Below are 57318 nucleotides of genomic sequence, written 5' to 3' on the forward strand. Positions count from 1 at the left end.
GCCTCGGGGCCGAAGTCCATCCGGCCGTCTTCCGGGGCCAGCGCGTAGGCCTCGTCGATGAACAGGACGCCGTCCAGCGCACGCCGGATCACCCGGTCCGTCTTGATGGCGGTCGCGCCGACGTACTGCCCCACCAGGCCCGAACGGTCGACCTCGACCAAGTGGCCTTTCTGCAGCAGACCGACCGCGCGGTACATCTCGGCCAGGAGCCGCGCCACGGTGGTCTTGCCCGTGCCCGGGTTTCCGAGGAACACCAGATGCTGTGATGTGGCCACCTCCGGCAGGCCGTGCGTCTTACGGCGGGCCTGAACCTGGAGCAGTGCGACGAGCGCCCGCACCTGTTCTTTCACGGTCTCCAGCCCGACCAGTGCGTCGAGCTCGGCCTGCACCTCGGACAGCGGCCGGGCCGGCCCGGGCCTCGCACCGATGAGATCGCCGACCAGGTCGTCAACGCGCTCCGAACCGTGCAGCTTGAGCTGATCGGTCAGATGGCCGATGGTTTCGCGCAGGTCGTCGAGCGGATTGCGGCTGGGAGCCATGCATCAACTGTAGTACTCGATTCCCGGATCCTGGAGGACCGTGCCGCGGCCCGGCTGGTGCTGCTACGCCTTGCGCATCTGGTGCTGGAGGATCTTCGACTGGAAGGCCCCCGCCACCTTGCTCTTCAGTTCCGTCGGCACCCGGACCATACCTTCCTGGGCCACGGATGCCACATGCAGGCCCTCGCGGTTGAAGATCTTTCCGGTGGCGAGCCCCCGGGCTCCCTGGGCACTAGGGCTTTCCTGGACGTACAGCAGCCACTCATCCACCCGCACGGGCCGGTGCCACCACATGGCGTGGTCCAGGCTGGCCACGCTCATGCCCGGTGTGATCCAGCTCAGCCCGTGCCGGCGCAGGATGGATTCGAGCAGCGTGTAGTCGCTGGCGTATGCCAGAGCGGCGCGGTGTGTGTTGGCGTCGTCCGGCATTGCGCTGAAGGTCTTCATCCACACGGCGTTGCGGGCTTCCTTCTTGCCCGTGGCCGCCACGTACAGGGCCGGGTCGACGTGGCGGATGTCGAAGGGCCGCTCATACGCCCAGTGCCGGGCGACGGGGTGGTCGAACTTGCCCAAGAGATCCGCGGTGCTGGGAAGTGACTCCGGATCAGGAATCCCGTCGGGCATCTCGGACTGGTGCTCGATGCCGTCGTCCTCGGCCTGGAACGAGGCGATCATGGAGAGAATCGGCGTGCCGTCCTGATACGCGTGCACGCGGCGTGCCGAGAAGGACCGGCCGTCCCGCAGCCGCTGCACGCCGAACGTGATGGGCTTGTTCGCGTCACCCGGCCGGAGGAAGTACGCGTGCATGGAGTGCACGGTGCGGACCGGGTCCACGGTGCGCATCCCGGCAATCAGGGACTGCGCCAGCACCTGGCCCCCGAAAACGCGCTGGTGCGGCTGCCGCTGCGACGGACCCATGAAGATATCCTCGTCAGTCCGGGCGCCCTCAAGCTCGCCAAGATCCAGCAGTTCGATCAGCGAGGTGGTGGGGTCGTTCAAGGGCAATGCCTGCACTCCGGCGTCCGCTTCAGTCATGGTTTGACTCTAGACGTCGCCCCGACACGGCTCAACCGAGGCTCAGCCGGTAGTGTTCTTAATGTGTCTGATCTCCTCACCCAGTCCTTGCGCTTCGCCGATCCCCGCGACCTCGCCGATCTCAGGACCTACGCCACGCGCGCCAAGGCCATCGACGACGGCGCCATCCGCCTCCAGGCAGCGGGCCCGGTCCTGGCCGCCTATGTCTGCGTGCTCCGGCCCCGGCTGCTGGGGGAGTCCACGCCCACCATCCTCGGCCTGCGGACCATGGCGCTGGCCGAACCGTCCACCACTGACGTCACCGTCCCGCTCGCGGCCGTCCTTGACCGGCTCGCGCGGGCAGGGGAGAACGACGCCGAACTCCCGGTCCCGCCGTCGACAGTCACCGAATCATGGGCCGGCGTCGGAGCGCCGCGCAGCGGCTGGGAGCTGGTCGGTTCAGTGCCGGACGCGGTCCTCCGGAAAGCTGCGGAAGCGGGCATCGCCGAAGTGGCCGGAATCGTGCCGGACAAGCCTGGCGCCCTGATTGTCAACAACGCCCGGGCTGCGGTCTGGGGCCGCGAACTGGAGGGGCAGTCCGGCCTGCCCGCCGGCGCCGCCTTCGCCGCGCTGGCCCTCGGATTCCTGGGCTCCGACGAACAGCGCCTCTACCGCGCCGGCCGCTGGTTCCGGCTCAGCGGCAGCCGCGGGCACGTCCTGGCCAGGACAGGCGCCGGGCTGCCTTAGGCGGGCCTAGGCCTCCGACGGGCTGTTCACCATGGACAGCGCCGCCCGCTCCATGTAGTCCCACAGCGTGCCCTCATACAGCGGCGGCAGTTCGAGGGAGTCGACGGCCGTGCGCATGTGGTGCAGCCAGCGGTCCTTGGCCTCCGGAGTAACCCGGAACGGCATGTGGCGCATGCGGAGCCGCGGATGGCCGCGCTCTTCGCCGTAGGTCGTTGGCCCGCCCCAGTACTGCTCAAGGAACATCAGGAAACGCCGCTTGGCCGGAGCCAGGTCCTCCTCCGGATACATCGGGCGCAGCAGGGGGTCGGTTGCGACGCCGTCGTAAAACACGTCGATGAGCTTCACGAACGTCTCGTGGCCGCCCACCGCGTCGTAAAAGTTGTCCGTGTAGCCGGGCTGGCTGAACGGGTCATTGCGCATCAGCTGCCGGGGTGCGTTGGGCTCTGGGGGAGTGGGAAGTGTCATGGCTATTCTCCGGACTTCTGCTGCGGCCCGTGATGGGCTTCCGCCTCAAGCGGCCCGTCGCCCGGCTCATCGGCCGGAGCCACGTAGTTCCCCTGCGACCGGTTGCCGACACGGAGGATTTCACCGTTGCGCAGGTACCAGATGGCCCCGTTGTCGTCACGGACGCGCGTGATGCGCAGGCCAATCGACTCCACGACGCCCACCACTTCGCTGGTCTCGATGATGTCGCCGATGCCGTACTGGTCCTCGATGGTGATGAAAATCCCGGCCAGGAAGTCGCGAATCAGCTGCTGGGCACCAAAGCCGATGGCGATACCCAGGATACCGACGCTTGTCAGCAGCGGCGCGACGTCCACGTCAAGGTTCTTGAGCACGTAGATGCTGGTGATGACGGCGATGACCACGCCCACCACGCTGTTCAGCAGCGACCCGATGGTGTTGGCGCGCTGGACCCGCCGCTCGTGGTCGAGGGCGCGCAGGGCCGGGGCGACCCACCTGAAATGCGGCTTCTTGAACAGCGGTGTTCCGTTGGCGACATGCTTGGTGATCCGGGAGATCACGAAGCTTGCCAGCAGCCACAGGATGATGCCTGCGCCGAGGCTGATCGCGATTCCGGCGACGTCGAACCCGGTGGGTTCCAGCGAGGCCGAAGGCGTTGTAAACATGCTGTACATCTGTAGGGATGCTCCTTGCTGCTGTCCGGCGGCGGCCGGGGGTATCCGCCGTTCTTCCGGCGGCGGCCTGCTCTGGTCACTTTTAAGCGTAGCGGTGTATGCCGCTGGCTAACTGCCGGCCGTTGTGGTAACCGGAACGTGCAGCACCGGGAAATTTACGCTGCGGGCGATGAAGCACAGGGCGTTGGCCTCGCGGTGCATGTCCTCTGCCATCGCGATGTGGGCACTGTCGGCCACCGTCACCCGCGGCCGGAGCGTCACATTTTCGAACTGTCCGCTGCCGTCGCGGTTGAGCCGCATCAGGCCGGTCGCGTCGTCCTCATACGACAGGACCACGACCCCGTGCCTGACCGCCACATGCAGGAAGGACAGCATGTGGCACTGGGCGAGGGCCGTCAACAGCAGCTGCTCCGGGTTGTACCGCGACCTGTCGCCGCGGAACGTGGGATCGGCAGAGCCCTTGAGGACCGGCAACCCGGGAATCTCGACGTCGTGGTTCCGGGAGTACTCCCGGTAGGACGACGTGCCGTTTCCAAGGTTGCCGGTCCAGCGGACGGTCAGTGCATAGCGGTGCTCATCAAGGCCCATGCCGCCAGTTTAGAACGCCCGGTGTTGGGGTGTCCGCCCTTCAGGCATGAGCCGTTCACGCATCCGCCGCTCAGACGTCTGCGGCGCGTGCCCGCAGTGCGCGGGCCACGCCGTCGCGGTTTTCCAGCATCATGCGGCGCAGCGCCGCACTTTCCTCCGGAAGGGACGCGAGGAACTCGTCGGTGCGGTCCACAGTGGCCTGGGTTGTCAGCTGCGCCGGGTACAGCCCGACGACGATCTGCTGCGCCAACGCAAAGGTCCGCTCCGCCACGATACCGGGGACGGCGTCGAAGTATTTCTCCGCGTAGGGCTCCAGCAGCGCGGTGTCCAGCACCCGGGTGAAGCCCGTGACGGCAGAGCCCTGGATGGCATTGGAGACCTCGCCCTTGACCACGATCGACTCCCACGCCGCAGCCTTGGCCTCCGCCGTGGGGATGGCGGCCGTTGCGAGGGCCGCCGCGTTCTGCCCGCTGGAGGTGTTGTCCCGCTCCAGTTCCGCGTCGATCTGCTCCTGGCCCAGCCGTCCGCCCACTACGAGCGAGGCCACCAGTTCCCAGCGAAGGTCCTGGTCGACCGCCAGGCCAGCCAGGGTGACCGAGCCGTTCAGCAGCCCCGCCACGTTGTCCAGCTGCGCACTGCTCCTGGCCAGCAGGGCGTAGGACTTGATGAACTGCAGCTGCGCGTCCGAGCCGCCGGGAACCTGCGAGGCGAGCTCCCAGAGCCGGTCTCCCGCGGCCACCCAGGTGGCTTCGCGGTGCTCCTCCGCCACATAGAAGCTGAGCGTGGTTGCCAGCTGACGAAGCTGGACCAGGATCACCGACGAGTCGCTCTCGGAGGCGATATTGGCCAGGATCAGGTCCACGTAGCCGCGGGCCGGGCTCTCGCCGTCGCGGGCGGCGTCCCAGGCGGAGCCCCACACGAGGGTCCGCGGCAGGCTCTCGCGGAAGTCCTTCAGGTGCGACTTGGCCGTTGCCAGGGACTTTTCATCGAGCCGGACTTTGGCGTAGGCGAGGTCGTCGTCGTTGAGCAGCACCAGGTCCGGCCGGCGGAGGCCCACGAGCTCCGGCACGTCCGTCCGCTCGCCGTCGACGTCCAGCTCCTCGCGGTGGACGCGCTCGAGCTTTCCGTCCTCGGTGACGTCATAGAATCCCACGGCCAGCCGGTGCGGGCGGATGGTGGGCTGGTCCTCCACCGCGGACTGCAGAATGGTGAAGGACGTGATGGCGCCGTCGGAACTGACTGTCAGCTCCGGCTTGAGCGAATTCACCCCGGCGGTTTCAAGCCACAGGCGGCCCCAGTGGTCCAGGTCCCGTCCGCTGGCCTTCTCCAGCTCGATCATCAGGTCGCCCAGCTCGGTGTTCTTCCAGGAGTGCTTGGCGAAGTATTCGCGGACGCCGGCCATGAACTGGTCCGGACCCACCCAGGCCACGAGCTGGCGCAGCACGGAGGCGCCCTTGGCGTAGGTGATGCCGTCGAAGTTGACCTCGACATCCTGGAGATCGTTGATTTCGGCAAAGATGGGATGGGTGGTGGGGAGCTGGTCCTGGCGGTAGGCCCAGGACTTTTCCACCGAAGCGAAGGTGGTCCACGCACTCTGGAACTTCGTGTTCTCCACGGCGGCCAGGTGGGACATGTACTCGGCAAAGGACTCGTTGAGCCAGAGGTCGTTCCACCAGCGCATGGTCACCAGGTCGCCGAACCACATGTGGGCAAGTTCGTGCAGGACGGTGATGGCGCGGCGTTCCACCTGGGCCTCCGGAACCTTGCCCCGGAACACGTAGCCTTCCAGGATGGTCACCGCCCCGGCGTTTTCCATGGCTCCGGCGTTGAATTCAGGCACGAACAGCTGGTCGTACTTTTCGAAGGGGTAGGGGCAGCCGAACTGCGCTTCGAAGAACTCGAACCCCTGGCGCGTGAGCTCGAAGATGTTGTCGGCGTCGAGGTACTGCATCAGCGACTTCCGGGCGAACACGCCCAGCGGGACCACCCGCCCGTCGGAGCTGGTGACGTCGCTGCGCACCGACTGGTACGGGCCCGCGATCAGCGCAGTGACGTAGGAGGACAGCCGCGGCGTCGGGCTGAACTCCCAGACCGAGCGGGCACCGCCGTCCGCCGCGGGGGAGGTCTCCACGGGAGCCGGGGTGGGCGAGTTGGAGATAACGTCCCAGTGCGACGGCGCCGTCACACTGAACCTGAACGTGGCCTTGAGGTCAGGCTGTTCGAACACTGCGAACATGCGGCGGGAGTCAGGCACCTCGAACTGGGTGTACAGGTACACCTCGCCGTCCACCGGATCGACGAAGCGGTGCAGGCCCTCGCCGGTATTCATGTACGGGGCATCCGCCACCACGGTGAGTTCATTCTGTGCGGCGAGCGCCGGCAGCTGGATCCGGACCCCGTCGGAAACCTCGGCGGGATCGAGGTCACGGCCGTTCAGGGTCACGCGGTGAACGGTCTGCGTTACGGCGTCGATGAACGTGGAGGACCCTGGCGCTGCCGTGAACTTCACCGTGGTGGTCGAGCCGAAGACTTTCCCGCCCGTGGTCAGGTCAAGGCTGACATCGTAGGATTCGACGGCGATCAGGTCGGCGCGCTCGCGTGCTTCGGCGCGCGTCAGGTTCATGCCTGGCAAGGTTTTGCCTCCAGAGGGTGTTGGTTGCCGGACAAGCCCCAGCCTGCCCGCCAGTTGGTCACTGTGAAGTCATTGTTTCATTCCGCGCGCCGTTGGCAAGTTGCCCGGATCACTTTCTCCGCGCCGGCGCACGCTCAGGGGTAGCGTTAAGGCATGGGAAAGATCCTCGATGCTGTGGACACCAAGGCACTGCGGTTCGCCATCGGGTTCCCCCTGTTGCTGGCTACCGGCTTCTCCGTCTGTGCTGTCCTGCTGCGCCCCGATCTGCCGGAGCCGCTGGCTGTCAGATGGAACGACGACGGCGGCACGGCCTTTGCGTCGTTTCCCGCCTATGTGGGGGTCGGGGCCGCTCTGATCGTCGTCGCCGGCTGGCTGGTGCTGCTGCAGGCCGTGCCCGTGTCACGCCCCACCGTGATGCGCCGCATCATGATGGGTGCCGGGCTGACCGTCAGCCTCTTTGTCACCAGCGTCCTGGCGGCCGGACTGGTTGGACAGGCCGGGGTCCCTGATGCCCGCGAGTCCAGAGTGGACGTGACGGTGCTGGCGCTCGGAAGCGGCGCCGCCCTCGCGCTGGGCGTCATCATCGGGTTTGTCTTCAAAGCGGACCAGCAGTGGACGCCGGAGGATGACCGGGCGCTGCAGCGGGCCCTCGAACAGGAGCTCGACCCCGACCTCGCCACCGATTCCATCCGGCTCTGGGTGCACGCCCGGAGCTCTGTTTTTGTCATGATCGGCATCGCCAGCCTGTTCCCGGCGGCACTCATTGTCATCGCTGTTCCCTGGCTGGGCGCCCTGCTGGTGGCGGCGGCCATCATCGGCGCAGCATTCCTCTTTGCCCGGGTCACAGCGGACCGCAGCGGACTGCGGGTGTTCGTCGCCGGGATCCTCCGCGTGGTGGACGTGCCCGCGGCGGCCATTTCAGCTGCCGATCCGGCGGACGTCCGCGCTGCCGACTACGGGGGGTGGGGCTACCGCCACCACGGCGAAACAGCAGCTGTGCTTGTCAGCAGCGGGCCCGCCGTGGTCGTCCGGAAAATTGACGGACACCGTCTCGCGGTGAGCGGCGGAAACTCCGACTCTGCGGCGCGCCTCGCCGAGGTCCTGACACGGGTGGCCGCCCGGGCCCGCGGCGAAGGCCGCCCTCCCTCCCCGGGCGCCGGGGGCACGTAGCTTCCTGCAAGCCAGCGGGACGCAGCTAGTACTCTTGGATCTGTTGATCTGACCTGTACCAGCCCGGCCGCGCCCCGGTGCCCATTACTGAACGGAAGTTACCGTGACCACTACTCCTGCATTCCCGCGGGTCCACATCGCCACCGACCACGCCGGTATGGAGCTGAGCGCCCACCTGGTGAGCCACTTGTCCGCAAAGGGCTATGACGTGGTGGACCACGGACCCAAGGAATATGACGCCCTGGATGATTACCCGTCCTTCTGCATTAACGCGGCGCTCGCGGTCGTGGCGGACCAGTCAGCCGGCGTGCACGCCCTGGGCATCGTGTTGGGCGGCTCCGGAAACGGCGAGCAGATCGCTGCCAACAAGGTCAAAGGTGCCCGCGCGGCGCTCGCCTGGAACCACTCCACTGCCGTCCTGGCGCGCCAGCACAATGACGCCAACGTCGTGGCTGTCGGCGGCCGCCAGCACAGCGTCGAGGAAGCAACTGAGCTGATCGAGGCATTCCTGCAGGAGCCGTTCAGCAACGATGAGCGGCACATCCGCCGGATTGGCAAGATCGCAGCCTATGAAAACACCGGCGAGGTCGTCGAGTAGTGCCTGAAGGGCACTCCATCCACCGGCTCGCCCGCCAGTTCGGTGATGTCTTCGCCGGCCAGCCGCTTGCCGTGACCAGCCCCCAGGGCCGTTTCGCCGCCGGGGCGGCGGTCCTGGACGGGTGCACGCTGCTGCGTTCGGCCGCTCACGGGAAGCACCTTTTCCTGCACTTCGACCACGGAATGGTCCTGCACGTCCATCTCGGGCTGTACGGTGCCTGGGATTTCGGCGGGGACAGCGAGTTCCGGGGCGCGTCCAGCATCGGTGCACCGCGGAGAGTGGGGGAGCGGGAAGTTCCCGACGACGCCGGGGTGGGAGGCGGCGCACCAGGCTACGCCGGCCCGCCCGCACCGGTGGGCGCCGTTCGCGTCCGGCTGGCCGGCAGCCACGGCTGGGCCGACCTGCGCGGAGCCACGACGTGCGCCGCGATCACCGAGGCGGAAGCGGACGCCGTGCTTGCCCGGCTCGGCCCGGACCCGCTGCAGAATTCAGACCCGCTGCAGAATCAAGACCAGCTGCAGCACTCGGACCCGCGGCCGGGTTCTGGCCAGCGGCGCAGCCCGGATTCACTGCGCAGCCCGGATTCATTCCCTAGCGGCGGCGGTGGCCGCGGTGACTTCATCCGGCGCTTGCTGGCGCGCCGGACGCCGCTGGCGTCCCTGCTGATGGATCAGAAGGTGATTGCCGGCGTCGGCAATGTGTACCGGGCCGAAGTGCTGTTCCGCCGGCGCCTGGACCCCTGGCTTCCCGGCAGGTCGCTGTCGGCGGAGGCGGCGGGCCTTCTTTGGGATGACACGGCGGCGGTGATGGCCGACGGCGTCCGCGACGGCAGGATCATCACCACCACAGCGGCTTTCTGGAGCGGAACGGATCAGCTGCCGCCCGTCGAGGACGCGCACTTCGTCTACCGCCGCCACGGGCAGCCCTGCCGCATCTGCGGAACGGCTGTGGCCCTGACCGAGCACGCCTCCCGCAAGCTGTACTGGTGCCCGTCATGCCAGCGCGCCGGCTGAGCCTGGCGTCTCGGCAATGACGGCGCCCACCCGTCCGGAATTCTCCTGGGCCCAGGTTTGTGCCAGGCGGCTCGAGCGGCACTGGCTCGCGGCGCCCTCTGAAAACGGCACGCCTGCCGACATCGTCCGCGCCATGTGTGGCGCACACGCCCAGGTCATCACCGCCGCTGAGCTGTCCGTGGGCATACGCACCGCCCGCATGTCCCTGGCCGAGGTACGCCGCGCGCTGTGGGAGGACGCAACCCTGGTCAAGGCGTTCGGACCGCGCGGCACGGTACACCTGCTGCCGGCCGACGATCTCTCCCTCTGGACGGGGGTGCTCGGAGCCATTTCTCCCGCGGCGGCACCCGGCGGTGGATTTCTGACCGCCGCCCAGACCGACCAAGTGGTCGAGGCCATCGCAGAGGCCCTAGGGGACGGCGAGCTGACCGTCGATGAACTCGGCGGCGCCGTCATCGGGCAAACCGGTGCCTGGGCTGGTGAATTTGTGATGCCCGCGTTCCAGGGGATGTGGCCTCGCTGGCGGGCAGCACTGACGACGGCGGGATACCGCGGTGCGCTGTGTTTCGGGCCCAACAGGGGCCGCTTGGCGACCTACCGGAGGCCGGCCGGCATAGTGCCTGGGTTCCGGCCCGCCGACGCCGCAACCGCCACCGCATGGCTGGTCCGCAGCTACCTGCACGCTTACGGACCCGCGACGCCCGCGCATTTCGCGCAATGGCTAGGTGCCTCCCGTACCTGGGCCGCCGAAGTCTTCGACAGCCTGGCCGGTGAACTGGCTCCGGTCACGGTGGAGGGGGCGCCCGCGTGGGTGGCGAGCGGCGACACCCGGACACCTGTGGCGGAACCTTCGGGCACTCGGCTGCTCCCGTACTTCGACGCGTATGTCGTGGGCGGCCGTCCCCGCAGCCTGCTGTTCCCCGGCCAAGCCAGCAAGCGGGCCCTGGCCAGGGGACAGGCAGGGAACTTTCCCGTCATGCTCGTGGACGGCGTGGTCGGAGGCGTGTGGCACCTGCGCCGCTCGGGCCGCCGGGTCGACATCACCGTGGAGGCCTTCGGCAGGCTGCTGCCCGCGCAGGTGGACGAGCTGGGATTGCAGGCGGAACGCATCGGGACGTATCTCGGGTCCGAATCCCGCCTGACTCTTGGCCCGGTAAACGCTGGCGGCCACGCCTGACGCCGGGAAGGCGCATCTAATGCAACGAAAAAGGGCCCCTCGGTGAGGGGCCCTTCATGCTGGAGGGGACGACGGGAATCGAACCCGCGTAATCAGTTTGGAAGACTGAGGCTTTACCATTAAGCTACGTCCCCGCAAGAAAGCGATCCGGCCTGGGGCCTTCACTCATCTTTCGGACTGGCTGTTGAAGCCGGATACAACTAAACCTAATTCATGCCCCACGTGTCAAATGTGCAAAGCCGGCAGGGATGAACGTAGACTGTCCTGTGCATTACGGGGTGTAGCTCAGCTTGGCTAGAGCACCTGCTTTGGGAGCAGGAAGTCGCAGGTTCAAATCCTGTCACCCCGACTCTGCGGCCCGGGCCGATGGCCCGGGCAGAATCACGCGTTTGCAGAACCCCATCCAACAAAACCAGGAGTACTTAGACTGTGAAGAGCGCTGTCGAGAACCTCACCCCCACGCGGGTCAAGCTCAATGTTGAGGTCCCCTTTGAGGAATTGAAGCCCAGCATCGAAGAGGCATACAAGACTGTTGCTTCCCAGATCCAGGTCCCTGGCTTCCGGAAGGGCAAAGTCCCCTCCAAGCTGATCGACCAGCGCGTCGGCCGCGGCTACGTGCTGGAGACCGCCATCAACGAGGGCCTCAACGGCTGGTACCAGGCCGCCGTTCAGGAGTCGGGCATCCGCCCCCTGAGCCGTCCCGAGGTTGAGATCACCGAGGTTCCGGATCCGTCCGCAACCGACGGCGAGCTCAAGTTCCACGCCGAGGTCGATGTCCGCCCGGAGATCGAACTTCCCGACTACGCCGGCATCAAGGTTGAGGTTGCAGCTGCGGAGTCTTCTGAGGCAGATGTCGACAAGGCACTGGACGAGCTGCGCGGCCGTTTCGGCACCCTGAAGTCCGTGGACCGTCCCGCTGCCGACGGCGACTTCCTCACCATTGACATCACGGCAACCATCGACGGTGCCGAGGTTGACTCGGCTTCGGGCCTGTCCTACCAGGTGGGCGCCGGCACCATGCTCGAAGGCATGGACGAGGCAGTCACCGGCCTGAGCGCCGATGAAGATGCCATCTTCGACACCACCCTCGTGGGCGGCGACCACGCCGGTGAAGCCGCGCAGGTCAAGGTCGTAGTCAAGTCCGTCAAGGAGCGCGAGCTGCCTGAGGCCAACGACGACTTCGCCCAGCTGGCTTCGGAATTCGACACGCTGGCCGAACTGCGCGAAGACCTCGCCAAGCAGGCCGCCGACTCCAAGGTCGTCGAGCAGGGCGTCGAGGCCCGCGACAAGGTCCTGGACAAGCTCGTCGAGCTCGTTGCCGTCCCCGTTCCGGAATCCGTTGTCGAAGAGCAGCTGGAAACCCACTTCAAGGCCGAGAACTCCCACGGTGAAGGGGAGCACGACACCGAGGAGCACCGCGCCGAGGTCAAGGCCAACACCGAGCGCGCCTTCCAGAACGAAATCATCCTCGACGCCATCGCCGAGAAGGAAGAAGTGGGCGTCAGCCAGAACGAGCTGATCGACTACATCGTCACCACCGCCAGCCAGTACGGCATGGACCCGAACCAGTTCGCTCAGATCATCGACCAGAGCGGCCAGGTCCCCATGATGGTTTCCGAGGTCCGCCGCCGCAAGGCACTGGCCGTCGTGCTCGGCCAGGCTGAGGTCACGGATTCCGAGGGCAACAAGGTTGACCTGAGCGACTTCGTCCGCCCCGGCGGCGAAGAAGATGCTCCTGTCGAAGGCGAAGCAGCAGAAGAAGCTGCAGCCGAGGTCGCCCCGAGCGACGATCCCGCTGCTGCGAAGTTCTAGCAGCCGAAGTACCGACAGCTGAGACCTTTTCTTCAGCTGGAGCAGCCCCCGGATCCTCGATCCGGGGGCTGCTCCGTTTAACCGTTGGCAAGCCCGCCATTCCGCCGCGACAGCACGCCGACGGCAATCGTGCGCCGTCAGCGAACAGCGCGATTCCGAAGAACAAAACCGCAGCGAAAGCGGTTAGTGTCCAAGTAGAGAAGTTCAGTGATGTCACCGTCACCAGCGAGAGGTAAGTACACATGTCACAGCAAGCAGGGGCGCCCCGCATGGCAACTGTCGATCCGGCAGCCCAGGACAACTACATCTACAACCGACTGCTGAAAGAGCGCATCATCTGGCTTGGCTCCGAGGTCCGCGACGAGAACGCAAACGCGATCTGCTCGCAGCTGCTGCTCCTTTCCGCAGAGGATCCCAACAAGGACATCTACCTCTACATCAACTCGCCCGGCGGCTCCGTGACGGCCGGCATGGCCATCTACGACACCATGCAGTTCATCCCCAACGACGTGGTCACCGTCGCCACCGGCCTCGCAGCCTCCATGGGCCAGTTCCTGCTGTCCTCCGGCACCAAGGGCAAGCGGTACGCCACTCCGAACGCCCGCATCCTGATGCACCAGCCGTCCGGCGGCATCGGCGGCACCGCCTCGGACATCAAGATCCAGGCGGAGCTCATCCTGCACATGAAGAAAGTCATGGCGGAGCTGACGGCCGATCAGACCGGTCAGACGGTGGACACAATCCTCAAGGACAACGACCGTGACAAGTGGTTCACCGCCACTGAAGCACTGGAGTACGGCTTCTTTGACAAGATCTCCGCGCATGCCGGCTCGGTGGCCGGCGGCGGCGGAACCGCCCAGAACTAACCGGCACGTAGAGCGAACTGAATCCAGGAGTAAACAACATGAACTACAACTTCGGCTCGACTGCCGGCAACCTGCCGACCAGCCGCTACGTGCTGCCCCAGTTCGAGGAGCGCACGCCGTACGGCTTCAAGCGCCAGGACCCCTACACCAAACTCTTCGAGGACCGCATCATCTTCCTCGGCGTGCAGGTGGACGACGCCTCGGCGGATGACGTCATGGCACAGCTGCTGGTCCTGGAGTCCACGGACCCGGACCGCGATATCACCTTGTACATCAACTCGCCGGGCGGCTCGTTCACCGCCATGACGGCAATCTACGACACGATGACGTACATCCGCCCGGAAATCCAGACCGTCTGCCTGGGCCAGGCCGCCAGCGCCGCCGCCGTCCTCCTTGCCGCGGGAACACCCGGGAAGCGGCTTGCCCTGCCCAACGCCCGCGTCCTGATCCACCAGCCTTCGCTGTCCGGCGGCCAGGGCGGCCAGGCTTCCGACCTCGAGATCCAGGCGGCCGAGGTCATGCGGATGCGCTCCTGGCTTGAGGACACCCTGGCCAAGCACTCCGGCCGGACGCCGGAGCAGGTCAACAACGACATCGAGCGCGACAAGATCCTGACCGCCGCCGAGGCCATGAATTACGGCCTGATCGACCAGGTTCTGGATTCGCGCAAGATCAAACCGCAGGCGATTGTCAGGTAAGAGGCTGTTCCCGGCGCCGGTGAGGTTCAGATTTTTTTGGGCCGCACCGGCGTTCGGTTTCCACCCCTCAGGCCGAATGTGACCTAGAGTGGATGTAATCACGGCCCGATCCGCGAGGGGATGGCCGTGATTCAAGCAACCGGTGCACAGCTGCACTCGCAGCAAGATACTAAGGGGTTCACATATGGCTCGGATTGGCGAGAGCACGGATTTGCTCAAGTGCTCTTTCTGCGGAAAGAGCCAGAAGCAGGTGCGCAAGCTCATTGCCGGGCCCGGCGTCTATATCTGCGACGAGTGCATTGAGCTCTGCAACGAGATCATTGAAGAAGAACTCGCGGAAGTAGCCGATCTGGGCAGTTTCGAACTGCCCAAGCCCCGCGAGATTTTCGACTTCCTGCAGGAATACGTCATCGGCCAGGAACCTGCCAAACGGTCCCTCGCCGTCGCCGTCTACAACCACTACAAGAGGATCCAGGCCGGCCACGCCCCCAAGAGCGGCAGCCTGGCCGACGGCGTCCATCACGATGACGTCGAAATCGCCAAGTCCAACATCCTCCTGATCGGCCCCACCGGCTGTGGCAAGACCTACCTGGCGCAGACCCTGGCCCGCCGGCTGAACGTGCCGTTCGCCGTTGCCGACGCCACGGCCCTGACCGAGGCCGGTTACGTCGGCGAAGACGTCGAAAACATTCTGCTCAAGCTCATCCAGGCCGCGGATTACGACGTCAAGAAGGCCGAACAGGGCATCATCTACATCGACGAGATCGACAAGATCTCCCGCAAGAGCGAGAACCCCTCGATTACCCGTGACGTCTCCGGCGAGGGCGTCCAGCAGGCCCTGCTCAAGATCCTGGAGGGCACCGTCGCGTCGGTTCCGCCGCAGGGCGGACGCAAGCACCCGCACCAGGAATTCATCCAGATCGACACCACCAATGTCCTCTTCATTGTCGCCGGTGCCTTTGCAGGCCTGGAGGACATCATTGGCTCGCGCTCCGGGCGCAAGGGCATCGGTTTCGGAGCCCCCCTCAACGAGGTCAAGAACACCACGGACTCCTATGGCGAGGTGATGCCGGAGGACCTGCTCAAGTTCGGGCTCATTCCGGAGTTCATCGGCCGCCTGCCGGTCATCACCACGGTGTCCAACCTGGACCGTCCCGCGCTGATCCAGATTCTGTCCACTCCCAAGAACGCCCTGGTGAAGCAGTACCAGAAGATGTTCCAGCTGGACGGCGTTGAACTGGTGTTCGACGATGCCGCGCTGGACCTCATCGCGGACCAGGCCCTGGAGAGGGGAACCGGCGCCCGCGGGCTCCGCGCCATCATGGAGGAAGTCCTCCTGCCGGTGATGTTCGACCTTCCCAGCCGGGATGACATCGCCAGTGTGGTGATCACGGCCGACGTCGTAGCCAAGAAGGCGCAGCCCACCATGATCGCCCACGACGTCGTAGCCAAGCGGCGGAATAAATCCGCCTAGTTCGTCGCTGACGCGTATGGTGTGCCCGCGGTACACCGTTCCCTGCTGACCTCCACGTGATGCATCTGCGGTGCATCTGTGCGCGCTGCGGCCAGTTCTCCATGCACGGCGCGCCACCATGACCAGAGAAGGAAACACCCATGACTGAGACCACGTCCAACAAGGCCGATTTCTGGTTCGATCCCCTCTGCCCCTTCGCATGGATCACCTCCCGCTGGATCGGCGAGGTTGAAGGCGTCCGCGACATCGCCACCGAATGGCATGTGATGAGCCTTTCCGTGCTGAACGAGGGCCGGGACCTGGACCCCACATACCGCGAGGCCATGGACAAGGCGTGGGGGCCGGTCCGGGTCATCATCGCCGCCCAGGAACAGCACGGTGATCACGTGGTCAAGCCGCTCTATGACGCGATGGGTTCCCAGATCCACGACGCCGGCCAGAAGGACTTCTCGATCGTCATCAGCAAGGCACTCGCCGACTGCGGACTGCCGGCCGAACTGGCCGCGGCCGCGAAGTCCGACGCCGTCGACGTCCAGCTGCGCGCCAGTCACGAGCAGGGCATTTCCCTGGTCGGCCAGGACGTCGGGACGCCCGTGGTGGCCTTCAACGGCACCGCGTTCTTCGGCCCCGTGCTGACCCGCATTCCCCGCGGCGAGGAGGCCGGCCGGCTGTGGGACGCCACCGTGACCCTGGCGTCCTACCCGCACTTCTTCGAGATCAAGCGCAGCCGGACCGAGAGCCCGGCCTTCGACTAGGCCATGAGCCTTTCCGGCCAGCGTTGAGGCGCCAGGGGCCCCGTCAGAACTACATCAGAGTAGTTCCACCGGGGCTCTTGCGCATCCAAATCAGGAGGACAACAATAGTTCTTACCCACTTCGAAAGAAGAGGGACGCAAGAACCAAAGATTCAGTGACACTCATCTGACGCAGCCTTCGGCAAAGTCAGATGATGGCTACCAGTGACAAGGTAGGAAGACCTGAAATTTCCGAGGATCTTGCCAGACTGTCAAAGATGTCACCAGACAGCCGAAAAGTCGAAGCCCCACCAACGGCAACACGCTGATGGGGCTTCCCCTTTGCCTAAAAACACGGGGGCCCAAAAATACGGTGCCCAGAGCTTGCCCGAACGGCCCGGTCAGGTGCGTCCATGAGTAGTGAACCCATTGCGGACTATGCCCTGCTCTCTGACTGCTGCTCCGGTGCCCTGGTGAGTGTTGCCGGCTCCGTTGACTGGCTCTGCTTCCCCCGCTTCGACAGCCCGTCGGTGTTCGGCCGCATCCTCGGCGCCGAGGCGGGATTCTGGTCCATCCGGCCCGCGGATGCCTACTCCTCGACACGGCGTTACCTCGGCCCCACGTTGGTCCTGGAAACGACCCACACGACGGATACGGGGTGCGTGACCGTCACGGATGCCCTCGCCCTGGGTGACGGCCGGCGGGGCCACGAGCTTGGCGCGGACTCTCCAGGCTGCCTACTGCGGCAGGTGTCCTGTACGCAAGGCTCCGTCGACGTCGACACTGTCTTTTGCGCCCGGCCGGACTATGGCCTCACCCGGCCGATGCTCAGCCCAGCCGACGGCGGTCTCCTGGTCCGCGCGGGAGATGCGGTGCTGTCCTTCTCCACCCCGGCGGACGTGGATCTCATGACAGACCCGGACGCTGACTCTGCGCAGGCACGCCTCACCCTTCGAGCCGGTGACGTCGTCGGCTTCGCCCTCCACTCCTCGCCCGCCAGAGCAGAAGCCGGCGGGAGGGGAACCCCCGTGTTCTGGAGCCAGGAGGAGATCGCACGCAGGCTCGAGGACACCGTGCAGGGCTGGACCAGCTGGTCCGCGATGCACCAGAACTACTGCGGCCCGTGGCAGGAGCTCGTGGCAGGCAGCGGACGGATTCTGCAGGCGCTGAGCTACTACCCGAGCGGCGCCATCGTGGCCGCCCCGACCACGTCGCTGCCGGAGGTGGCCGGCGGCACGCGCAACTGGGACTACCGCTACAGCTGGATACGGGATGCCAGCATGACCCTGCAAGCCCTGTGGGTGGCAGCTTGCCCGGATGAGGCCGGGACGTTCTTCCAGTTCCTGGCCACTGCGGCCGCCGGCCAGCTGGCCGGCGGCGAGGATCTGCAGATCATGTTCGGCATCGGCGGGGAACGGCAGCTCCCCGAACGCGAACTTGCCCACCTGCCGGGCTGGCGCGCCAGCGCCCCGGTCCGGGTGGGCAACGGCGCCTGGAACCAGCGCCAGCTCGACGTCTACGGCGAGCTGCTGGACGCTGCGGCCACTTTGCCTGAGTATCTCGCGGAGCTGGCACCGGAAACACGGATGTTCCTTGCCGACGCAGCGGACATGGCCGCCGCACGCTGGCGATCCGCCGATCACGGTATCTGGGAAGTCCGTGGGGATCCGCGCCACTACCTGCACTCCAAGCTCATGTGCTGGGTCGCCGTTGACCGCGCCATCTCCCTCGCTGGAATCCTGCAGGCAATCGAGAGGGTCCCGCGATGGATGGAGGCCCGGGACGCAATTGCGGCGTCCATCCGTGCGGAGGGATGGAGCCGGGCCGCGAACGCCTACACCCAGGCGTACGGTTGTGACGACCTCGATGCCTCGGCCCTGATGCTTTCCATCGTGGGATTTCTGCCGGCAGATGATCCCGGCATCGTCACCACGATTGAGGCGATCGAGGAGCGGCTCACGGACCACCGCGGCCTCGTCTACCGCTACCTTGCCGACGACGGCATGGCGGGCGAGGAAGGCACGTTCCTGCTGTGCACCTTTTGGCTGGCGCACGCACTGGCCCTCGCCGGGCGCACCCAACGGGCCCGCGCCGTCTTCGAGCGGGCGGCCGCGTTCGCCACGGACCTGGGCCTGATGGCCGAAGAGGTCGCTCCGGACAGCGGCGAGCTCCTGGGCAACTTCCCGCAGGCGTTCAGCCACATCGGTCTCATCAACGCGGCCTGGGCCATCAGCCGGGCAGAGGACCGCGCGGCCGGCCCCTGACAGGGAGGACGGGACAGGACGGCAGCACGCCCCCGGACCCGGCAGACGAGCGAGGGCGCCGTGGCCAGGTTTCCCTGGCACGGCGCCCTCGTCAGTCTCCGGAGGCCAGCCTCACAACACCGGCCCTCCGAACAGGCGTCAGGCCTGGGCAGGCTCCTCGGCCGGGGCCAGCTCCACGCCGCTGACCGTCAGTTCGCCTTCGCCGGTCTCCAGTGTGATCCCCTGGGCGTTCGCCGCGGCCTTGAGGTCGCCGAGCCCGGCCTGGAGCTGGGCCACAAGCGAAGCACTGGCCGTGATGGTCGCGGAGAGCACCCCGGTGCGCTGCTTTACCTTGGCCTCTGACTTGGCCTTCCGGATGCCGCTGAGGGCGATGCCCACAGTGCCGAGCATGGTGGTGTCGCCGCCGGTGATCTCCAGTGCGGCCGGCCATGCGGCGCGGTGCACCGAGCCCGTCCGCCACCAGCTCCAGACCTCTTCCGTGGCGAAGGGCAGGAACGGGGCGAAGAGCCGCAGCAGCGAGTCCAGCGTGGTGGCCAGCGCGGCCAGGACGGAGGCCTGCTCGGTCTCGCCGGCAGCACCGTAGGCGCGGTCCTTGATCAGCTCGACGTAATCGTCCGTGAACTGCCAGAAGAACGATTCGGTGATCTGCAGGGCGCGCGCGTAATCGTAGTTGTCGAACGCCTTGGTGGCCTGGGCAATCACATCGGAGAGCTGGGCCAGCACCGCCCGGTCCAGGGGATTGGTGAGCACGGACAGGTCCGTGGAGACCACCGAGTTCTCCGTCGCTCCCAGGTTCAGCACGAACTTGGAGGCGTTGAGCAGCTTGATGGCCAGGCGGCGGCCGATCTTCATCTGCGCGATTTCGTAGGCGGTGTCGGCGCCGAGCTTGGCGGAGGCGGCCCAGTAGCGCACGGCGTCGGAGCCGAATTCGTTCAGGACGTCCGTCGGCACCACCACGTTGCCCTTGGACTTGGACATCTTCTTGCGGTCCGGGTCCAGGATCCAGCCCGAGATGGCCGCGTGCTTCCACGGAGCGATATTCTGCAGGGCGTCCGCGCGCACGGCCGAGGAGAACAGCCACGTGCGGATGATGTCGTGCCCCTGCGGGCGGAGGTCGAACGGGTAGACCTTGCCGAACAGGTCCTCGTCCCGGCTCCAGCCGCCCACGATCTGCGGGGTCAGTGACGACGTGGCCCAGGTGTCCAGGACGTCGGCGTCGCCCGTGAAGCCGTTGGGCTGGTCGCGCTGGGACTCGTCGAAGCCCGGGGCCGCATCCGCTGCAGGGTCCACGGGCAGCGACTCGTCGGAGGGCAGAACCGGGTTGTCGTAGTCCGGATTGCCCTGGGCATCCAGCGGGTACCACACCGGGATCGGGACGCCGAAGAAGCGCTGACGGGATACGAGCCAGTCGCCGTTCAGGCCGGCGATCCAGTTCTCGTAGCGGGAGCGCATGAAGGACGGGTGGAAGTTGATTTCCTGGCCGCGGCGGATGAGGCGTTCGCGGCGGTCCTCGTCGCGGCCGCCGTTGCGGATGTACCACTGGCGGGACGTGACAACCTCAAGCGGCTTGTCGCCCTTTTCGAAGAAGTTCACCGGGTGGGTGATCTTCTTGGGCTCGCCGTCCAGCAGGCCGGCCTCGGTGAGGAGCTCCACCACGGCTTCCTTGGCCGAGAAAACGGTCTTGCCGGCGATGGCGGCGTACGCTTCACGGCCGGCGTCGGTGGTGATCCACTCCGGGGTCTCGGCGAGGATGCGGCCGTCGCGGCCCACAATCGCACGGGTGGGAAGCTGCAGTTCACGCCACCAGGTGACGTCCGTCAGGTCGCCGAAGGTGCAGACCATCGCAATGCCGGAGCCCTTGTCCGCCTTGGCCAGCGGGTGAGCCTTGACCTCCAGTTCCACGTTGAAGAGGGGGGACGTCACGGTCTTGCCGAACAGCGGCTGGTAGCGCTCGTCGTCGGGGTTTGCCACCAGCGCGGCGCAGGCCGCGAGAAGTTCGGGACGCGTGGTCTCGACGTAGATCTTCTCGCCGTCGGCGGTGAAGAACGGGTAGCGGTAGTACGCGCCCGGCACCTCGCGGTCCTCAAGCTCAGCCTGGGCCACTGCGGTGCGGAACGTGACGTCCCACAGAGTGGGGGCTTCGGCCATGTAGGCGTCGCCAGCGGCCAGGTTCGCGAGGAAGGCGCGCTGGGAGACGGCGCGGGAGGTGTCATCAATCGTGCGGTACGTGAGGTCCCAGTCGACCGACAGGCCCAGCGTCTGGAACAGGTTCTCGAAGACCTTCTCGTCCTCGACGGCGAGTTCCTCGCATAGTTCGATGAAGTTCTGCCGGGAGACGACGTCGAAGTCGCGCTGGTTCTTGGCCGGCTGTGCCGGCGGCTGGTAGCCGGCGTCGTAGGGGATGGCAGGATCGCAGCGCACACCGTAGTAGTTCTGCACGCGGCGCTCGGTGGGCAGGCCGTTGTCGTCCCAGCCCATCGGGTAGAACACGTTCCTGCCGGTCATGCGCATGTAGCGGGCCTGGACGTCCGTGTGCGTGAAGGAGAACATGTGGCCCACGTGGAGGGAGCCTGACGCCGTCGGCGGGGGAGTGTCGATCGAGTAGACCTGCTCCCGGGTGGTGTCCGGGTTGAACTTGTAGGTTCCTTCGTCCAGCCAGCGCTGCGTCAAGGCAGCCTCAAGGCCTTCAAGGGCCGGCTTGTCGGGAACGTTGATGGGGGCGGTGGCGGGCGTGTCTGTACCCTGCGTTGATTCAGCCATGGGCCAATTGTTTCATGCCCCGCAGCGGGAGCCGGCAGCGGTGGCTCCCGGCAGGCCTGCAGTAGCATGCCGCCTATGGCGAACGCACGCGGTTCTTTCCGGATTAAGCGCATCTATGACGATCCCGCGGACGACGACGGCTGCCGGGTTCTGGTGGACAGGCTCTGGCCGCGCGGCGTCACCAAGGAACGGGCCGGGCTTGAACTCTGGCTCAAGGAAATCGCGCCGTCGCCGCCCCTGCGGCAGGAATTCGCCCACATGCAGGAGCGTTTCGCGGATTTCCGGGCGCAGTATGAGGACGAACTGGAGGGCAATCCCGCGGTGGAGCAGCTGTTGGACCTGGCGGCCCGGCACAAGACGGTGACGCTGCTGTACGCCGCCAAGGATCCGGAAGTGAACCACGCCAGGGTGCTGCTGGAGTTCCTCGAAGCCAGGAGTTCCTAGGAGTGGACGGCGCTGAACGCTGCCGCTGAATGGCGTTAGTGTGGTGCCATGACTGAGGTTTCGAACAACAAAGCAGCTGTAGTGACCGGCGCGAGCACCGGCATTGGCGAAGCGACCGTCCGCGCTCTGAAGGCCGAAGGCTGGACAGTCTTTGCGGTGGCCCGGCGCCAGGACCGGCTGGCCGCGCTGGAGGCCGAGACGGGCGCCGTCGGAATTCCTGCCGATATCGCCGAAGACGCCGACGTCGCCAGGCTCCTGGCCGAAGTGACGGCGGCCGGCGGGATCGACACGCTGATCAACATCGCCGGCGGCGCCCGCGGCGCCGATCCAGTGGGGCAGGCGCAGACGGACGACTGGGAGTGGATGTACCGCGTGAACGTCCTCGGCACCATGAAACTCACCCGCGCGTTCCTGCCCATGCTCCGGGAAAACGGCGAGGGCACGGTCCTGAACCTGACCTCGACGGCCGGGCTCGCGGCCTACGAGGGCGGCGCAGGCTACAACGCCGCCAAGTTCGCCCAGCACGCCGTGACCGGAGCGCTCCGGCTGGAGGAGGCCGAGAACAACGTCCGTGTGATCGAGGTGGCCCCCGGCCTGGTCCACACCGAGGAGTTCGCCCTCAACAGGCTGGGCGACCCCGCCGCCGCCAGCAAGGTTTACCAGGGCGTGGAAAAGCCGCTGACCGCCGAGGACGTCGCGGATGTGGTGCGGTATGCCGTATGCGCGCCGCACCATGTCAACCTGGATCAGATCGTGATCCGGCCCGTGGCGCAGGCGGCCAACTACAAGCTGATCCGCAAGCAGGCCTAGCGGCACCGGACGTTCACCCGGCATTCGTACGGATGTGGGGCAGTGGTGGCCGGCCGTTGGCAACCGGCCACCACGGTGGCACGTGCACCTGCACACCACCAGAGTGGAGAACACCACATGCACACCCCGACGAAGCTCGGCGCTGCCGTACTCAGCGCAGCCCTGCTGCTCGCCCTTCCGTCCCAGGCAATGGCCGCGGACACCAACCCCCAGGGCGGAGACAACCACTTCGACCTCCAGGCCCACCGCGGCGGGCTCGGGCTCACGGTCGAGTCCACCCTTCCGGCCTTCGCCAAGGCCCTGGAAACCGGTGTCACCACACTTGAGCTTGATCTCCAGATCACCAAGGACGGGCGCGAAGTCATCACGCACGACCGCAAGATCAGCGACAAGAAGTGCGCGGACACTGCCCCCGTGACGCCGGGGGATCCGCAGTTCCCGTACGTCGGCAAGTACGTCAAGGACCTCACGTTCGCCCAGGTCCGCAGCCTCGACTGCGGCAAGCAGACGCTGCCGCAGTTCCCGGGCCAGCAGGCCGCCCCGGGGGAGAAAATGCCCACCCTGGCCGAGGTCTTCGCCCTCGTGGATTCGTACCGCGCCAGCAAGGTGAAGTTCAACATCGAAACCAAGGTCGAGGCCGGCGCGCCGGAACAGACAGCACCCCGTGAGCAGTTCGTGGACGTTGCCCTGCGCGAAATCAAGGCCGCCAACATGCAGCACCGGGCGTCCGTCCAGAGCTTCGACTGGGGTGCGCTGCGCCTGGTGCAGCAGCAGGACCCGCAGATCCGCACCGTCGCCCTGACCAACAAGGACTTCCTGCAGGCGGGCCAGCCCGGAAGCTCGCCCTGGCTCGGCGGCATCGACTCCGACGACTTCGGCGGCGACCTCGTGGCCTCGGCCCGCCACCTCGGATTCGACGCCATCTCGCCGGTGCACGGCACCCCGCAGAACGGCACCGTGCTGGACGCCAACTACGTTCCGTACGTCACCCCGGACATGGTCAAGCGCGCCCACGCTGCCGGGATGCAGGTCATCCCCTGGACCGTGGACGACAAGCCCACCATGAGGTCCCTGATCGCAACCGGGGTTGACGGCATCATCACGGACTACCCGGACCGGCTCCGCGAGGTCATGAGTGAGTCCGGCATGAAGCTCCCGCAGAGCTTCCAGGCTGTTCCCGGGCGCTGACCCCTCAGCCCCGTCGACGAAGGGCGGGACGCCTCGGCTTGAAGAGGGCCGGGGCGTCCCGCGCTTCGGCGCCGCGACTGTGCCCGGACCGCGCTAGCCGGCCGCGGGAATGCTCAGCGTGGCCATCACCGCGGCATGGTCAGTTCCGGGAATGCGGTGCACGGCGTAGCCGGAGTTGCCGATGTGCGGGCTGGTCACCACGTGGTCGATGGCGATGCCGGGCAGCGGGATTCCCTCCATGGGCCAGGTGGCCTCCATGGGCCAGGTCGGGATGAGCCTGCCGCCGGACGCCGTCCCCACGTCCACCATCTTCCGTCCGCCCGGGCCGCCGTCGAGAACGCTCCGGAACTCGGCGTGATCGTAGGTGGCGTTGAAATCGCCGATCAGCAGCATGTTGCCGGGCCCGCTGGGCCCGCCCGCATCGCCAGTGCGGCCAATGAGCTCGCGCAACGCCGCAAGGTCGCTCCGCCACTGGCCCACGCGGACGTCGACCGGGGGCAGCGCGTGAACGTTCGTCACCTCCACAACGGCCGCGTGTCCGGCGTCCTGGAGCCGGAGCCGGACCGTGCGCATCTGGAACGGCGTGTCCGGCACAAGGCCTACTGCCTCCATCGCGTGCTTGGCATAGGTCGCGCTGCCGGCGCCGTCATCCGTGGGACTGCTGATCTTGTGCGGCAGCAGGCGTCCCAGCCCCTCGGCGGCCAGCCGGTCCTCCAAAGCCTGGGTATGTTCTTGGACGGTCAGCAGGCCCACGCCGTTCTCCCGGACCAGCCGGACGATTTCGGCGGCGTCCGCCTGGCCGAACCGGGAATTGATGTTCATGGCCGTCAGCTGGAGGGACGAACCGCCCGGCCCAGGGGATGCACCGGCGTCAGCCCGACCGGCGTCGGGCGGCCAGAGCCAGAACAGCTGTGCTGCCAGGAAGACGCCGGCAGCGGCCATGGCCAGGACACGGCGGCTCAGCAGTGCAAGCGCCAGGGCCGCGATGGCCGGAATCACCATCCAGGGCATGAAGGACAGGAGCTGGACCACGGGCGTCGGCCATTCCGCGGGGACGGCCCGGAAGATCGACAGGGACGCCACAGGTAGGAGCGCGGCGAACGCCAGCAGCTGCCAGCGGAAGGCGCGTCTCGAACTTTTGGAAATGCGCCCCGGACGCGTAGCGGCGGGATCCGCAGGAGCCGGAGGCGGTTCGGGAGGGTTCCTGTCGGCGTCGGTCATGCGATCGAGTCTAGGCACGAGTGGTTCGCCGTGCCCGGTTTTACGGCGGCCGGCCGGTTATGGAGTCCGCCAGCACAGACGTTAGACTGGTTGCATCAGCTTTGACCCGGCCATCACCGGTGAGCTTCCGGAAGAACGCCCGGCATGCCGCAAGGCGCACCAGGCCATTAGAACCGGACGGGTAAGCCCGTCACAGCAGCAATGAGCGGCCGACGCCGGTACTCCTGTTGGGGGACCGGTGCCGGTAAGTGAGGTGGTACCGCGGTGCCGGGTTGCATTGTCCAACACTGTTGGGCAACAGCGCACGGGCCGTCCTCGCATCCTGAATGATCCACTTGTTCACAGCTCAACCCAGGATGTCGAGATGACCTATTACCCCAAGGCGTCAGCCGCACCGTCCGGTGCAGGCGCCAAAACCTCCGGCGTGTCCGCCTCCGTGAAGTTCCCGGAGATCGAAGAACGCATCCTCAAGTACTGGGACGAGGACGGCACCTTCCAGGCAAGCATCGACCAGCGCCCCGCCGACCTTCCCGGCGGCGCTTCCGGCAGCAACGAATTCGTCTTCTATGACGGCCCTCCCTTCGCCAACGGCCTGCCGCACTACGGGCACCTGCTGACCGGCTACGCCAAGGACCTGGTGGGCCGCTACCAGACCCAGCGCGGCAAGCGCGTGGAGCGCCGCTTCGGCTGGGACACGCACGGCCTGCCCGCCGAGCTGGAAGCCATGAAGCAGCTGGGCATGACGGACAAGACCCAGATCGAGGCCATGGGCATCGACAAGTTCAATGACGCCTGCCGTGCCTCGGTCATGAAGTACGCCAACGAGTGGAAGGCGTACGTCACCCGCCAGGCCCGCTGGGTGGACTTCGACAACGACTACAAGACGCTCAACGTCGAGTACATGGAGTCGGTGCTCTGGGCCTTCAAGCAGCTGCACGAGAAGGGCCTGACCTACAACGGCTACCGCGTGCTGCCGTACTGCTGGAAGGACGAGACGCCGCTGTCCAACCACGAGCTGCGCATGGACGACGACGTCTACAAGAACCGCCAGGACCAGACCGTCACCGTGACGTTCCCCATCACGGCAGAGGAGTCCGGGCTCTCCCGGCAGCTGGCCGGGGTCCAGGCGCTCGCCTGGACCACCACCCCCTGGACCCTGCCCACCAACCTGGCGCTCGCCGTCGGGCCTGACATCACCTACGCCGTGCTGCCCGCCGGACCCAACGGCATCAAAGCCGCCTCGCCGGAAGCGCCGGTGACCGGCAGCTTCCTGCTCGCCGCCGACCTGCTGGGCATGTACGCGAAGGACCTCGGGTACGACGACGGCGCTGCCGCGGCCGCCGCCGTCACCTCCACCCACACCGGCGCCGAGCTCGCAGGGCTCCGATATGAGCCGCTCTGGCACGACTTCAGCGACACCGAAAAGTTCGGCACCGAGAACGCCTGGCGGATCCTCGTGGCCGACTACGTCACCACCACGGACGGAACGGGCATCGTGCACCAGGCACCCGCCTACGGTGAGGACGACCAGAAGGTGTGCGAGGAAGCTGGCATCCCGGTGATCCTGTCCGTGGACGAGGGCGCCAAGTTCCTGCCGCTGTTCAAGCACGGCGACCTGCACGACATCGCCGGGCTGCACGTCTTCGACGCCAACAAGCCCATCACCCAGGTGCTCCGTGCCCAGGGCCGCCTGGTCCGCCAGGCCAGCTATGAGCACAGCTACCCGCACTGCTGGCGCTGCCGCAACCCGCTGATCTACCGCGCGGTGTCTTCCTGGTACGTGGAGGTCACCAAGTTCCGGGACCGCATGTCCGAGCTGAACCAGGAGATCAACTGGATCCCGGGGAACGTCAAGGACGGCCAGTTCGGCAAGTGGCTCGCCAACGCCCGCGACTGGTCCATCAGCCGCAACCGCTACTGGGGCAGCCCCATCCCGGTGTGGCAGTCCACTGACCCCGAATACCCGCGGACCGACGTTTACGGATCCCTGGCCGAGATCGAAGCCGACTTCGGCCGCCTGCCGCTGAACGCGGACGGCCAGGTTGACCTGCACCGCCCGTTCATCGACGAGCTGACCCGCCCCAACCCGGACGATCCGCGCACCCCGGAAGAGGGCCAGTCGGTCATGCGCCGGGTCGAGGACGTCCTGGACGTCTGGTTCGACTCCGGCTCCATGCCGTACGGGCAGGTCCACTACCCGTTCCAGAACGAGGCGTGGTTTGACACCCACAACCCTGCCGACTTCATCGTGGAGTACATCGGGCAAACCCGCGGCTGGTTCTACATGCTTCATATCCTGTCCACCGCGCTGTTCGACCGGCCCGCCTTCCGCAACGTGATCAGCCACGGCATCGTGCTGGGCTCAGACGGGCAGAAGATGTCCAAGAGCCTGCGCAACTACCCGGACGTCTCCGAGGTCCTGGACCGCGACGGCTCCGACGCGATGCGCTGGTTCCTGATGTCCAGCCCGATCCTGCGCGGCGGCAACCTGGTGGTCACCGAACAGGGAATCCGCGACGGCGTCCGCCAGGTCATCCTGCCGCTCTGGAACGTCTACAGCTTCTTCTCCCTCTACACCAACGCGGCCAAGGGCGGCGACGGCTACGACGCGCAGCTGCGCTACGACGGTTACTCTGACACCCTGGACCAGTACCTGCTGGCCAACACCGGGGATCTGGTCCGAAACATGACCGCGCAACTGGACAGCTACGACATCTCCGGCGCCTGCGACGAGCTGCGCAGCTACCTGGACATGCTCACCAACTGGTACGTCCGCCGCAGCCGCCAGCGTTTCTTCGACGAGAATGTTGACGCCTTCGACGCGCTGTACACGGCGCTGGAGGCCGTCAGCCGCGTGTCCGCCTCGCTGCTGCCGCTCGTCTCGGAGGAGATCTGGCGCGGACTCACGGGCGGCCGCTCGGTGCACCTGGCCGATTGGCCGGACGCCGGCCTCTTCCCGGCCAACCCTGCCCTCGTGGAGGCGATGGACCGGGTCCAGCAGATCTGCTCCACCGGTTCCTCGCTGCGCAAGGCCGCGAACCTCCGCGTCCGCCTGCCGCTGCAGGAACTCACTGTGGTGGCACCCGGTGCCGATGCGCTGGAAGGGTTCGCCGGCGTCGTCGCCGATGAGCTGAACCTGCGGAGGGTGCGCATGCTGGACGCCGCCAGCGCCTCCCCGGAGGAGTTCGGCATCGAACAGAAGCTCGTGGTCAACGCCCGGGCTGCAGGCCCGCGCCTCGGCAAGAACGTCCAGCTCGCCATCAAGGGCTCCAAGTCCGGTGACTGGTCCGTGGACGAGGCCGGTGAGGTGACCGCGGGAGGGCTGGCTCTCGAGCCGCAGGAGTACACCCTGGAAACCGTGGTTGCGGAAGCTGCCGAGGGAGCTGGCTCACGCGCCGCTGCGGTGCTGCCCGGCGGCGGCTTCGTGGTCCTCAACACCGAGGTGACCCCGGAGCTTGAGGCCGAGGGGCTGGCCCGGGACATGGTCCGCGCCGTCCAGCAGGCCCGCAAGGACGCCGGACTGAATGTCAGCGACCGGATCCGGACCATCATTCAGGCTCCGAAGGATGTCCTTGACGCCGTCCGGGCATACGAACAGCTCCTGACCACCGAAACGCTGACCGTTGAACTCGATCTCGGTTCCTCGGGTCCTGACACCGAGCTGCAGATCACTGTCGAAAAAGTAAAGGCCAACTAAGCCATGACCGACGAATTCTCCGTGGAGAGCGTCTACGCCGAGCTGCTGGGCCGTGCGCCGGAAAACAAGATGGAGCCGCGGCTTGCGCCGCTGTTCCGGGCGATGGATGTGCTGGGGGAGCCCAACAAGGCGTTTCCGATCATCCACATCACCGGCACCAACGGCAAAACGTCCACGGCGCGGATGATCGAGGCGGGCCTCCGGGCCCACGGCCTCAGCACCGGCCGCTACACGAGCCCCCACCTGTCCAAGGTCACGGAGCGGATCAGCATCGACGGCGCGCCGGTCTCGGACGCGACGTTCGTCCGGATCTGGGACGAAATCCGGCCGTACCTCGAAATCGTGGACAACGAGCTGCTCGCCGAGGGCCAGCCGAAGCTGACCTATTTTGAGTGCCTGACCATCCTCGCGTTCGCCGTCTTCGCCGACCAGCCGGTCAACGTGGCGGTCATGGAGGTGGGCCTGGGCGGCATCACCGACGCCACCAACGTGGGCGACGGCCAGGTTGCCGTGGTGACTCCCATCTCGCTGGACCACACGGACCTCCTTGGTGACACCACGGAGGACATCGCCTACGAGAAGGCCGGCATCATCAAGCCCGGCGGCTTCCTCATCAGCGCCGTCCAGCCCGTGGACGCCGCCCAGGTGCTCCTGGAAAAGGCCAAGGAAGTCCAGGCGCCGTTCCGCTTCGAAGGCGTGGAATTCGGCGTCGAATCCCGGCAGGTGGCCGTCGGCGGGCAGGTGGTGTCCATCCAGGGCATCGCCGGGCGCTATCCGGAGCTGATGGTTCCGCTGCATGGCGCACACCAGGCGGAGAACGCGGCCGTGGCCATCGCCGCACTCGAAGCCTTCCTGGGCGGTGGCGACAAAGAGCTCGACGCCGAGGTGCTCCAGGAGGCCTTTGCCACCGTCACCTCGCCCGGCCGGCTTGAAGTGGTGCGCACCGCGCCCACCATCATCGTCGATGCCGCCCACAACCCGGACGGGATCCGGGTTTCGGCCGAGGCCATCCGGGAAGCCTTCAGCTTCAGCAAGCTCGTAGTGGTGGTGGGAGTCCTCAAAGAAAAGGACGCCGAGGAGATCCTGCGCCAGCTCAAGGAATCCCTGGGTGATCTCGCCGAGGAATACTGCTTCACCCAGTCGAATTCACCGCGGGCGGTGCCCGCCGCGGAACTTGCGGAGATCGCCGTCGACCTCGGCTTCGGCGAGGAGAACATCCACATCACCGAGAAGCTCGACGACGCTCTCGAATGGGCCGTGGAGCGGGCCGAAGCCAACGACGACCTTGCCGGCGGAGTGCTGGTCACGGGCTCGATCACCCTCGTAGCAGACGCCCGGATCCTGCTCGGAAAGGCGGACGCCTGATGGCGCGGCTCACCAAGGCCCAGCGCGAATGGCAGCCGGGCATGCCCAAGAAGCGGCGCTCCACCAAGATCATGTTCGCGTCCACCGTGCTGCTGCTGGAAGCGTTCGTGGCGTTCTTCGCCACCCTGGCGGTGTTCGGACTGCGCCGCGGCGAGATCTCCCCGGTGCTGATTCTTTCGGCCGGCATCGGCCTGAGCGTGGTCCTGATCCTGGCCTGCGCCGTGCTGTCTAAGCCGTGGGGGGTGGCCCTCGGCTGGATCCTGCAGCTGGTGCTGATCCTCCTCGGCTTCGTGGAGCCCATGATGTTCCTCGTGGGTGCACTCTTCGCCCTCTCCTGGTGGTACGGCATCCGGACCGGCATTCGGATCGACGCTGAGGCTGCCCAGCGGGCCCGCGAACAGGCCGAGTGGGACGCCGCGCATCCGGCCGGCGCCGGCAATGAAGGCACCGGCCAGAACCCGTAGACTTACCTCGAAACCCACAACCAACCGCATTGGAGCAGCTGTGAGCATTGAGCGCACCCTCGTCCTGATCAAGCCCGACGGCGTCACCCGCAACCTGACCGGCGAGATCCTCAGCAGGATTGAAGCAAAGGGTTACACCCTGGCCGAACTCAAGAAGGTCGACGCCAGCCGCGAGCTGCTGGAGCAGCACTACGAAGAGCACGTGGGCAAGCCGTTCTACGAGCCCCTGGTTGAATTCATGCTCAGCGGCCCGGTCGTAGCCGCGATCTTCGAGGGCCACCGCGTCGTCGAGGGCTTCCGCGTGCTGGCCGGCACCACCGACCCCACGACGGCGGCGCCCGGAACCATCCGCGGCGACTTCGGCCGCGACTGGGGCCTGAAGGTCCAGCAGAACCTCGTCCACGGCTCGGACTCCGTGGATTCGGCTGAGCGCGAAATCAAGATCTGGTTCTAGTACCCGCCCGCGGGATAAGCGCGAACTGGCAGCTAACGCCCTCAGAACCTGATTTTGAGGGCATCAACTGCCAGTTCGCGCTTTTTCTTTGGCTTAGAAGCCGGATGTGCCGATGAACACCTGGATGAAGGCGAAGAAGATGGTGGCGATCACGGCAACGTACAGCAGTGCCGTGATGATCCAGCCGGAATCTCCCGCGGTCCGGGCCACTCCGGCCGGAGCCGGGATGACGCCGTGGAGGGTGTTGCGCACTGTCACCCAGACGAACAAGGGAATCATGACGGCCCAGACCACCATGCAGAACGGGCACAGGATGCGGATCTCGTAGAGCGCCTGGAACCACAGCCACACCACGAACGCAAAGCCCAGGGTCACGCCCGTCTGCAGCCCTAGCCAGTACCAGCGGGCGAACTTTGCTCCGGACAGCAGCGCCATTCCGGTGGTGATGATGACGGCGAAGGCCACGATGCCGATGAACATGTTGGGGAAGCCGAAGACCGAGCTCTGCGGTGTCTGCATGACCTGGCCGCACGAGATCCATGGATTCACATCGCAGACGGTGGTGTGGTTGGGGTCCTTGAGTACTTCCAGCTTTTCCAGCACCAGGATGCCCGATGCCAGCCACCCCACAATCCCGGTGATGACCAGCAGCCAGCCGAAGGGGCGGTCGCGCGTCATGGCAGGGAGGGCTGCCCCTGCCGTGGCGGGGATGCGGTCGGATTCGTCAGCGTAGGCGGTTCCGGAATCCGTGCCGGCGGAAGGCGAAGTGCTGGGCATGGGATGGCGTCCTTTGTCTTGGGTGCTCCTGCCCAGATTGTATCGCCGCCAACTGGGAGCATCCTTGTGAACTCCGCCGCGGCAGACGGCATTGACCGCCTGTGACACACAATTACAGTGTTTTTGAACGGCGGTGTGAGAGAATAAACGTGGCTGGAGGGCGAACCACATTCGAACTCCGGTCCGGTGGCTTGTTCCCAAGACCGCCAATGAGGAGCAGTGAAGGCTCCGGATACAGTGATCCGGCCTCCGGCATTCCATTGGACGGCACCTGGTTGTGGATTGCAGAAACAACGGGTTCCAGTAACATCCCCGCCGGCCTTTCAGGGCTGCCGCACCCCACTGCCGGTGCGAACCTGAGGGTATCCAATTGACTTCTGTCAACGCCTGCGGGTTTTGACAATATGTGCCCCAATGGGTGCCGAATGTGGCGGCATGTCAGGGGCAGGAGTGTCGCCACATATGGATAATGACCAGGTAATAGCCGTTAACGAAGAACAGGCTGCCAACGGGGAAGCGGCAGCCGCCGAGGCTCCCAAGAAGGCCACCCGGACCCGGCGCAAGGCAGTGCCCAAGGCCAAGGAAGCGGACACGGACTCCCCTTCGGCCCTTCCGGACCTCCAGCAGCCCACCGTTGACGAGCCCGTTCCGGGCGCGCAGCCGGAGGGCGGACAAGGGGCTCCTGCCGCGGAACCCAAGGCCCCCGTGCGCCGGACCCGCTCGCGGAAGAAAGCAGCAGAGGAACCGTTGCCAGCGTTCGCCGGTGAGGCCGGTGCCGAGGCGATCGCGACGGAAGGCGTCGTTGCCGCTCCCGCTGAACCTGCCGCCGTCGAGCCCGCAGCACTTCCGCTTGCCGCGGAAGCCGACGTGAAGCCTGTCCGCCGCCGCCGCGTGGCCAAGCCCAAAACGGTAGAGGCAACCGACGCGGCTGGCGCAGAAACGCCCGCAGCTGAAGAAGCCCCGGCCGCTCTCGTCGAAACCCCGGCAGCTGAAACCCGGGTTGAAGAGACCACCGTCGCGGAGATCCAGGCTGAGGCAACGGCTGCCGCTGCGCCTGCGGATGCCCAGGAGGAAGCCGCGGAAGACGCACCTGAGGAAGAGGCGCCCGTGGGCTCCCTCTTCCTGGAACCGGCGTCAGTCACGTCGATCATCTTCCAGGCTCCCGATTTGAACAAGGTGATCCGCCCCGCCCCTGCGCCCGCCGCTCCTGCCGCAGTTGAGGACAGCGAAGCCGAAGGCGGCGAGGACGAGCAGGAGGACGACGGCGGACGCCGCCGCCGCCGCAGCCGCGGACGCCGCGGCCGGAACCGCGACGTCGCTGACCGCGACGTTACGGACCGGGACGACTCCGAAGTCGAAGCGGGAAGCACGGACGCGACCGAGGACGCAGATGAAGAGACCGCCGGCCAGACCGACGAAGGCGTGACGTCACGCCGCCGTCGTCGCCGCCGCCGGGGCGACCAGGACCTCGAGCTCACCGGCGGGGGAGACGACGATCCCCCCAACACCGTGACCCGGGTCCGCGCGCCCCGCGCCATCAGCGAGGCACCGGTCAACAACCGCGTGACCAGCGTCAAGGGCTCCACGCGGCTTGAAGCCAAGAAGCAGCGGCGCCGCGAATCCCGCGACACCGGCCGCCGCCGCACCGTCATCACCGAAGCCGAGTTCCTGGCCCGCCGTGAATCGGTGGACCGGCAGATGATCGTGCGCCAGCGCGACGACAGAATTCAGATCGGCGTCCTTGAGGACGGCGTGCTGGCCGAGCACTTCGTGTCCAAGACGCAGCAGGACTCCCTGATCGGCAACGTGTACCTGGGCAAGGTCCAGAACGTGCTGCCGTCGATGGAAGCGGCCTTCGTTGACATCGGCCGCGGCCGCAACGCCGTCCTCTACGCCGGTGAAGTCAACTGGGAAGCCGTCAACCTCGAGGGCAAGCAGCGCCGGATCGAGAACGCGCTGAAGTCCGGCGACTCCGTCCTGGTCCAGGTCACCAAGGACCCGGTTGGCCACAAGGGCGCCCGCCTCACCAGCCAGATTTCGCTGCCCGGCCGTTACCTCGTGTACGTGCCCGGCGGTTCGATGACCGGCATCTCCCGTAAGCTTCCCGACGTCGAACGCAACCGCCTGAAGCGGATCCTCAAGGACCGCCTGCCGGAGGACGCCGGCGTCATCGTCCGCACTGCGGCCGAAGGAGCCTCTGAGGAAGAGCTCACGCACGACATCAACCGCCTCCGTGCCCAGTGGGAGGGCATCGACAGCCAGGCCAAGTCCACCAAGGTTCTGGCCCCCGAGCTTCTCTACGGCGAGCCGGACCTGACCATCAAGGTGGTCCGCGACGTCTTCAACGAAGACTTCTCCAAGCTCATCGTCTCCGGCGATGAAGCCTGGGACACCATCGAGGCTTACGTCACCTACGTTGCTCCGGACCTGGTCGGCCGGCTCGAGAAGTGGACCAAGGACCAGGACATCTTCTCGGCCTGGCGCATTGACGAGCAGATCCACAAGGCGCTGGACCGCAAGGTGTTCCTGCCCTCCGGCGGCTCGCTGGTGATTGACCGCACCGAGGCAATGACCGTGGTGGACGTCAACACCGGAAAGTTCACCGGCAGCGGCGGCAACCTCGAGGAGACCGTCACCAAGAACAACCTGGAAGCGGCCGAAGAAGTGGTCCGCCAGCTGCGGCTGCGGGACATTGGCGGCATCATCGTGATCGACTTCATCGACATGGTGCTGGAATCCAACCGCGACCTCGTGCTTCGGCGCATGGTGGAATGCCTCGGCCGCGACCGGACCAAGCACCAGGTTGCGGAAGTGACCTCGCTGGGCCTCGTCCAGATGACCCGCAAGAGGATGGGCACCGGGCTGCTGGAGGTCTTCGGGGAGCAGTGCGAGACGTGCGCCGGGCGCGGCATCGTCACCCATGACGAGCCCGTTGAGCACCGCCGCGCCAACATCGTGGCGGCCGAGCACCACGTTCACCGCGCAGAAACCCAACCGCCCGCACGGACCGACCGGAAGCGCCGCCGCGGCAAGGGCGGGCAGGTTTCGCCCGACGCCGTCCCGGCGGCTCCGGCTGCTGTCCACCCGGAGCCCACCGACGCGGAACGTCACGCCAAGGCCGAGGCCACCCGGGCGGCCCTTGCCAACATTGCAGCAGCCGCCCACGCCGCGCATCTGCATGAGGACGCCGCCCACTCCGCCTCCGCCTCCGGCGACGCCGCCCGTCCGTCCGTGCCTGCCGCGGCCGGCCCGGAAAGTCCCGTGGTGCACCGCACTCCCGAGACGGAAAGCGTTTCCGGCCGCCCGGGTGCCGTGCTGACTTTTGGCGGCGAGAAAGTGGTGCTCCCGTTTGTTGAGCACGCCGACGAACCCGCCAAGGAATCCCCGGCGCTGACCCTGGACCGGCTGGAGGAAGCGTTCGCCCACCTCGGCGAGCCGGCAGCTGCCGAGCCTGCCGCTGAACGGGCCAACGCCGGTGCTGCGGTCCCGGTCGCCGGTGCTGCGCCCGCAACTGCGGGAACGGCGCGTCCCGCCGCGGGACCTTCGGCTTCGGACGGCGACCGTTATGAGGACCACTCCGCCCTCGAACCGAGGGCCCGCCGTCCGCGCCGCAACCGCAGCGCCAGCCGCGCCCAGGGCGCTGCGAACGAAACGTCGGTGGAGCATCACGAGACGGCTGCGGTAACGGCCGCCGGGCACTCACACGAGGCCAAGGCGCCGGAACCGGAGAAGGCGGCGGCCACCAAGCCGGCCAGCGAACCGATCATTCTCGGAGTTGGCGTACCAGCTTCAGAACTCTGAGCTGATCCGTCATAACCAGGGCCGGTGCTGCAACTGCGGCACCGGCCCTGGCTGGTTAAGTTCGGTTGGTGGTTCGCACAGCTTGTTGGCTAGCGCCCGGGCTGCTCAACGAGGCGTCTGTCGTAATCCGCAACGCAGTGCCGGCGCAGGAGTTAGACGCTAGGCTGGGGGACTGACACGGGGTGCCGCGCGAGGTGCCGGCTGAGATCCAAACCCGTTGAACCTGTCCGGTTAGCACCGGCGAAGGGATGTCTCCTTTGTCTACAACATCTGTATTGCCTGCGCCTGCGCCTGCGCCTGCGCCTGCGCCTGCGCCTGCGCCTGCGGCCACGTCCACTTCTGCCGTCAGCGCCATCGACACAAGCGCCATCGACACAAGTGTGTCCACCTCCCGGAACGTTCCCCGCGTCCTGGCCATCGCCGGCTCGGATCCGTCGGGCGGCGCCGGCATCCAAGCGGACCTGAAAAGCATCGCAGCCAGCGGCGGCTACGGAATGGCCGCCATCACGGCGCTGACCGCCCAGAACACCAGGGGGGTCAGCGGCGTCCACGTTCCGCCGGCGCCGTTCCTGACCGCGCAACTAAACGCCGTCAGCGACGACATCAGCATTGACGCTGTGAAAATCGGGATGCTCGGTGACGAGCAGGTTATCACCGCCGTCCGCATCTGGCTGGAGAAGGTCCGTCCCGGCGTCGTGGTCCTTGACCCGGTCATGGTGGCCACGAGCGGCGACCGCCTCCTGCAGGAGTCCGCCGAGGCGGCCCTCCGCGCGCTCCTCCCGCTTGCTGACCTCATCACTCCCAACCTCACGGAACTGGGCATGCTGCTCGGCGAACCGGAAGCCGGCAGCTGGTTCGAGGCGCTGGAGCAGGGCAAGCGGCTCGCGGCCGGAACCGGTGCCACCGTCCTGGTCAAGGGCGGCCACCTCGACGGAGACGACTGCCCCGATGCCCTGGTCAACACAGCGGGCCAGCTGTCCGCCGACGTCGTGGTTGTTGGAGGACCGCGAATTCAAACCCGCAACAGCCACGGCACGGGATGTTCGCTGTCGTCGGCCATGGCAACGGTGCAGGCGCGGGTGGGGGACTGGGAAGCAACCCTGCGCACCGTCAAACCGTGGCTTGCCGAGGCCCTCCGCACGTCCGGGCAGCTGGAGGTGGGCAGCGGCAACGGACCGGTGAATCATTTCCATCACCTGCCGTCCACGAGCCTCACATCCACGAGTCCCACGCCCACCGGCGCCAATCCCGGCCCGCTGCTGCGGGACGGCGACTTTGCCGAGAGGCTCCGCACCGAAGCGGCTCCCCATCTCGAGGCGATCTTCGGCCTGGACTTCATCAAGGGGCTGACGGACGGCACGCTTCCGGAGAAGGAATTCGCCTATTACCTGGCCCAGGACGCTATTTACCTCAACGGCTACTCGCGCGTCCTGGCACGGGCCAGCGCCCTGGCGCCCACCGAATCGGAACAGCTGTTCTGGGCCCGGTCGGCGCAGCAGTGCCTCGAGGTCGAGTCGGAGCTCCACCGCAACTGGCTCAGCGCCCGCACGGTGCAGACGGAACTAGGGCCCGTTACGAAAGCCTATGTTGACCATCTGCTGGCTGCTTCGGTATCCGGCAGCTATGCCGTCCTTGTGGCCGCGGTCCTGCCATGCTTCTGGCTCTACGCCGACGTCGGGGAGTCCCTGCATGCGCGATACGTGGCCGCCGGCACGCCGGCCGGGCATCCGTACGCCGAATGGCTGAGGACCTACGCCGACGAGGACTTCGCCGCCGCCACGAGGAAGGCCATCGGCATCACGGACGCGGCAGGGCTCGCCGGGTCGCCGGCCGAGCGGGAGGCCATGGTGACAGCCTTCCGCCAGTCCTGCCGCTACGAGGTGGAATTCTTCGACGCGCCGCGCCTCCACGGCTGACCGCTAAGAGGTGTCCGACCCGGTAAGCTAGTCGCGCACGGTTACGGCAAGTCGGTACGGCAGCCCTTGTGGCGCCTATCACGGACAACCCGCCGAAACCAGCCTCATTTGCGGCCGAAGGCAAAATTAGCGTATTCTAGATCTTCGGTGCTTACGCCAACACTTGGGTTATGACCCCGGGAACCGTCCAATCGGAATAGTTCTTGGGTTAGCTCACGGATTCCCCCGGGGAATCCACGGCGTTGAGGCACAGCGAGAGCCAGGCCAAACAATTGGACCCGGGTTCCGCACGCAAATTTAGTAATAAACGTCGAGAGAAGTGAGTTCCCAAGTGGTGTACGCGATTGTCCGCGCAGGCGGCCGCCAAGAGAAGGTTTCCGTTGGAGACTTCGTTACCCTGAACCGCGTCGCCGGTGGAGCTGGCAGCACCATTGAGCTGCCCGCACTGCTCCTGGTGGACGGTGACAAGGTCACCTCCGCAGCTGCGGACCTGGCCAAGGTAACGGTTACGGCTGAGATCCTTCAGGACCTTCGTGGTCCGAAGATCGTCATCCAGAAGTTCAAGAACAAGACCGGTTACAAGAAGCGCCAGGGTCACCGTCAGGAACTGACCAAGGTCAAGATCACCGAGATCAAGTAACCACCGGTTACGGTCCAGGTTTTCAGCAGATTCCCCAGAATTTAAAGGCAGGCATTCCAAATGGCACATAAAAAAGGCGCGAGCTCCACTCGCAACGGTCGTGACTCCAACGCCCAGTACCTCGGCGTCAAGCGCTTCGGCGGCCAGGTAGTTTCCGCAGGCGAGATCATCGTCCGCCAGCGCGGCACCCACTTCCACCCCGGTGCAGGCGTTGGCCGTGGCGGCGACGACACCCTGTTCGCACTGCAGGCCGGCTCTGTCGAATTCGGCACCCGCCGCGGCCGTCGAGTCGTGAACATCGTTGCTGCTGCAGCTGCAGAGTAACAACAAGATCTGAACCGGTGGAGCGGGCCATGATGGCCCGCTCCACTGTTCTTTTAACCGCTTACAATCAATTTGGATGTCCAAGACAGCCAGATTAAGCACAGAGGAGATTCACCGTGGCGAGCTTTGTAGACCGGGTAGTACTGCACGTATCCGGCGGTACCGGCGGCCACGGCTGTGTCTCCGTCCACCGCGAGAAGTTCAAGCCGCTGGGCGGGCCTGACGGAGGCAACGGCGGCGACGGCGGCGACGTCATCCTGCGGGTTGACTCGCAGACCACCACGCTGCTGGACTACCACCACGCCCCCCACCGGCATGCCACCAACGGCGGACCCGGCATGGGTGACTGGCGCGGCGGCAAGAACGGCGAAACGCTGATCCTGCCCGTACCCGACGGCACCGTCGTGAAGACCAAGGACGGCAAGGTCCTCGCCGACCTCGTGGGTGAAGGCACCGAGTTCATTGCCGCAGCCGGAGGCCAGGGCGGTCTGGGCAACGCCTCGCTGTCTTCGCAGAAACGGCGCGCGCCCGGCTTCGCCCTCCTGGGCATCGAGGGTGACTCCAGCGACATCGTGCTGGAGCTCAAGTCCATCGCCGACATCGCCTTGGTCGGGTTCCCCTCCGCCGGCAAGTCGAGCCTGATCGCGGCCATGTCGGCCGCTCGTCCCAAGATCGCGGATTACCCGTTCACCACCCTGATCCCCAACCTCGGCGTGGTCCAGGCCGGCGAGGTGCGGTTCACCATCGCCGACGTCCCCGGCCTCATAGAAGGTGCCAGCGAAGGCAAGGGCCTGGGCCACAACTTCCTCCGCCACGTGGAGCGTTGCGCGGCCCTGGTGCACGTTTTGGACTGCGGCACGCTGGAATCCGACCGCGATCCGCTCGCCGACCTCGCAATTATTGAAGCTGAGCTGGAAAAGTACGCCGTTGACATGAGCTACGCCGGCACTGACGGGGAAGTTGTCCCCCTGAACCACCGGCCACGGCTGGTCGCCCTGAACAAGGTCGATCTGCCGGACGGCAAGGACATGGCTGAATTTGTCCGGCCTGAGCTGGAATCCCGCGGATACCGCGTTTTCGAAGTCTCAGCCACGAGCCATGAGGGCCTGCGCCAGCTTGGTTTCGCCATGGCCGAGATCGTCAAGGCCGCCCGCGACGCCGTGGCCGCCACGCCGCCCAAGGTCCACGCTCCCGTCATCCGCCCCCGCGCCGTGAATGAGGCCGGATTCAGGATCCGCCGCGAGGAAAAGAACCTGGAGCCGCTGTTCCGCGTTCTGGGCGAGAAGCCGGTGCGCTGGGTCAAGCAGACCGACTTCACCAACGAAGAGGCCATCGGCTATCTCGCCGACCGCCTCGCCAAGCTCGGTGTGGAAAATGAGCTGTTCAAACAGGGCGCCAAGCCCGGCGACACCGTGGTGATCGGTGAGGACGACGGCGTGGTGTTCGACTGGGAGCCGACCATGATGGCAGGCGCCGAACTGCTCGCTTCGCCGCGCGGCACCGATGTCCGCTTTGCTGACATCGGCGACCGCCCGACGCGTGGGCAGAAGCGCGACGAGCAGCAGGAGCGCCGCGACGCCAAGGCAGCGGCACGCGCCGAGTTGGAGGCGGAGCGCAAGGCAGGAATCTGGACCGAGTCGGTCAGCGGGCGCCGTGCCGCACGGCCGCTCAAGGAGAGTGGACTGAACACCGAAAATGAGGAGTGAACCCCCACACGTGACCGATAATTCCGCAATTGTCATCGAGGAACCCAGAACCGACGACCGCAGCATGCTCGCCAGGGCGCGCCGCATCGTCGTCAAGGTAGGATCGTCGTCTCTCACGAGCATCAAGGGTGGAATCTCAGAGGAAGCGCTGACCGAACTTTCGGATGCGCTGGCTGCCAAGTGCAACGAGGGAACGGAAATCATCCTGGTTTCCTCCGGTGCGATCTCGGCAGGACTGGCTCCCCTCGGCCTGGTCAAGCGTCCGCGCGACCTTGCCACCCAGCAGGCGGCTGCCAGTGTGGGCCAGGGCCTGCTCATGGCCCGCTACACCCAGGCCTTCGGCGCCCACGGCGTGACCGTGAGCCAGGTGCTTTTGACCGCGGATGACCTCATGCGGCGCAGCCACCACCAGAACGCGTTCCGGGCGTTGAACCGTCTGCTGAACCTCGGGGTTGTGCCCGTGGTCAATGAGAACGACACCGTCGCGACCCACAAGATCCGCTTCGGCGACAACGACCGCCTCTCAGCTCTTGTGGCCCACCTCGTCCGTGCTGATGCGCTGGTGCTGCTTTCCGACGTCGACTCACTTTATGACGGCCCGCCCTCCAAGGGGGCCAAACGGATCGCGCAGGTCGATGGCCCGCAGGACCTCGAGGGCGTGACCATCGGCAGCCCCGGCAAGGCCGGTGTGGGAACCGGCGGCATGCAGACGAAAGTCGAAGCGGCCACGATGGCTGCAGACTCCGGCATTCCTGCCCTGGTGACCTCCACGTCGAACGCCGCCGCCGCCCTTGCCGGCGAAGACGTGGGAACCTGGTTCTCCGTCAACAGCGGACGCAAGTCCGTGCGCATGATGTGGCTCGCCCACCTCGCGCACGTGCAGGGCCGGCTGATTCTTGACGACGGCGCCGTGCGGGCTGTGCGGGACAACCGCACCTCCCTGCTCCCTGCCGGGATCTCGTCCGTTGAGGGCATCTTTGAAGCCGGCGACGCCGTCGAAATGGTTTCCGCGGCGGGCACCGTTATTGCCCGCGGCCTGGTGAACTATTCGTCGGCGGAGCTGCCGCAGATGCTGGGCCGTTCCACCGTGGAGCTGGGGGAGTCGCTGGGGCGGGGCTTCGACCGTGAAGTTGTTCACGTTGACGACCTGGTTCTGGTCTAACAGGCTGACTCGCCTAGACTTGAATGATGACTGAGGCACTGATGAACCAAGCAGCTGAGACATCCACCGACGCTACGCAGGTCCCTTCCATGCCGGAAAACACCCAGACCTCACCCGCTGAGGTCGAGGCGGCGGTCTACGCGATCGCTGACCGGTCCCGCCAGGCTGCCCGCAGCATGGGCCGCGCAAACCGCGCCCTGAAGGACCAGGGGCTCCGTGCCATTGGGGCAGCCCTGCTGGAACGCAAGGCACAGATTCTTGCCGCCAACGCCAAAGACGTTGAAGCCGGCCGCGCGAACGGAACCTCGGCAGCCCTGCTGGACCGCCTGACCCTAAACGACGCCCGGATCGAGGCCCTCGCCGGAGCCCTCGAGAACCTCGCTGGCCTGCCCGACCCGGTGGGCAACGTGGTCCGCGGGCAGACCCTGCCCAACGGATTGCGCCTGCGGCAGGTCAACGTTCCCATAGGAGTTGTCGCGGCGATATACGAGGCCCGCCCCAATGTGACCGTGGATATCGCCGGTCTGGCGCTGAAGAGCGGCAACGCGGTGATCCTCCGCGGCGGCACCGCGGCGGCATCCACCAACGAAGCGCTGATCATGGTGCTGCGTGACGCCCTTGAGTCCGTGGGGCTGCCCGCCGACGCCGTGCAGACCGTGGACCAGTTCGGCCGCGAAGGGGCCAACGTCCTGATGCGCGCCCGCGGGCGCGTGGATGTGCTGATTCCCCGCGGCGGCCGGGATCTGATCCAGACTGTCGTGAACAACTCCTCGGTTCCGGTTATCGAAACGGGTGAGGGCAACGTCCACATCTTCATCGACGAATCCGCCGGCGAAGACATGGCCGTGGAGATCCTCCTCAACGCCAAGACTCAGCGGCCCAGCGTCTGCAACACTGTGGAAACGCTGCTGGTCCACTCCGGTTCCACTGTCCTGCCCGCCGTCGCTGCTGCCCTCAGCAGGGCCGGCGTCCGGCTGCACGCCGACGATCGGGTCCGCGCGGCCCTTCCCGCGTCGGTGGAGTCCGTGCCTGCCACGGACGAGGACTGGGCCACGGAGTACATGGACCTTGACCTTGCCGTCGCCATGGTGGACAGCCTGGACGACGCCGTGAAGCACATCCGCAGGTGGTCTACGGGTCACACGGAGGCCATTCTGACCAACGATCTCCGGAACGCAGAGCGCTTCATCGCGGAAATCGATTCCGCGGCAGTCATCGTGAATGCATCCACGCGCTTTACCGACGGCGGCGAATTGGGTCTTGGTGCCGAAGTCGGCATCTCCACCCAGAAGCTGCACGCCCGCGGCCCGATGGGCCTGACCGAACTCACCACCACCAAGTGGATCGTGCAGGGCGAGGGCCAGGTCCGCGTCTAACAACGCGGTAACATAGAACAAAAGTCCTGGACGGCGGGAACGTCCGCCGTCATCATCCTTTTCATCCTAGGGGAGAAAATGCTGCTCCAGCAGATCGCTGCGTCCGTTGCCGAACACGAAGAAAAGGCTCCGCTGTGGGCCGAGCCGTGGGTCTTCGGCGCTTCGATGTTTGCCATCCTGCTGGTCCTCATGTTCGTCACGCTGTCCTACACGAACCTGGGCAACCGCCACGCTCCGGTTGACGAGCACGCGGATCCGCACCGCCAGCACCCCAACAAGCACGATCACGGCCAGGGCCACTAACATTCCTGCCGCATTGCGCCACCACGGCTCGGAGCGCCGGCTGCGGCTGGGCGTGATGGGTGGGACGTTCGATCCCATCCATCACGGTCACCTCGTGGCCGCCAGCGAGGTGGCCGCGAAGTTCGGCCTGGATGAGGTGGTGTTCGTTCCCACCGGCCAGCCGTGGCAGAAGTCGAGCAAGAAGGTCAGCGAGCCGGAGCACCGCTATCTCATGACCGTGATCGCCACGGCGTCGAACCCGCGGTTCACGGTCAGCAGGGTCGACGTCGACCGCCCGGGACCCACGTACACCATAGACACGCTGCGCGACCTTCGCACCCAGCGCCCGGATGCCGATCTGTTCTTCATCACCGGAGCGGACGCCCTCGCCCAGATTTTGTCGTGGAAGGATATCGACGAACTCTGGTCACTGGCCCACTTCGTGGGGGTCACGCGGCCGGGCCATGAGCTGGACGGCATGGGCCGGAAGGACGTCAGCCTCCTTGAGGTACCGGCCATGGCGATTTCATCAACGGATTGCCGCGCCCGCGTGGCAGCCCACAATCCCGTCTGGTACCTCGTGCCGGACGGGGTGGTCCAGTACATCGCGAAATATGGACTCTACGCCGCTCCGTCGGCCCAGAACAGCAACTCCGCGCTTACCGAGACAGCCAATCCAGCCAGCACTGAATGAGTTTTAGATGAGTCAGGAACAGCCACCCGTCCGCAGCCGCCGTGAATTACGGAAGGCCAGAGATGAAGCCCTGGGCAAGAACCAGGACGCCGGCACCACGGGTGCCGGCGGGGTAGCGCCTGCCTCGAAACAGCCAGCCGCTACCGGCAAGGCGGATGCTCCGCGCACCGGCGGGGCACCACGACCCGGGAGTAGCTCCAGCCCAGACACATCCTCCAAGCCTGGCACCTCGGCGCGGGTCCGCCGGGTGGCTCCCGGCCCGGTGGATTCCGTGCCGGCCGGTTCGGCGGCCGAGCGTTCCTCCCAGATCAGGGCCCGGGACCGCGCCGCCCTGCGAACCATCAAGCAGTTGGCGGAAAAGGAAGAACAGCTTTCCGGGGGCGGGCCGCCCACGCGCCGCCAGCTCCGGCTGATGCAGCTTAAGGAACAGGCAGTCACCTCGGCCATGGCCGAGGTCCCGCCCGCAGCAGACGGTCCCGGTGCACCACCTGCTCAGCCTGGCGTGGCACCCGCGAAGGCTCCAACGTCCGCCGGGGATGCCGTCCAGAAGCCCGAGCGCAGTCCGGAGTCCGCCGGCGGGCCGGCGACCGCCGCAGAGCAGTCCGGGACCATGGGCGGGGACCTGCCCGACGGCATGACCGTCGAGCAGGCCCTCGAGGCCCGCGCGCTGATCGCCGAGCAGGCCAAGAACCAGCTTGCCAAGATGGAGCACATCGCGGCCACGGACCCCGAAGCCGTGGACCCCGACATCCTGGCCGAGCAGATTGCCCTGGCCGAACGGGCGGCCGTGCTCAACAAGCGGGCAATGGCCAAACAGAAACTGGCGGAACAGAACAGCCCGGCCCCAAGCAACCCGGCCCAGTCGACGAACAACGGCCCGTCGACCGCCAGCAACCTGGCCATGGTGACGCCCCTGGAGTTTGTCCAGGTGCCGGGCGTCGACCGCCCCGTCATGAAGCGTCCGGCCACGTCGTATGTTCCGGTAGTGACCAGCCCCGGACCGCGCGTGCCGGCACGTGGCAAACGACCGTCCAAGGCAGCCCGCCCGGCCGGCAGCGCACCGTCAACGGGAAGGTCGCGGGTCATCGCCCGCGCCGAGGCTGCCGCACGGGCCGCCGCCGGGAGTCCGGCGGCTCCGCATGAGAACGCACCCTGGGATGCAGAGGCCGGCGAAGATCTCACCGCTCTCCCGCCCGTGGCCGCGAAGTCCGCGCACGGCCTGGATCCTCTGGACGCTGCCACGGCCGGCCTCGGCCAAGCCCACCGGCTCAGGCTCCTCCAGTTCGGCGTGCTGGCCCTCGGGGTCATCGCCCTTGTCGCCGGCGTCATCATGATCATCAGCGGTCTTTCGCGCTGACTTCAGCAAAGTTCCACCACAGGTTTTTACATCACTACAAGGAGTCCCGTGACTGCATCTGATTCATCCATCGCCACAGCCCGACACGCAGCGAGGGCGGCGGCCGACAAGATTGCCCAGGACATCGTCGCCCTTGATGTCAGCGAACGTCTTGCATTGGCAGACGTCTTCCTGATTGCGTCGGCACCCAGTGAGCGGCAGGTCAACGCCATCGTCGACGGCATCGAAGAGGAGCTCATCAAGCAGGATCTGCGGCCCGTACGCCGCGAAGGCCGTTCGGCCGGTCGCTGGGTCCTTCTCGATTACTCTGACGTCGTCATCCATGTACAGCATGAGGAAGACCGCGTCTTCTATGCCCTCGAGCGGCTCTGGAAGGACTGCCCCGTGGTAGACCTGCAACTCGGAGGCGATACATCGGCAAAGGCCGCAGCCACCTCTGAGCAGGAGTAGGGCAGCAGCGAACGGCGCCGAATATGCCCGATTTGGAATTTTCGGAATCGCTGTTCTAAGATATTTGAGTTGCTTCGGAGAGATCCGGACAGAAGTACGGGCTCTGCGGTGAAAGTCGCAGGCGCCGGAGCGGCGAAAATAAGGGGCTGTGGCGCAGCTGGTAGCGCACCTGCATGGCATGCAGGGGGTCAGGGGTTCGAGTCCCCTCAGCTCCACCAAGAAACCGCTAGGACAAGACTCAGGTCTGTTCTAGCGGTTTTTCTTTGGCCTCAGCACGATGCCGCATCGCTGATGAGGGCGCCGGTTGCGCCAGGGGACAGTCCGACCGCGTGCACAGGCCTGCCGACCCCGGTTAGTGCGGCGCCCCGATGCCGATATGATTCCCTGCATCAGGTGAGTTTCAAAGGGGGAGACATGGACGGCGCTAAACGGCTGGACCTCAAGACCCGGCGCGGCTGGATCTGGTTGATAGCCGGGGGATTCGCTGCGCTGGTCATCGGGTTTATTGTCGGCTTGCAGCCGACCGGACCGCTTTGCGGCAGCCCCCTGCTGCCGCAAAGCCGCCCGGCTGAAACCTTCGACTCGCTCCGGCGCGGGTCCAAGGCAGCGGCGGAGTGTTACCGGAATATCGATGCCGCTTCGGTTCCGACGTGGGGCCTCATCACCCTTGGCGTCGTCCTGGTTCTGGCCGCGGTCGTCATTCGGGTCGTGAGCATTAACCGCAGTTCAAACGCCGCTTGAGGCGTTCCTGTTGCCGCAGGCGAAGGCCGTGGAGCGCCCGTGACGTAGGTGGTCCCCGGCCGCATCTGCGACCGGGGACCTTTGCGGGAGGGACAATCCGTGCGCTGTCTGCTGCAGATGCGCGACAATGCGCCTTGGCGTTCTGTACAAGCCCACCGCCCAATAGGCAGCCTTAGCGTGTCCCGGTATCCCTTCCGGTCCATAAGGCGATCTGTGCCGTCTCTCCTGATCTCCTTGTCATTCTGCTGGGCGGGCTGCTGGTGTGTCAGAGCCTGCCCATAAAGCCGTTTTAGCACTGCACGGACGGTCTGGCAATATACCCGGCAGGTGCCGAGCATCGCTGGCGAGGCGCCCGTACGTAAGGGACGGCGGCGGCTGGGGGAGCCGCCCGGGTCTCAGACAGGCGGCACCGCCGCCGGCCCAGCCCCGGTCATCAATTCCTATTATCGTCCTAACCTCCTCGGGAAAACAGCGGGCGCAAGGGGGCCGGTTTGGGTGTCGGCATTGCGGCGGTGTGCGTGTGGCGCAGCCCACGCTCCGCCGATTCGCTTCCGGCCCATTTGTGGATTACGCTAGTCAGGTTGCTTCCGGGAATCGCAAATACTCCCGGCGGAGACGGTTTGGGGCTGTGGCGCAGCTGGTAGCGCACCTGCATGGCATGCAGGGGGTCAGGGGTTCGAGTCCCCTCAGCTCCACCAACAAAACCGCTGGAATAAGGGTCTATAGCCCGGTTCCGGCGGTTTTTTTCTTTGCCGAAACTCGGCGCAGTTCCGTGTTCTGGCGACGTGAAACCCCAGCGGTCAAGGGGTGCTGGTGGTCGCAGCAGCTGCTGTGAGTGCTGTGACCGGCAGGAGCGGCGCTGCGGCCCCGAGGAGCACCCGTGGAGGACGGCGGAGAATGCAATTACTTTGCGCCCGTCACGGGCCGTAGCGAGGCGTCGGGCAATGAAGGGGCCGAGCAAGTGGCGTGCAGTGATTGATGCTCTCAGGAGCGCGGACAACCAGCCCGGCATCCCGCAGGCGTGCGCGAGCAGCACGATAGCGACCACTGCGCCTCCGTCTGCGCTGCGAACCAGGGTAGCGGCGAAGACGTAGCGGGCCAGCGCCCTGGGCCCGACGCCCTTCCTGCGTGGAACGCCGAGGCCAGCGCTACGAGTTGAGCCCGAGCTCATCGACCATCCTGCCAATAGCGGCACGCTGCTTGTCGGTCAATCCTTGGAGGGGAAGCAGCAGGCACGACTTTGAAGCGAGCCCGAACTGTTCTGCTATTGCCGCAACGACCCGGATACTCCCGCCAAACTCGGCCGGCCTGGCTGCCGGATGCGATGCCTGGTATTCGGTTATCGGCGGCACCCTGCCCGCCCTGGCGATGCGGATCACCCGGGCCGCCCTGGAAGGGCGAATCCCGGATGCGTTGGCCGAGTCCGAACGGCTTGCACCGTTGTGGCAGTCATTCGCCAGCTGTATTTGGCGCGTCGTTTTGTCAGCGGTAAATGTCGGTTGTCCGTCAGGAATCGGGGAGTGACGCTGTTGCATCGTGGCGTCCTTGCGAGTGCAACCGGCTTTCAGGCGGCTGGCTCTTGAGCCCCCGATCGGACTCTGTGCGCTGGTGCCGCGCCCACCCTCCTAGAGAGCGTGTGGTGCGGTGTGTAAAGGTGAACCGCTCGATTGGCGGGGTATGAGTGTGGGCATGGCTTTACGGATTCTAGGTTCCTTGCCGGGGTTCACAATGAGGTCGATCGCGTTGCCTGCGATCTGATCTAGGGGCACCCGCACGGAAGAGAGCGGGGTTGGAAGACGGGACGAGAGGGGTATGTCGTTGTAGCCGACCAGGGCCAAGTCTTCTCCTACGGTGATGTCGAGACGGTGGGCGGCCGCGATGACCCCCATGGCCAGGTTGTCGTTGGCGGCGAATATCGCACTGGGACGTTTTCCGGTGTCGCTGGCCAGTAGATATTCCGCGGCGGAGAACCCGCTTTCGATGCCATAGCCGGCGGCAATCAGCCAGTTTTCCTGGGCGTCTATGCCTGCTCCTTCCAAGGCTTTGCGGGCGCCGGCGAGGCGGGCTATCCCGGTGGAAGTGAATGACGGCCCGGTCACAACGGCGATGTCACGGTGCCCGAGATCAATGAGGTGCCTGACTGCGAGATATCCGCCAACCTCATCGTCACCAAGTGCGGAAGGGCTGACCCCGTCGGTACGCAGCACCAGCGCATGCGCCACACCCCGGTCACGCAAATGTCGGGGCAGATCGTCGTCAAGTCTGGCAGTGGCAAGGATCAGCCCGTCGACATTGCGGTCAAGGAGTGTTTCGGCTGCCCGGCGTTCGTCGTCGGGATCATCGCCGCTGGTGGCGACCATGGCAAAGTATCCACGGTCGGACGCCACCCGCTCCAGTTCCTCAAACATGAGGGCCATCACTGTGTCACTGAGCCGCGGCACAAGTACCCCGAGAGTCCGGGTCTCACCCCTTCGCAGGTTTGACGCGAAGGAATTCCGGCGGTATCCCAACTCCTCGGCAATCTTCCGGACATGTGCTGCTGCAGCCGACTTGGATGCAGTTCCCCGCTCATCCAGCGCGCGGCTGGCTGTGGACACACTGACGCCACTGGCTGCGGCAACGTCCCTCAAAGTGACGGTCGTCCCTGGGTTGCCGGGTTCCATGCGCGTTCTCCTGTTCACCGTCTTGGTAGACACTCTATTTCCTCCTTTGCGAAAACGGGCCCTTGACAGTGAGGTGCAACACACCGCAGAATGAAAACGTTCCCGCAAACGTTCTCATAGTCTAGCGGGACTCCGATAAACAAGACAGAGGAAGCTCTCATGACCATGGATCTCCGCGGACTTGTCCCCGCACCTGTGACACCGTTCAACCGTGACGGCAGCGTCGACGTCGACGCGATTCACCGCCTGGGCGGCTGGCTGGCCAGCGTCGAGGGCGTCAAGGGCCTGGTAGTCCTGGGCCACGCCGGCGAAGGCACCTTCCTGACCCAGGACGAGCAGGCGCTCGTTATTCGTGAGTTCAAGAACGCCGTCAACGGCGAAATCCCGATCATCGCCGGCATTACCGGTGAGGGCAACACCGTTGCTGCCCTGGAAGCTAAGCGTGCCGTTGAGGCTGGCGCCGAGGCCGGTCTGGTCTACCCATCCCACGGATGGCTCCGCTTCGGTTACCAGAAGGGCGCCCCGCAGACCCGCTACAAGGAAATCTACGAAACCTCCGGCCTGCCGCTGATCCTCTTCCAGTACCCGGATGCCACCAAGGCAACCTACGATTTGGAGACCCAGTTGGAGATTGCCGGGCAGGAAGGCGTATTCGCCACCAAGAACGGCGTCCGCAACATGAAGCGCTGGGACACCGAAATCCCGGTCCTGCGCGAAACCTACCCCGACCTGCAGATCCTCACCTGCCATGACGAGTACCTGCTGCACACCATGTTCGACGTGGACGGCGCCCTGGTCGGCTACGGCGGACTCGCTCCCGAACCGCTAGTGGAGCTGATCGCCGCCGGCAAGGCCAAGGACTACGCCGCGGCCCGCGCCATCCACGACCGCCTGCTGCCGGTTACGAAGAACGTCTACCACCGCGGATCCCACATGGAAGGCACCGTCGCCCTCAAGGAAGGCCTCGTCGCCCGCGGCATCCTCGAACACGCCACCGTCCGTCCGCCGCTGCTGCCCCTGGCCGAAGGAGCCGGCGACGAAATCGCCCTGGCCCTGAAGTCCGCGAACCTGGGCAGCGTCACCGTCCCCGCTTGATCTCCGGACCCCTCAGGGTGGCGGGCACAGCCCGCCACCCTGACCCCAAATGCTTTATTCTCCAATTAGGTCAACGACGACCACAGCGCAGCCGCTGTAGAAGGAGGACTCGCAATGAGCGAGCCGAACCGGACCATCGCCTCACCGCACCATCGCCGAGGACAGACGGTCAACCCCGAGAACAACCTGGCTCCGGCCGCACCGGCCAAACGTCGGACCTTCCTCGGATACCTCGCCCTCATGGGCCCGGCCTTCGTGGTCGGAGCCTGGCAATTCGGACCCGGCAACCTCACCACCGCAGTCCAGGCCGGCAGCCGATTCGACTACACCCTAGTCTGGGTCATCGCCGTCTCCACCATCCTGATGATCTTCTTCACCGACATGAGCGTCCGCCTCGGCATCGCGACCCCCACCTCCCTGATCACCTCTATCAAAGACCACCTCGGCAAATGGGTCGGCGTGCTGGCAGGATTCGGAGTCTTCGGAATCACGCTCATGTTCTCCGTCGGCAACGCCGTCGGATCAGGCCTGGGACTCTCACTGATTTTCGGCGGCTCCCCAGTCCTCTGGACCGTGGTCTGCACCGCCGCCGTCGGCTTCGTCTTGGCCTTCCGCAACGTCTACGGAATTGTGGAAAAAGCCCTTCTGGTCATCGTCGTTCTCATGGGCCTGGCTTTCATTGCCAGCACCGTGGTAGCCCAACCCGACTGGTACCGGTCCATGGAAGGCATGGTTCCAAGCCTGCCGCCAGGAAGTGAAATCCTCATCGTCGCCTTGGTCGGCACCAACTTCTCCATCAACGCCGCCTTCTACACCTCTTACGGCATCAAGGAACACCGCCGCACCCGCGCCGACTACCGCGACATCACCCTCGTCGACACCATTCCCGGCATCGTCGCCCCCGGCATCATGACCGCCCTCGTCATCATGGTCGCCGCCGCCGTGCTCGGCAAAACCGGCGCCGAAGCAGGAACCATTAACGCCCTCGCCTCCGTCTTCACGCCCCTGGCAGGTCCAGTCGGCGCGATGGTGTTCGCCCTCGGCCTCTCCGGAGCAGCCTTCTCATCCATGATTGCCAACGCCACCGCCGGTGGCACCATGCTCTCGGACGCCCTCGGCCGCGGAGCCCAGGCAGGATCACCCACCGCCCGCATCTTCACAGGAGTCATCCTGGCCTTCGGCCTGATCATCACCCTCTCGTTCCAGGCCTCACCCGTAGGCCTGATCGTCATCGCCCAGTCCCTCACGGTCCTCATCGCCCCACTGCTCGGCGTGCTGATCATCATCATGGCCAACAGGCGCTCCATCATGGGTGAGCTCCGCAACAAATGGTGGCACAACCTCTTCGGCGCCATCGGCCTCATCGCCATCATCGCCTCCTCAATCAGACTCATCACCACCCTGCTCGGCTAAACAGCACCCGGCACCGAGTCAACCCATAAAGGAGCGCCCCCAGTACACGCTGGTGGCGCTCCTTCTTGCGTCCTGAACGGCCGACAATGAGCGCTGCAACCGTCCATCGTCGTTTGAAGACTGCGGCCTGATTGCCGACGACCACAGCTTCGGGCACGGACCGCAGCCCTTGCTATTCGAGGTGCTGGACGCCATGGACGGCCTGGACAGGGATGCAGACGTGAGGTGTTAGTCCATGCCGGCTCGACCAGGGTGACCCGCATGCCGAACTCGCGGAGCTCGTGATCGAGGGACTCGGAGTACCCCTCCACGGCGTGCTTCGTTGCCGCGTACACGGCCATACGGTTGCGGCACGATCCCGACGACCGATGACAGGTTTACGATGCGGCCGCTTTCTGTGCCCGCATGATCGGAAGGACGGCGTTGGTCAGACGGATCACCCCGAACACATTGATGTCGGCGGCGATGCCGATGTGTGGTCGGATGCTGCAAGCCCCGCGATGCCATTAGATATGTGGAGTCGCCCCGGCCGAAGTAGGGCCCGGGCCGACTGCAGCGTGTTCTGTCGGGGGCGGTTGTCAGTCGTGCGCGGCGCGGTTAATCGCCACGGTCTCATCCAGGGACGGTGCTTCCGTGAGTGAGCCGAAGTGCTCCATCAGTCGATCGCGGGTGATAGGCGCCTTGTCTTTCTCCGCCGCGGCAAGAGCCTGGCCGAGCTCCTCAAGGTTAAGTTCGGTGCAATATGCGGGAGTGCCGGGTTGCTGGCGCCACGACTCAGCGAGGACGCCGGCATCGAACGGATCGAAGCCCGTATCGTCGACCAGCTGCATGACCGTCCTGCGGGCCACGTCCGAATCGGCCGCGACTGGGATAGCGATGCGATCCGGTGCCCCAGCGGGGCGCCCCTTCGTCTGCTGCGTTGCGGCAAGCGCTGCGTTCCACGCCTTCACAATTGGCCGGCCGAGCTGCTCTGCGGTCCAGAGGCTCTCGACCTGGCCGTTGTCGACTGCGTCGACGGCGCCGTTCATGAAGGGGTAGTAGTTCGAGGTGTCGACGATCACTGTGTCATCGGCGGCCTTCGCGAGGAGGTCAGCGAGTTCTGGCTGCTTCGAGAAAGGGATCGACAAAACGATCACGTTGCGGTCCTCGATTGCGGCATCCGGGTCGGCTGCACGGGCACCTGCAGCGAGTACCTCGGTGGCGACGACCTCGGGGCCGCGGGCGTCCACGATAAGAACGTCGTGTGCGGCTTCGCTGAGCCGGCGTGCGAGGTTGCCGCCGATGGCTCCGGCGCCGATTACGGAAATTTTCATGTCGTGTTTCTCCTGTAGTTCTGACTTACCCGCCTCACGTTGGCGACCAGCTGGTCACGTGATCGGGCATAATGTACGTGTTAGTGCGTACATCTACCGTAGCCTATGTACGCTCCAATGTGTACATAGGCTCCATCAACGCTCGAAATTAGGGAGGAGGATCATGGCTAGTCGTTTGGCGAACCCACTGACCATTCCTGCGGAGGAAGATATCGATCTGTTCGAGGTCATGTCGGCGTTGGCTGACCCTGTCCGACGGGCGATCGTGTACTCCATCGCCAGGGATCCTGGCAGGGCTTGTAGCGGTTCTGACTACGGCGTTTCGAAGTCGGCGCTGACGCGCCATTGGCGCGTTCTTCGGGAGACGGGCATCATCAAGCAGGAAGCGGAGGGTACCCGGCACCGAAACTGGCTCCGCAGTGACGAGCTCGACCGCCGCTTCCCGGGCCTGTTGGCGCTCGTGCTCCAAGAGCACAGGCCGGGCCCCATCCAGCCCACCTGAGTCCCGCGCGAGAGATCTTACGAGAGCCTGCTGCACGGTTGAAGTCTCTACAAACGACCGTTTGTCGGACTGCTACGAAGACTGATCCCAATGTGGATTTGATCTCTTGGTGGCGGCATTCTGTGATCGCTAGTTGACGCACACCTGCCCTTTCCGCGATCCCTCATGGTGCACCAGTGGGTGTTATATGTCAGCAATCACGGTGCCGGCGGTGCCAAGCTAGCGGCAATTGAAGGCACCTAGTGAGCCGTTGATAAGGCAGTGTCCTTATTTCTGAGCATCCTGCTGCCGCGCGGACTTATTATGGCCGAGAGTGGACAGCAGACCCCGCCCGTCCTCTTCAAGAGCAGAAACGGAGGCGCAGCATGTCCGGGTACTTCGAAATTATCGACGCCCCCGATGGGGGATTCCGCACTCGGCTCCGAGGCCCGTCAGGCGAACTCCTGGCCGTGTCAGAGACCTTTCCCACAAAGCGGCAGGCGGCGGCCGGTATCGGTCTCATTCGGGAGGTTGCCGGGACCGGCCTCATCCGGGACATGTCCTCGGGGCACCGTGGGGAGCCGTTCCGGCGGAGGCTTCGGCTCCTTCGGGCACAATCCGGTCACACCGGGGTCAGGCAGCCCCGGGCCCAGGGAGTTCCGTCGGTCGACGGCGCGGTCACTAGGACGACTCTGCAACGAGCAGGTTCCCGCCGGTGGCATTCTGTCACCTGACTCCCGGTGGGGCACACTCCACGGCAAGCAAGAGCCCTCACGCTATCGTGAGTGGAATTATCCAGCGGTCGCGGCGCGGGACTTCACAGCCAGCCAGTGCATGGCTTCCTGCGCGTCCGTGAAGTACTGGGTCGGGCACTGAGGCCTGGGGAGTCCGAGGAGTCCATGGGCGATGACGCGGTCCACCGGAGTTGAACCCAGAATGGCGAATGCTGTAACGGTGGCGGCTTCACTGTAGACACTGATCGCCTCCCTGCTGACGGAGCCGACTCCGGTGATCTGAAGCAGCACGACGGAGGGTTCGCCTCCTGTGATGGCCAGAAGACTCTCCCTGGCGTGGGCGCCGTCTTCAGCAGTCATGCGGGCGCCTGGATTCAGGGTGATCCGGACGATCCCTTTGCTGATGAGGTCGACGGAAACGTTGGCCGCCGTTGGGGGGTCCTGGACGGATTGCATTCGTGTGGGTCCCATCGGCTGAAGAAGTGTCTTGTCGCCTGGCCTCAGGGATGCTCGTCAGGTGCGACACCTCCGCCTGCACGGCAGTCGCTCACCCCCATGGCCTGACTTGCACATCCTACGTTCTATTTGATGTAACGCAAATCACTATTCGTAAGACCACTGGGGCTAGGCTCGCACCATGAAGCCTCGCGGTTTACTTCTAATCGGCCTTGGCGTCGGTGCCGCCGTTGTGGCCTTGGCACTGTTGCTGTTGAGCCGGCCAGGGAGCGGGGTGTGCCCGGCAATCGGATATGGCTACGTCGGCCCACTGGAGCTCCAGTTTTCACATGAACCGTCGTTGATCGCAGCTTGCTTCGAGGAGGGCTGCACTCCAGCGCCGGTGGCCAAAAGCCACGATGGCAAGTGGTTGGTGCCCCAGGCAGCCCCATACCTCGTCCCACCCGCCAGCGTGAGGACTGTCCACGTTGAAGCGGCGCTTTCTTCCGGTGGTTCCCGCGTTGCCCGCACATTTCCGATCGAAACGGAGCCCACCGGGGAGTATCCCTACGGCCGCGAGTGCGGGGGTCCGTACAGTTTCACGCCAGTGAAGGTACCGCTCGGCTGAGCGAATCGATTGCATCATTTCTTGGCGCTCGCGATAGAACATCGCACGCCGACGTACCCTTCCGGTTTAAAGGAAACGCCCACTCGCCGGTGGTGACCACACGGGACGAATGAATGACGCCAGCGAAGGAGTCACTCCGCGGCGCGACCCGTTGACCGGGGCTGCGGGATGTGTCCCTGGCGCGCGGCCTCACGGACCACAAGCCGGATGTTCGCGTACAGCAACGCCTTGACGGTCAGCGGGTCCAGCCTCTGCCCCCGCCGGATCCGGAATTCAAGTTCCCGGCAGCAGCGTTCAAGCCGTAGGGCGCCCGCCATCGCCGACGTGGCTCTCAGGCTGACTACGGCATCACGGGCCGCCCGCAGATCCCCGCCGGCGAGTCCGTGCAGGATCTTCGCCGCACGGCCGGGCAGCATCTGCAGGTAGTCGTCGATGAACGCCTGCGCAAAAGCAGGTCCGACCTCATCCGCGAGGTTCTGCAGCGGGCCGCTGTCCAGCACCGGAACGTCGTCCCCGCCCGTCACACCGCACCGCCTCGTGTTGCCAGTTGCATCATCGCGCCCATCCATCAGCCTGCGCACCCTGCTGTGCGCCTATGAAACACGTTCGCGCGGCGACCTCAAGACCGAGGAAGCTTTCGCCAATCTTCGGATCAAGATCGTCTGGTGGCTCTCAAAAGGCACAGGCCCCTGACGGGGTGCGCCTACTAACATGGGGACGTGAACGAGACCCTTCCTCCCTGCCCCGAATGCTCCAGCGAGTACACGTACGGGATAGGCGCCCTCCTGGTCTGTCCGGAATGCGGCCATGAATGGTCGTCCGTGCCGGTGGAAACAGATGAACCGGGGGAGCAGGTCATAAGGGACGCGGTGGGCAACGTGCTGGCCGACGGCGACACCGTCACCGTCGTCAAGGACCTCAAGATCAAGGGAAGCTCCAGCGTCATCAAAGTGGGCACCAAAGTGCGTGGCATCCGCCTACTGGACGGAGTGGGGGACCACGACATCGACTGCAAGGTGGACGGCGTGGGTCCGATGCAGCTCAAATCCAGCGTGGTGAAGAAGGTCTAGGGACAGGTTGCGGGAACCGGCGTGCATAATTCCGGAAGGGTTGCCGACATTGTGGTCATCGGCGCGGGCCAGGCCGGCCTGTCCGCCGCGTACCACCTCGCGCGCCGCGGGTTCGCGCCCGCTCAAGGCGGAGCCGCCGAGGCCGGCCCGGACAGCCTAACCCGGCGAACCTACGCGGTGCTGGACGCCGAGGACGGCCCGGGCGGCGCCTGGCGGCACCGCTGGAAGACCCTGCGGATGGCCACAGTCAACGGAATCAGCGACCTCCCCGGCATCCCGCAGCCGGACGTTGATCCGGCCGAACCCAGCTCGGCATTCCTGACCCGCTACTTTGCTGGCTATGAGCGTGAACTCGGCATCGTCGTCGAACGGCCCGTCAAGGCGATCGCCGTCGAGCGCGAGGACGCCGATCCCGCGGGACGGCTGAGGATCACGACGTCCGACGGCGGATGGTCGGCGCGCGCTGTCATCAACGCCACGGGAACCTGGACCAGGCCCTTCTGGCCGATCTATCCCGGTCAGTTCACGTTCAGGGGGCGCCAGCTCCACGTTGCAGACTATGTCTCGGCCGAAGAGTTCCGGGGACTGCACGTCATTGTCGTGGGCGGCGGCATTTCCGCCGTCGGGCTGCTCGACGAGATCTCAAAGGTGACGTCTACCAGCTGGTTCACGCGGCGCGAGCCCGTCTGGCGGGAGGCGGCGTTCGACCGTCAGGCAGGCCATGACGCCGTCGCCCTCGTGGAGGACCGCGTGCGCCGGGGGCTGCCGCCGCAGAGCGTCGTGGCCGCCACCGGTCTCATCTGGACCCCGGCGCTCCGGGCAGCAGCCGCGCGCGGTGTGCTGGAACGCCGCCCCATGTTCACCGGCATAGAGCCCGACGGCGTCCGGCTGTCAGACGGCAGTCTGCTCGCCGCTGACGTGATCCTCTGGGCCACGGGCTTCCGCGCCGAGCTGGAACACCTGGCACCGCTGCACCTGCGCGGGCCCGGCGGCGGCATCGCCATGGACGGCACCCGGGTGGCGGCGGAGCCCCGGGTGCACCTCGTGGGCTACGGGCCGTCGTCATCCACCATCGGCGCCAACCGCGCAGGCCGGGCCGCCGTCGCGGAACTCCTGAAGCTGCTGGCGGCGGAGCCCGCCTGAGCTGGATTCACGGTAAGTTTGCCCAAGAGCCTGCCGGGCCGGCGACAGGCGAACTTATGCGAACAACCAGCAGGGAAGAGGCGGCGGCAAAACGTGGTAGAGAACAGTCTTGGGCAGCTTCTGGGCAGGTTGCGGAGATACCCGGACGTGGAGGCGGCCAACCTGCAGGCGTGGGACGCCACCGACACACTACTGCTGGACACCGTGGCGGATCTCCTGACACCGCAAAGCAGGGTCGCCGTGATCGGAG

The 57318-nt window shown here is 65.9% G+C and carries 49 protein-coding genes, 4 tRNA genes, 4 pseudogenes and 1 riboswitch (1 of these 58 only partly in view); of the genes and pseudogenes, 42 read left to right on the top strand and 15 right to left on the bottom strand.

Annotated elements, in window-relative coordinates:
* Together CXQ90_RS16965 and CXQ90_RS16970 are read right to left on the bottom strand one after the other, a co-directional pair.
* Positions 1-539, bottom strand: a 539-nt coding sequence (locus CXQ90_RS16965) for an AAA family ATPase (RefSeq protein ID WP_146068917.1), incomplete at its 3' end; no start/stop codon positions are given.
* A gap of 63 nt (positions 540-602) precedes the next feature.
* Positions 603-1574: an acyl-CoA thioesterase II gene (locus tag CXQ90_RS16970; RefSeq protein ID WP_104140551.1), complete on the bottom strand. Its 972-nt coding sequence runs from the start codon at positions 1572-1574 to the stop codon at positions 603-605.
* A gap of 63 nt (positions 1575-1637) precedes the next feature.
* Here CXQ90_RS16970 and CXQ90_RS16975 point away from each other — a divergent pair, with 63 nt between their 5' ends.
* Positions 1638-2300 (top strand): hypothetical protein, encoded by a 663-nt coding sequence (locus tag CXQ90_RS16975; protein ID WP_104140552.1) that lies wholly within the window; start codon positions 1638-1640, stop codon positions 2298-2300.
* A gap of 6 nt (positions 2301-2306) precedes the next feature.
* Here CXQ90_RS16975 and CXQ90_RS16980 read toward each other — a convergent pair whose 3' ends face one another.
* The 4 genes from CXQ90_RS16980 to pepN all read right to left on the bottom strand — a co-directional run bounded on the left by CXQ90_RS16980 (position 2307) and on the right by pepN (position 6650).
* On the bottom strand, positions 2307-2765 hold the full coding sequence (locus CXQ90_RS16980) for a globin (protein WP_104140553.1): 459 nt from the start codon (positions 2763-2765) through the stop codon (positions 2307-2309).
* Between the two features lie 2 nt (positions 2766-2767).
* Positions 2768-3439, bottom strand: a complete 672-nt coding sequence (locus tag CXQ90_RS16985) for a mechanosensitive ion channel family protein (protein ID WP_104140554.1) — start codon at positions 3437-3439, stop codon at positions 2768-2770.
* A gap of 108 nt (positions 3440-3547) precedes the next feature.
* Positions 3548-4027: an OsmC family protein gene (locus CXQ90_RS16990; protein WP_104140555.1), complete on the bottom strand. Its 480-nt coding sequence runs from the start codon at positions 4025-4027 to the stop codon at positions 3548-3550.
* A gap of 70 nt (positions 4028-4097) precedes the next feature.
* Positions 4098-6650 (bottom strand): aminopeptidase N, encoded by a 2553-nt coding sequence (pepN, locus tag CXQ90_RS16995; protein ID WP_104140556.1) that lies wholly within the window; start codon positions 6648-6650, stop codon positions 4098-4100.
* Positions 6651-6812: 162 nt separating this feature from the next.
* Here pepN and CXQ90_RS17000 point away from each other — a divergent pair, with 162 nt between their 5' ends.
* The 4 genes from CXQ90_RS17000 (at position 6813) to CXQ90_RS17020 (ending at position 10617) form a co-directional block, all read left to right on the top strand.
* Positions 6813-7829, top strand: a complete 1017-nt coding sequence (locus tag CXQ90_RS17000) for a hypothetical protein (RefSeq protein WP_104140557.1) — start codon at positions 6813-6815, stop codon at positions 7827-7829.
* Between the two features lie 103 nt (positions 7830-7932).
* The gene (locus tag CXQ90_RS17005) at positions 7933-8427 is read left to right on the top strand and encodes a ribose-5-phosphate isomerase (RefSeq protein WP_104140558.1); all 495 of its coding nucleotides are present in this window, start codon (positions 7933-7935) and stop codon (positions 8425-8427) included.
* Complete coding sequence (locus tag CXQ90_RS23020; protein ID WP_258064572.1) at positions 8427-9440, top strand: Fpg/Nei family DNA glycosylase; 1014 nt, start codon at positions 8427-8429, stop codon at positions 9438-9440. The genes CXQ90_RS17005 and CXQ90_RS23020 overlap by 1 nt, the downstream gene beginning before the upstream one ends.
* A 16-nt stretch (positions 9441-9456) precedes the next feature.
* Complete coding sequence (locus CXQ90_RS17020; RefSeq protein ID WP_104140559.1) at positions 9457-10617, top strand: winged helix DNA-binding domain-containing protein; 1161 nt, start codon at positions 9457-9459, stop codon at positions 10615-10617.
* Positions 10618-10677: 60 nt separating this feature from the next.
* Here CXQ90_RS17020 and CXQ90_RS17025 read toward each other — a convergent pair.
* Positions 10678-10751: transfer RNA gene (locus CXQ90_RS17025), tRNA-Gly, on the bottom strand.
* Between the two features lie 140 nt (positions 10752-10891).
* Between CXQ90_RS17025 and CXQ90_RS17030 the strand changes: the two genes are divergently transcribed.
* The 7 genes from CXQ90_RS17030 (at position 10892) to CXQ90_RS17060 (ending at position 18464) form a co-directional block, all read left to right on the top strand.
* Positions 10892-10966: transfer RNA gene (locus tag CXQ90_RS17030), tRNA-Pro, on the top strand.
* Positions 10967-11046: 80 nt separating this feature from the next.
* Positions 11047-12429 carry a trigger factor gene (tig, locus tag CXQ90_RS17035; RefSeq protein WP_104140560.1) on the top strand — a complete coding sequence of 461 codons (1383 nt, stop codon included), beginning with the start codon at positions 11047-11049 and terminating at the stop codon, positions 12427-12429.
* A 269-nt stretch (positions 12430-12698) separates the two neighbouring features.
* Positions 12699-13295: an ATP-dependent Clp protease proteolytic subunit gene (locus CXQ90_RS17040; RefSeq protein ID WP_104140561.1), complete on the top strand. Its 597-nt coding sequence runs from the start codon at positions 12699-12701 to the stop codon at positions 13293-13295.
* A 38-nt stretch (positions 13296-13333) separates the two neighbouring features.
* Positions 13334-13993, top strand: a complete 660-nt coding sequence (locus tag CXQ90_RS17045; RefSeq protein ID WP_056625188.1) for an ATP-dependent Clp protease proteolytic subunit — start codon at positions 13334-13336, stop codon at positions 13991-13993.
* A gap of 184 nt (positions 13994-14177) precedes the next feature.
* Positions 14178-15467: an ATP-dependent Clp protease ATP-binding subunit ClpX gene (gene clpX / locus CXQ90_RS17050; protein WP_078028806.1), complete on the top strand. Its 1290-nt coding sequence runs from the start codon at positions 14178-14180 to the stop codon at positions 15465-15467.
* A gap of 140 nt (positions 15468-15607) precedes the next feature.
* On the top strand, positions 15608-16222 hold the full coding sequence (locus CXQ90_RS17055) for a DsbA family protein (RefSeq protein ID WP_104140562.1): 615 nt from the start codon (positions 15608-15610) through the stop codon (positions 16220-16222).
* Positions 16223-16613: 391 nt separating this feature from the next.
* A complete protein-coding gene (locus tag CXQ90_RS17060; RefSeq protein WP_104140563.1) occupies positions 16614-18464 on the top strand; it encodes a glycoside hydrolase family 15 protein in 1851 nt (616 codons plus the stop codon).
* A 138-nt stretch (positions 18465-18602) separates the two neighbouring features.
* Here the strand turns inward: CXQ90_RS17060 and valS are convergent, their stop codons facing one another.
* Positions 18603-21224 carry a valine--tRNA ligase gene (gene valS / locus CXQ90_RS17065; RefSeq protein WP_104140564.1) on the bottom strand — a complete coding sequence of 874 codons (2622 nt, stop codon included), beginning with the start codon at positions 21222-21224 and terminating at the stop codon, positions 18603-18605.
* Positions 21225-21299: 75 nt separating this feature from the next.
* On the opposite strand from valS, the gene CXQ90_RS17070 reads away from it, so the two are divergent.
* From CXQ90_RS17070 to CXQ90_RS17080, 3 genes are all read left to right on the top strand, one after another.
* Entirely contained in the window at positions 21300-21668 is a 369-nt protein-coding gene (locus CXQ90_RS17070; RefSeq protein WP_104140565.1) for a DUF488 domain-containing protein, read from the top strand.
* A gap of 48 nt (positions 21669-21716) precedes the next feature.
* Positions 21717-22478: an SDR family oxidoreductase gene (locus CXQ90_RS17075; protein ID WP_104140566.1), complete on the top strand. Its 762-nt coding sequence runs from the start codon at positions 21717-21719 to the stop codon at positions 22476-22478.
* A 117-nt stretch (positions 22479-22595) separates the two neighbouring features.
* The gene (locus CXQ90_RS17080; protein ID WP_104140567.1) at positions 22596-23666 is read left to right on the top strand and encodes a glycerophosphodiester phosphodiesterase; all 1071 of its coding nucleotides are present in this window, start codon (positions 22596-22598) and stop codon (positions 23664-23666) included.
* A 93-nt stretch (positions 23667-23759) separates the two neighbouring features.
* Here CXQ90_RS17080 and CXQ90_RS17085 read toward each other — a convergent pair whose 3' ends face one another.
* On the bottom strand, positions 23760-24887 hold the full coding sequence (locus CXQ90_RS17085) for an endonuclease/exonuclease/phosphatase family protein (RefSeq protein WP_258064573.1): 1128 nt from the start codon (positions 24885-24887) through the stop codon (positions 23760-23762).
* A 364-nt stretch (positions 24888-25251) separates the two neighbouring features.
* On the opposite strand from CXQ90_RS17085, the gene ileS reads away from it, so the two are divergent.
* The 4 genes from ileS to ndk are packed head-to-tail and all read left to right on the top strand — an operon-like array spanning position 25252 to position 30867.
* Positions 25252-28584, top strand: a complete 3333-nt coding sequence (gene ileS, locus CXQ90_RS17090; protein WP_104140568.1) for an isoleucine--tRNA ligase — start codon at positions 25252-25254, stop codon at positions 28582-28584.
* Positions 28585-28587: 3 nt separating this feature from the next.
* Entirely contained in the window at positions 28588-29949 is a 1362-nt protein-coding gene (locus tag CXQ90_RS17095; protein WP_104140569.1) for a folylpolyglutamate synthase/dihydrofolate synthase family protein, read from the top strand.
* Positions 29949-30413, top strand: a complete 465-nt coding sequence (locus CXQ90_RS17100) for a DUF4233 domain-containing protein (RefSeq protein ID WP_104140570.1) — start codon at positions 29949-29951, stop codon at positions 30411-30413. Before CXQ90_RS17095 ends, CXQ90_RS17100 begins: the two co-directional genes overlap by 1 nt.
* A 40-nt stretch (positions 30414-30453) precedes the next feature.
* Positions 30454-30867: a nucleoside-diphosphate kinase gene (ndk, locus tag CXQ90_RS17105; RefSeq protein ID WP_104140571.1), complete on the top strand. Its 414-nt coding sequence runs from the start codon at positions 30454-30456 to the stop codon at positions 30865-30867.
* A gap of 93 nt (positions 30868-30960) precedes the next feature.
* On the opposite strand, the gene CXQ90_RS17110 is transcribed toward ndk, so the two are convergent.
* Entirely contained in the window at positions 30961-31644 is a 684-nt protein-coding gene (locus CXQ90_RS17110) for a vitamin K epoxide reductase family protein (RefSeq protein WP_104140572.1), read from the bottom strand.
* A gap of 462 nt (positions 31645-32106) precedes the next feature.
* On the opposite strand from CXQ90_RS17110, the gene CXQ90_RS17115 reads away from it, so the two are divergent.
* The 15 genes and pseudogenes from CXQ90_RS17115 to CXQ90_RS23025 form a co-directional block, all read left to right on the top strand.
* On the top strand, positions 32107-35445 hold the full coding sequence (locus CXQ90_RS17115) for an Rne/Rng family ribonuclease (RefSeq protein ID WP_104140573.1): 3339 nt from the start codon (positions 32107-32109) through the stop codon (positions 35443-35445).
* A gap of 168 nt (positions 35446-35613) precedes the next feature.
* A riboswitch (TPP riboswitch) is annotated at positions 35614-35711 on the top strand.
* A complete protein-coding gene (locus CXQ90_RS17120; RefSeq protein ID WP_181038603.1) occupies positions 35694-37361 on the top strand; it encodes a bifunctional hydroxymethylpyrimidine kinase/phosphomethylpyrimidine kinase in 1668 nt (555 codons plus the stop codon). (Overlaps the previous riboswitch by 18 nt.)
* 331 nt (positions 37362-37692) lie before the next feature.
* Entirely contained in the window at positions 37693-38001 is a 309-nt protein-coding gene (rplU, locus tag CXQ90_RS17125; protein ID WP_104140574.1) for a 50S ribosomal protein L21, read from the top strand.
* Between the two features lie 60 nt (positions 38002-38061).
* Positions 38062-38325, top strand: a complete 264-nt coding sequence (gene rpmA, locus CXQ90_RS17130) for a 50S ribosomal protein L27 (protein WP_024816903.1) — start codon at positions 38062-38064, stop codon at positions 38323-38325.
* A 116-nt stretch (positions 38326-38441) separates the two neighbouring features.
* Positions 38442-40031 carry a GTPase ObgE gene (gene obgE, locus CXQ90_RS17135; protein WP_104140575.1) on the top strand — a complete coding sequence of 530 codons (1590 nt, stop codon included), beginning with the start codon at positions 38442-38444 and terminating at the stop codon, positions 40029-40031.
* A gap of 64 nt (positions 40032-40095) precedes the next feature.
* Positions 40096-41193, top strand: coding sequence for a glutamate 5-kinase (proB, locus tag CXQ90_RS17140; RefSeq protein ID WP_104140639.1), 1098 nt, complete (start codon positions 40096-40098; stop codon positions 41191-41193).
* A 26-nt stretch (positions 41194-41219) separates the two neighbouring features.
* Complete coding sequence (locus tag CXQ90_RS17145; protein WP_104140576.1) at positions 41220-42569, top strand: glutamate-5-semialdehyde dehydrogenase; 1350 nt, start codon at positions 41220-41222, stop codon at positions 42567-42569.
* A 78-nt stretch (positions 42570-42647) separates the two neighbouring features.
* Positions 42648-42872, top strand: coding sequence for a hypothetical protein (locus CXQ90_RS17150; RefSeq protein ID WP_104140577.1), 225 nt, complete (start codon positions 42648-42650; stop codon positions 42870-42872).
* Positions 42873-42885: 13 nt separating this feature from the next.
* Positions 42886-43545, top strand: coding sequence for a nicotinate-nucleotide adenylyltransferase (gene nadD / locus CXQ90_RS17155; protein ID WP_258064574.1), 660 nt, complete (start codon positions 42886-42888; stop codon positions 43543-43545).
* Positions 43546-43552: 7 nt separating this feature from the next.
* The gene (locus tag CXQ90_RS17160; RefSeq protein WP_104140578.1) at positions 43553-44902 is read left to right on the top strand and encodes a hypothetical protein; all 1350 of its coding nucleotides are present in this window, start codon (positions 43553-43555) and stop codon (positions 44900-44902) included.
* A gap of 48 nt (positions 44903-44950) precedes the next feature.
* Positions 44951-45352, top strand: coding sequence for a ribosome silencing factor (gene rsfS, locus CXQ90_RS17165; RefSeq protein ID WP_104140579.1), 402 nt, complete (start codon positions 44951-44953; stop codon positions 45350-45352).
* 142 nt (positions 45353-45494) lie between these two features.
* A tRNA-Ala gene (locus CXQ90_RS17170) sits at positions 45495-45570 on the top strand.
* A 196-nt stretch (positions 45571-45766) separates the two neighbouring features.
* Positions 45767-46093 carry a hypothetical protein gene (locus CXQ90_RS17175; protein WP_104140580.1) on the top strand — a complete coding sequence of 109 codons (327 nt, stop codon included), beginning with the start codon at positions 45767-45769 and terminating at the stop codon, positions 46091-46093.
* A 622-nt stretch (positions 46094-46715) separates the two neighbouring features.
* Positions 46716-46791: transfer RNA gene (locus tag CXQ90_RS17180), tRNA-Ala, on the top strand.
* A gap of 601 nt (positions 46792-47392) precedes the next feature.
* A pseudogene (locus CXQ90_RS23025) lies at positions 47393-47551 on the top strand (dihydrodipicolinate synthase family protein); the annotation flags it as partial.
* A gap of 167 nt (positions 47552-47718) precedes the next feature.
* Here CXQ90_RS23025 and CXQ90_RS17195 read toward each other — a convergent pair.
* A complete protein-coding gene (locus CXQ90_RS17195) occupies positions 47719-48756 on the bottom strand; it encodes a LacI family DNA-binding transcriptional regulator (protein ID WP_104140581.1) in 1038 nt (345 codons plus the stop codon).
* Positions 48757-48915: 159 nt separating this feature from the next.
* On the opposite strand from CXQ90_RS17195, the gene CXQ90_RS17200 reads away from it, so the two are divergent.
* From CXQ90_RS17200 to CXQ90_RS23180, 3 genes and pseudogenes are all read left to right on the top strand, one after another.
* A complete protein-coding gene (locus tag CXQ90_RS17200) occupies positions 48916-49851 on the top strand; it encodes a dihydrodipicolinate synthase family protein (RefSeq protein WP_104140582.1) in 936 nt (311 codons plus the stop codon).
* 114 nt (positions 49852-49965) lie between these two features.
* Entirely contained in the window at positions 49966-51264 is a 1299-nt protein-coding gene (locus CXQ90_RS17205) for an Nramp family divalent metal transporter (RefSeq protein ID WP_219816702.1), read from the top strand.
* Between the two features lie 90 nt (positions 51265-51354).
* A pseudogene (locus CXQ90_RS23180) lies at positions 51355-51487 on the top strand (ATP-binding protein); the annotation flags it as partial.
* 55 nt (positions 51488-51542) lie between these two features.
* Here the strand turns inward: CXQ90_RS23180 and CXQ90_RS23230 are convergent.
* Positions 51543-51605: pseudogene (locus CXQ90_RS23230) on the bottom strand (hypothetical protein); the annotation flags it as partial.
* A gap of 237 nt (positions 51606-51842) precedes the next feature.
* Positions 51843-52592, bottom strand: a pseudogene (locus CXQ90_RS17215) (NADPH-dependent F420 reductase); the annotation flags it as partial.
* Between the two features lie 148 nt (positions 52593-52740).
* On the opposite strand from CXQ90_RS17215, the gene CXQ90_RS17220 reads away from it, so the two are divergent.
* The gene (locus tag CXQ90_RS17220; RefSeq protein ID WP_104140584.1) at positions 52741-53079 is read left to right on the top strand and encodes a helix-turn-helix transcriptional regulator; all 339 of its coding nucleotides are present in this window, start codon (positions 52741-52743) and stop codon (positions 53077-53079) included.
* 365 nt (positions 53080-53444) lie between these two features.
* Positions 53445-53792: a YegP family protein gene (locus tag CXQ90_RS23185; RefSeq protein WP_104140585.1), complete on the top strand. Its 348-nt coding sequence runs from the start codon at positions 53445-53447 to the stop codon at positions 53790-53792.
* Between the two features lie 57 nt (positions 53793-53849).
* On the opposite strand, the gene CXQ90_RS17230 is transcribed toward CXQ90_RS23185, so the two are convergent.
* Positions 53850-54248 (bottom strand): hypothetical protein, encoded by a 399-nt coding sequence (locus CXQ90_RS17230; protein WP_104140586.1) that lies wholly within the window; start codon positions 54246-54248, stop codon positions 53850-53852.
* A gap of 738 nt (positions 54249-54986) precedes the next feature.
* Positions 54987-55379, bottom strand: coding sequence for an Hpt domain-containing protein (locus CXQ90_RS17235; RefSeq protein WP_104140587.1), 393 nt, complete (start codon positions 55377-55379; stop codon positions 54987-54989).
* 195 nt (positions 55380-55574) lie between these two features.
* On the opposite strand from CXQ90_RS17235, the gene CXQ90_RS17240 reads away from it, so the two are divergent.
* The 3 genes from CXQ90_RS17240 to CXQ90_RS17250 all read left to right on the top strand — a co-directional run.
* The gene (locus CXQ90_RS17240; protein ID WP_104140588.1) at positions 55575-55925 is read left to right on the top strand and encodes a zinc ribbon domain-containing protein YjdM; all 351 of its coding nucleotides are present in this window, start codon (positions 55575-55577) and stop codon (positions 55923-55925) included.
* Positions 55926-55946: 21 nt separating this feature from the next.
* Positions 55947-57068: an NAD(P)/FAD-dependent oxidoreductase gene (locus CXQ90_RS17245; RefSeq protein WP_258064575.1), complete on the top strand. Its 1122-nt coding sequence runs from the start codon at positions 55947-55949 to the stop codon at positions 57066-57068.
* A gap of 93 nt (positions 57069-57161) precedes the next feature.
* Positions 57162-57318, top strand: partial view of a class I SAM-dependent methyltransferase gene (locus CXQ90_RS17250; protein WP_104140589.1) — the 5' end (the start) only. Its footprint extends 992 nt past the window's final position; 157 of the gene's 1149 nt are visible here — the first part of the coding sequence; the start codon lies at positions 57162-57164; its stop codon lies off the right edge, out of view.

It is taken from the genome of Arthrobacter sp. ZGTC131, from assembly GCF_002929275.1.
In the GTDB taxonomy this organism is placed as follows: Bacteria; Actinomycetota; Actinomycetes; order Actinomycetales; family Micrococcaceae; genus Arthrobacter.

Excerpts from the sequence above, each read along its gene's own strand:
- CXQ90_RS16970 (WP_104140551.1), bottom strand. The coding sequence starts at position 1,574 with ATGACTGAAGCGGACGCCGGAGTGCAGGCATTGCCCTTGAACGACCCC.
- CXQ90_RS16980 (WP_104140553.1), bottom strand. The coding sequence starts at position 2,765 with ATGACACTTCCCACTCCCCCAGAGCCCAACGCACCCCGGCAGCTGATG.
- CXQ90_RS16985 (WP_104140554.1), bottom strand. The coding sequence starts at position 3,439 with ATGTACAGCATGTTTACAACGCCTTCGGCCTCGCTGGAACCCACCGGG.
- CXQ90_RS16990 (WP_104140555.1), bottom strand. The coding sequence starts at position 4,027 with ATGGGCCTTGATGAGCACCGCTATGCACTGACCGTCCGCTGGACCGGC.
- pepN (WP_104140556.1), bottom strand. The coding sequence starts at position 6,650 with ATGAACCTGACGCGCGCCGAAGCACGCGAGCGCGCCGACCTGATCGCC.
- CXQ90_RS17000 (WP_104140557.1), top strand. The coding sequence starts at position 6,813 with ATGGGAAAGATCCTCGATGCTGTGGACACCAAGGCACTGCGGTTCGCC.
- CXQ90_RS17020 (WP_104140559.1), top strand. The coding sequence starts at position 9,457 with ATGACGGCGCCCACCCGTCCGGAATTCTCCTGGGCCCAGGTTTGTGCC.
- CXQ90_RS17040 (WP_104140561.1), top strand. The coding sequence starts at position 12,699 with ATGGCAACTGTCGATCCGGCAGCCCAGGACAACTACATCTACAACCGA.
- CXQ90_RS17045 (WP_056625188.1), top strand. The coding sequence starts at position 13,334 with ATGAACTACAACTTCGGCTCGACTGCCGGCAACCTGCCGACCAGCCGC.
- clpX (WP_078028806.1), top strand. The coding sequence starts at position 14,178 with ATGGCTCGGATTGGCGAGAGCACGGATTTGCTCAAGTGCTCTTTCTGC.
- CXQ90_RS17055 (WP_104140562.1), top strand. The coding sequence starts at position 15,608 with ATGACTGAGACCACGTCCAACAAGGCCGATTTCTGGTTCGATCCCCTC.
- CXQ90_RS17060 (WP_104140563.1), top strand. The coding sequence starts at position 16,614 with ATGAGTAGTGAACCCATTGCGGACTATGCCCTGCTCTCTGACTGCTGC.
- valS (WP_104140564.1), bottom strand. The coding sequence starts at position 21,224 with ATGGCTGAATCAACGCAGGGTACAGACACGCCCGCCACCGCCCCCATC.
- CXQ90_RS17070 (WP_104140565.1), top strand. The coding sequence starts at position 21,300 with ATGGCGAACGCACGCGGTTCTTTCCGGATTAAGCGCATCTATGACGAT.
- CXQ90_RS17075 (WP_104140566.1), top strand. The coding sequence starts at position 21,717 with ATGACTGAGGTTTCGAACAACAAAGCAGCTGTAGTGACCGGCGCGAGC.
- CXQ90_RS17080 (WP_104140567.1), top strand. The coding sequence starts at position 22,596 with ATGCACACCCCGACGAAGCTCGGCGCTGCCGTACTCAGCGCAGCCCTG.
- CXQ90_RS17085 (WP_258064573.1), bottom strand. The coding sequence starts at position 24,887 with ATGACCGACGCCGACAGGAACCCTCCCGAACCGCCTCCGGCTCCTGCG.
- ileS (WP_104140568.1), top strand. The coding sequence starts at position 25,252 with ATGACCTATTACCCCAAGGCGTCAGCCGCACCGTCCGGTGCAGGCGCC.
- CXQ90_RS17095 (WP_104140569.1), top strand. The coding sequence starts at position 28,588 with ATGACCGACGAATTCTCCGTGGAGAGCGTCTACGCCGAGCTGCTGGGC.
- CXQ90_RS17100 (WP_104140570.1), top strand. The coding sequence starts at position 29,949 with ATGGCGCGGCTCACCAAGGCCCAGCGCGAATGGCAGCCGGGCATGCCC.
- CXQ90_RS17110 (WP_104140572.1), bottom strand. The coding sequence starts at position 31,644 with ATGCCCAGCACTTCGCCTTCCGCCGGCACGGATTCCGGAACCGCCTAC.
- CXQ90_RS17115 (WP_104140573.1), top strand. The coding sequence starts at position 32,107 with ATGGATAATGACCAGGTAATAGCCGTTAACGAAGAACAGGCTGCCAAC.
- CXQ90_RS17120 (WP_181038603.1), top strand. The coding sequence starts at position 35,694 with ATGTCTCCTTTGTCTACAACATCTGTATTGCCTGCGCCTGCGCCTGCG.
- rpmA (WP_024816903.1), top strand. The coding sequence starts at position 38,062 with ATGGCACATAAAAAAGGCGCGAGCTCCACTCGCAACGGTCGTGACTCC.
- proB (WP_104140639.1), top strand. The coding sequence starts at position 40,096 with ATGCTCGCCAGGGCGCGCCGCATCGTCGTCAAGGTAGGATCGTCGTCT.
- CXQ90_RS17145 (WP_104140576.1), top strand. The coding sequence starts at position 41,220 with ATGACTGAGGCACTGATGAACCAAGCAGCTGAGACATCCACCGACGCT.
- CXQ90_RS17150 (WP_104140577.1), top strand. The coding sequence starts at position 42,648 with ATGCTGCTCCAGCAGATCGCTGCGTCCGTTGCCGAACACGAAGAAAAG.
- CXQ90_RS17160 (WP_104140578.1), top strand. The coding sequence starts at position 43,553 with ATGAGTCAGGAACAGCCACCCGTCCGCAGCCGCCGTGAATTACGGAAG.
- CXQ90_RS17175 (WP_104140580.1), top strand. The coding sequence starts at position 45,767 with ATGGACGGCGCTAAACGGCTGGACCTCAAGACCCGGCGCGGCTGGATC.
- CXQ90_RS17195 (WP_104140581.1), bottom strand. The coding sequence starts at position 48,756 with ATGGAACCCGGCAACCCAGGGACGACCGTCACTTTGAGGGACGTTGCC.
- CXQ90_RS17200 (WP_104140582.1), top strand. The coding sequence starts at position 48,916 with ATGACCATGGATCTCCGCGGACTTGTCCCCGCACCTGTGACACCGTTC.
- CXQ90_RS17205 (WP_219816702.1), top strand. The coding sequence starts at position 49,966 with ATGAGCGAGCCGAACCGGACCATCGCCTCACCGCACCATCGCCGAGGA.
- CXQ90_RS17220 (WP_104140584.1), top strand. The coding sequence starts at position 52,741 with ATGGCTAGTCGTTTGGCGAACCCACTGACCATTCCTGCGGAGGAAGAT.
- CXQ90_RS23185 (WP_104140585.1), top strand. The coding sequence starts at position 53,445 with ATGTCCGGGTACTTCGAAATTATCGACGCCCCCGATGGGGGATTCCGC.
- CXQ90_RS17230 (WP_104140586.1), bottom strand. The coding sequence starts at position 54,248 with ATGCAATCCGTCCAGGACCCCCCAACGGCGGCCAACGTTTCCGTCGAC.